The 56359-nt window shown below is 65.3% G+C and carries 52 protein-coding genes (2 of these 52 running past the window's edge); 26 read left to right on the top strand and 26 right to left on the bottom strand.

Annotation, left to right across the window (positions count from 1 at the left end; translation table 11 throughout):
* The 6 genes in view from M3I56_RS10200 to M3I56_RS10175 are tightly spaced (at most 57 nt apart) and all read left to right on the top strand, a layout consistent with a single transcriptional unit that may run on beyond the window.
* Nucleotides 1-2713: the 3' portion of a nitrate reductase subunit alpha gene (locus tag M3I56_RS10200; RefSeq protein WP_254353690.1), read on the top strand. It extends 1091 nt beyond the left edge of the window; only the last 2713 of its 3804 coding nucleotides appear in the window; the start codon falls outside the window, past its left edge; the stop codon is at nt 2711-2713.
* Nucleotides 2710-4233, top strand: a complete 1524-nt coding sequence (narH, locus tag M3I56_RS10195) for a nitrate reductase subunit beta (protein WP_254353689.1) — start codon at nt 2710-2712, stop codon at nt 4231-4233. The genes M3I56_RS10200 and narH overlap by 4 nt, the downstream gene beginning before the upstream one ends.
* Before the next feature lie 2 nt (nt 4234-4235).
* On the top strand, nt 4236-4931 hold the full coding sequence (narJ, locus tag M3I56_RS10190; protein WP_254353688.1) for a nitrate reductase molybdenum cofactor assembly chaperone: 696 nt from the start codon (nt 4236-4238) through the stop codon (nt 4929-4931).
* Nucleotides 4932-4988: 57 nt separating this feature from the next.
* The gene (gene narI / locus M3I56_RS10185; protein ID WP_028202633.1) at nt 4989-5672 is read left to right on the top strand and encodes a respiratory nitrate reductase subunit gamma; all 684 of its coding nucleotides are present in this window, start codon (nt 4989-4991) and stop codon (nt 5670-5672) included.
* Nucleotides 5673-5706: 34 nt separating this feature from the next.
* On the top strand, nt 5707-6495 hold the full coding sequence (locus M3I56_RS10180) for a peptidylprolyl isomerase (RefSeq protein WP_254353706.1): 789 nt from the start codon (nt 5707-5709) through the stop codon (nt 6493-6495).
* Between the two features lie 33 nt (nt 6496-6528).
* A complete protein-coding gene (locus tag M3I56_RS10175) occupies nt 6529-7830 on the top strand; it encodes a nitrate/nitrite transporter (RefSeq protein WP_254353687.1) in 1302 nt (433 codons plus the stop codon).
* Between the two features lie 30 nt (nt 7831-7860).
* Here M3I56_RS10175 and M3I56_RS10170 read toward each other — a convergent pair whose 3' ends face one another.
* Nucleotides 7861-8322, bottom strand: coding sequence for a universal stress protein (locus M3I56_RS10170; RefSeq protein WP_035512381.1), 462 nt, complete (start codon nt 8320-8322; stop codon nt 7861-7863).
* A 901-nt stretch (nt 8323-9223) separates the two neighbouring features.
* Here M3I56_RS10170 and flhD point away from each other — a divergent pair.
* Both flhD and flhC read left to right on the top strand, forming a co-directional pair.
* Nucleotides 9224-9544: a flagellar transcriptional regulator FlhD gene (flhD, locus tag M3I56_RS10165; RefSeq protein WP_028202636.1), complete on the top strand. Its 321-nt coding sequence runs from the start codon at nt 9224-9226 to the stop codon at nt 9542-9544.
* Nucleotides 9545-9555: 11 nt separating this feature from the next.
* Nucleotides 9556-10158, top strand: coding sequence for a flagellar transcriptional regulator FlhC (flhC, locus tag M3I56_RS10160; protein ID WP_051481243.1), 603 nt, complete (start codon nt 9556-9558; stop codon nt 10156-10158).
* 148 nt (nt 10159-10306) lie between these two features.
* Here the strand turns inward: flhC and M3I56_RS10155 are convergent, their stop codons facing one another.
* The 9 genes from M3I56_RS10155 to M3I56_RS10115 all read right to left on the bottom strand — a co-directional run bounded on the left by M3I56_RS10155 (nt 10307) and on the right by M3I56_RS10115 (nt 22858).
* A complete protein-coding gene (locus tag M3I56_RS10155; protein WP_254353686.1) occupies nt 10307-11632 on the bottom strand; it encodes an Nramp family divalent metal transporter in 1326 nt (441 codons plus the stop codon).
* A gap of 52 nt (nt 11633-11684) precedes the next feature.
* The gene (locus M3I56_RS10150; RefSeq protein WP_375541701.1) at nt 11685-12881 is read right to left on the bottom strand and encodes an acyl-CoA dehydrogenase family protein; all 1197 of its coding nucleotides are present in this window, start codon (nt 12879-12881) and stop codon (nt 11685-11687) included.
* Nucleotides 12882-12959: 78 nt separating this feature from the next.
* Nucleotides 12960-13616: a methionine ABC transporter permease gene (locus M3I56_RS10145; protein WP_254353684.1), complete on the bottom strand. Its 657-nt coding sequence runs from the start codon at nt 13614-13616 to the stop codon at nt 12960-12962.
* Complete coding sequence (locus M3I56_RS10140; protein ID WP_254353683.1) at nt 13609-14724, bottom strand: methionine ABC transporter ATP-binding protein; 1116 nt, start codon at nt 14722-14724, stop codon at nt 13609-13611. Before M3I56_RS10140 ends, M3I56_RS10145 begins: the two co-directional genes overlap by 8 nt.
* 29 nt (nt 14725-14753) lie before the next feature.
* Nucleotides 14754-15590: a MetQ/NlpA family ABC transporter substrate-binding protein gene (locus M3I56_RS10135; protein WP_254353682.1), complete on the bottom strand. Its 837-nt coding sequence runs from the start codon at nt 15588-15590 to the stop codon at nt 14754-14756.
* A gap of 215 nt (nt 15591-15805) precedes the next feature.
* Nucleotides 15806-17365 (bottom strand): efflux transporter outer membrane subunit, encoded by a 1560-nt coding sequence (locus M3I56_RS10130; protein ID WP_254353681.1) that lies wholly within the window; start codon nt 17363-17365, stop codon nt 15806-15808.
* A gap of 23 nt (nt 17366-17388) precedes the next feature.
* On the bottom strand, nt 17389-20574 hold the full coding sequence (locus tag M3I56_RS10125; RefSeq protein ID WP_254353680.1) for an efflux RND transporter permease subunit: 3186 nt from the start codon (nt 20572-20574) through the stop codon (nt 17389-17391).
* 103 nt (nt 20575-20677) lie between these two features.
* On the bottom strand, nt 20678-21895 hold the full coding sequence (locus M3I56_RS10120) for an efflux RND transporter periplasmic adaptor subunit (protein ID WP_254353679.1): 1218 nt from the start codon (nt 21893-21895) through the stop codon (nt 20678-20680).
* A 69-nt stretch (nt 21896-21964) separates the two neighbouring features.
* Complete coding sequence (locus M3I56_RS10115; RefSeq protein ID WP_254353678.1) at nt 21965-22858, bottom strand: alpha/beta hydrolase; 894 nt, start codon at nt 22856-22858, stop codon at nt 21965-21967.
* 188 nt (nt 22859-23046) lie between these two features.
* Here M3I56_RS10115 and M3I56_RS10110 point away from each other — a divergent pair, with 188 nt between their 5' ends.
* Both M3I56_RS10110 and M3I56_RS10105 read left to right on the top strand, forming a co-directional pair.
* Nucleotides 23047-24051 carry a LysR family transcriptional regulator gene (locus M3I56_RS10110; RefSeq protein WP_133187772.1) on the top strand — a complete coding sequence of 335 codons (1005 nt, stop codon included), beginning with the start codon at nt 23047-23049 and terminating at the stop codon, nt 24049-24051.
* 197 nt (nt 24052-24248) lie between these two features.
* Nucleotides 24249-24521, top strand: a complete 273-nt coding sequence (locus M3I56_RS10105) for a DUF4148 domain-containing protein (RefSeq protein ID WP_254353677.1) — start codon at nt 24249-24251, stop codon at nt 24519-24521.
* A gap of 202 nt (nt 24522-24723) precedes the next feature.
* On the opposite strand, the gene M3I56_RS10100 is transcribed toward M3I56_RS10105, so the two are convergent.
* The 4 genes from M3I56_RS10100 to M3I56_RS10085 form a co-directional block, all read right to left on the bottom strand.
* Nucleotides 24724-25629, bottom strand: coding sequence for a cation diffusion facilitator family transporter (locus M3I56_RS10100; RefSeq protein ID WP_254353676.1), 906 nt, complete (start codon nt 25627-25629; stop codon nt 24724-24726).
* Nucleotides 25630-25636: 7 nt separating this feature from the next.
* Nucleotides 25637-26704 carry a selenide, water dikinase SelD gene (gene selD / locus M3I56_RS10095; protein ID WP_254353675.1) on the bottom strand — a complete coding sequence of 356 codons (1068 nt, stop codon included), beginning with the start codon at nt 26702-26704 and terminating at the stop codon, nt 25637-25639.
* 97 nt (nt 26705-26801) lie between these two features.
* Nucleotides 26802-27584: an alpha/beta fold hydrolase gene (locus tag M3I56_RS10090; protein WP_254353674.1), complete on the bottom strand. Its 783-nt coding sequence runs from the start codon at nt 27582-27584 to the stop codon at nt 26802-26804.
* Nucleotides 27581-28615 carry a M14 family zinc carboxypeptidase gene (locus tag M3I56_RS10085; protein WP_254353673.1) on the bottom strand — a complete coding sequence of 345 codons (1035 nt, stop codon included), beginning with the start codon at nt 28613-28615 and terminating at the stop codon, nt 27581-27583. The genes M3I56_RS10090 and M3I56_RS10085 overlap by 4 nt, the downstream gene beginning before the upstream one ends.
* Nucleotides 28616-28947: 332 nt before the next feature.
* Here M3I56_RS10085 and phnC point away from each other — a divergent pair, with 332 nt between their 5' ends.
* From phnC to M3I56_RS10065, 4 genes are all read left to right on the top strand, one after another.
* On the top strand, nt 28948-29775 hold the full coding sequence (gene phnC, locus M3I56_RS10080; RefSeq protein ID WP_254353672.1) for a phosphonate ABC transporter ATP-binding protein: 828 nt from the start codon (nt 28948-28950) through the stop codon (nt 29773-29775).
* Between the two features lie 58 nt (nt 29776-29833).
* Nucleotides 29834-30820 (top strand): phosphonate ABC transporter substrate-binding protein, encoded by a 987-nt coding sequence (gene phnD, locus M3I56_RS10075; RefSeq protein WP_254353671.1) that lies wholly within the window; start codon nt 29834-29836, stop codon nt 30818-30820.
* An 8-nt stretch (nt 30821-30828) separates the two neighbouring features.
* Nucleotides 30829-31698 carry a phosphonate ABC transporter, permease protein PhnE gene (gene phnE, locus M3I56_RS10070; protein ID WP_375541700.1) on the top strand — a complete coding sequence of 290 codons (870 nt, stop codon included), beginning with the start codon at nt 30829-30831 and terminating at the stop codon, nt 31696-31698.
* A gap of 157 nt (nt 31699-31855) precedes the next feature.
* Nucleotides 31856-32692, top strand: coding sequence for an EamA family transporter (locus tag M3I56_RS10065; RefSeq protein WP_254353669.1), 837 nt, complete (start codon nt 31856-31858; stop codon nt 32690-32692).
* 27 nt (nt 32693-32719) lie between these two features.
* On the opposite strand, the gene M3I56_RS10060 is transcribed toward M3I56_RS10065, so the two are convergent.
* The gene (locus M3I56_RS10060; protein WP_254353668.1) at nt 32720-34357 is read right to left on the bottom strand and encodes a PLP-dependent aminotransferase family protein; all 1638 of its coding nucleotides are present in this window, start codon (nt 34355-34357) and stop codon (nt 32720-32722) included.
* Nucleotides 34358-34483: 126 nt separating this feature from the next.
* Between M3I56_RS10060 and gabT the strand changes: the two genes are divergently transcribed.
* The gene (gabT, locus tag M3I56_RS10055) at nt 34484-35776 is read left to right on the top strand and encodes a 4-aminobutyrate--2-oxoglutarate transaminase (RefSeq protein WP_254353667.1); all 1293 of its coding nucleotides are present in this window, start codon (nt 34484-34486) and stop codon (nt 35774-35776) included.
* 115 nt (nt 35777-35891) lie between these two features.
* Nucleotides 35892-37343 (top strand): NADP-dependent succinate-semialdehyde dehydrogenase, encoded by a 1452-nt coding sequence (gene gabD, locus M3I56_RS10050; protein ID WP_254353666.1) that lies wholly within the window; start codon nt 35892-35894, stop codon nt 37341-37343.
* A gap of 89 nt (nt 37344-37432) precedes the next feature.
* Here gabD and M3I56_RS10045 read toward each other — a convergent pair whose 3' ends face one another.
* From M3I56_RS10045 to M3I56_RS10015, 7 genes are all read right to left on the bottom strand, one after another.
* Nucleotides 37433-38050: a hypothetical protein gene (locus M3I56_RS10045; RefSeq protein WP_254353665.1), complete on the bottom strand. Its 618-nt coding sequence runs from the start codon at nt 38048-38050 to the stop codon at nt 37433-37435.
* A 387-nt stretch (nt 38051-38437) separates the two neighbouring features.
* Entirely contained in the window at nt 38438-39640 is a 1203-nt protein-coding gene (gene pcaF / locus M3I56_RS10040; RefSeq protein ID WP_254353664.1) for a 3-oxoadipyl-CoA thiolase, read from the bottom strand.
* Nucleotides 39641-39934: 294 nt separating this feature from the next.
* Complete coding sequence (gene cyoD, locus M3I56_RS10035; protein ID WP_254353663.1) at nt 39935-40255, bottom strand: cytochrome o ubiquinol oxidase subunit IV; 321 nt, start codon at nt 40253-40255, stop codon at nt 39935-39937.
* The gene (gene cyoC, locus M3I56_RS10030) at nt 40256-40867 is read right to left on the bottom strand and encodes a cytochrome o ubiquinol oxidase subunit III (protein ID WP_254353662.1); all 612 of its coding nucleotides are present in this window, start codon (nt 40865-40867) and stop codon (nt 40256-40258) included.
* On the bottom strand, nt 40867-42876 hold the full coding sequence (gene cyoB / locus M3I56_RS10025) for a cytochrome o ubiquinol oxidase subunit I (RefSeq protein ID WP_254353661.1): 2010 nt from the start codon (nt 42874-42876) through the stop codon (nt 40867-40869). Before cyoB ends, cyoC begins: the two co-directional genes overlap by 1 nt.
* A 5-nt stretch (nt 42877-42881) precedes the next feature.
* Nucleotides 42882-43775 (bottom strand): ubiquinol oxidase subunit II, encoded by an 894-nt coding sequence (gene cyoA, locus M3I56_RS10020; RefSeq protein ID WP_254353660.1) that lies wholly within the window; start codon nt 43773-43775, stop codon nt 42882-42884.
* A gap of 436 nt (nt 43776-44211) precedes the next feature.
* Complete coding sequence (locus M3I56_RS10015) at nt 44212-44433, bottom strand: hypothetical protein (protein WP_028202672.1); 222 nt, start codon at nt 44431-44433, stop codon at nt 44212-44214.
* Between M3I56_RS10015 and M3I56_RS10010 the strand changes: the two genes are divergently transcribed.
* The gene (locus tag M3I56_RS10010) at nt 44432-45256 is read left to right on the top strand and encodes an IclR family transcriptional regulator (protein WP_254353659.1); all 825 of its coding nucleotides are present in this window, start codon (nt 44432-44434) and stop codon (nt 45254-45256) included. The genes M3I56_RS10015 and M3I56_RS10010 overlap by 2 nt on opposite strands.
* Before the next feature lie 57 nt (nt 45257-45313).
* On the opposite strand, the gene M3I56_RS10005 is transcribed toward M3I56_RS10010, so the two are convergent.
* The 4 genes from M3I56_RS10005 to phnF all read right to left on the bottom strand — a co-directional run bounded on the left by M3I56_RS10005 (nt 45314) and on the right by phnF (nt 48388).
* Complete coding sequence (locus tag M3I56_RS10005) at nt 45314-46234, bottom strand: LysR family transcriptional regulator (protein WP_254353658.1); 921 nt, start codon at nt 46232-46234, stop codon at nt 45314-45316.
* A 125-nt stretch (nt 46235-46359) separates the two neighbouring features.
* On the bottom strand, nt 46360-46911 hold the full coding sequence (gene phnN, locus M3I56_RS10000; protein WP_110383629.1) for a phosphonate metabolism protein/1,5-bisphosphokinase (PRPP-forming) PhnN: 552 nt from the start codon (nt 46909-46911) through the stop codon (nt 46360-46362).
* A complete protein-coding gene (locus tag M3I56_RS09995; RefSeq protein WP_254353657.1) occupies nt 46908-47636 on the bottom strand; it encodes a DUF1045 domain-containing protein in 729 nt (242 codons plus the stop codon). Before M3I56_RS09995 ends, phnN begins: the two co-directional genes overlap by 4 nt.
* A complete protein-coding gene (phnF, locus tag M3I56_RS09990; RefSeq protein ID WP_254353656.1) occupies nt 47633-48388 on the bottom strand; it encodes a phosphonate metabolism transcriptional regulator PhnF in 756 nt (251 codons plus the stop codon). The genes M3I56_RS09995 and phnF overlap by 4 nt, the downstream gene beginning before the upstream one ends.
* Before the next feature lie 220 nt (nt 48389-48608).
* Here phnF and phnG point away from each other — a divergent pair, with 220 nt between their 5' ends.
* The 9 genes from phnG to M3I56_RS09945 all read left to right on the top strand — a co-directional run.
* On the top strand, nt 48609-49118 hold the full coding sequence (gene phnG, locus M3I56_RS09985; RefSeq protein ID WP_254353655.1) for a phosphonate C-P lyase system protein PhnG: 510 nt from the start codon (nt 48609-48611) through the stop codon (nt 49116-49118).
* Nucleotides 49115-49756, top strand: a complete 642-nt coding sequence (phnH, locus tag M3I56_RS09980) for a phosphonate C-P lyase system protein PhnH (RefSeq protein ID WP_254353654.1) — start codon at nt 49115-49117, stop codon at nt 49754-49756. Before phnG ends, phnH begins: the two co-directional genes overlap by 4 nt.
* Nucleotides 49756-50880 (top strand): carbon-phosphorus lyase complex subunit PhnI, encoded by a 1125-nt coding sequence (locus M3I56_RS09975; RefSeq protein WP_254353653.1) that lies wholly within the window; start codon nt 49756-49758, stop codon nt 50878-50880. Before phnH ends, M3I56_RS09975 begins: the two co-directional genes overlap by 1 nt.
* Nucleotides 50877-51806: an alpha-D-ribose 1-methylphosphonate 5-phosphate C-P-lyase PhnJ gene (locus M3I56_RS09970; protein ID WP_302056749.1), complete on the top strand. Its 930-nt coding sequence runs from the start codon at nt 50877-50879 to the stop codon at nt 51804-51806. The genes M3I56_RS09975 and M3I56_RS09970 overlap by 4 nt, the downstream gene beginning before the upstream one ends.
* On the top strand, nt 51803-52573 hold the full coding sequence (gene phnK / locus M3I56_RS09965) for a phosphonate C-P lyase system protein PhnK (RefSeq protein ID WP_254353652.1): 771 nt from the start codon (nt 51803-51805) through the stop codon (nt 52571-52573). The genes M3I56_RS09970 and phnK overlap by 4 nt, the downstream gene beginning before the upstream one ends.
* A 10-nt stretch (nt 52574-52583) precedes the next feature.
* Complete coding sequence (phnL, locus tag M3I56_RS09960) at nt 52584-53354, top strand: phosphonate C-P lyase system protein PhnL (RefSeq protein WP_254353651.1); 771 nt, start codon at nt 52584-52586, stop codon at nt 53352-53354.
* A 46-nt stretch (nt 53355-53400) separates the two neighbouring features.
* Nucleotides 53401-54534: an alpha-D-ribose 1-methylphosphonate 5-triphosphate diphosphatase gene (locus M3I56_RS09955; RefSeq protein WP_254353650.1), complete on the top strand. Its 1134-nt coding sequence runs from the start codon at nt 53401-53403 to the stop codon at nt 54532-54534.
* A gap of 479 nt (nt 54535-55013) precedes the next feature.
* Nucleotides 55014-55781 carry an ABC transporter substrate-binding protein gene (locus M3I56_RS09950; RefSeq protein WP_254337121.1) on the top strand — a complete coding sequence of 256 codons (768 nt, stop codon included), beginning with the start codon at nt 55014-55016 and terminating at the stop codon, nt 55779-55781.
* A gap of 244 nt (nt 55782-56025) precedes the next feature.
* On the top strand, nt 56026-56359 hold the start of the coding sequence (locus tag M3I56_RS09945) for a succinylglutamate desuccinylase/aspartoacylase family protein (protein ID WP_254353649.1). It continues 782 nt past the right edge of the window; the window shows 334 of its 1116 coding nt (coding positions 1-334); the start codon lies at nt 56026-56028; its stop codon lies off the right edge, out of view.

The following is a 56359-nucleotide window of genomic DNA, read 5'->3' as shown; positions in this document are numbered from 1 at the left end:
CGCGCAGGACAACAATCCCGAATGGAAGACCGTGGTGATCGACAGCGCGACCCACGAGTTCGCGGTGCCGCTCGGCTCGGTGGGCTTTCGCTGGGGCCAGCAGGAAGGCGCCGATCGCGGCAAGTGGAACCTGCGCGAGGAAAGCGTCGATGGCGCGCCGCTCAAGCCCGCGCTCTCGCTCGTGGAAAAGCACGACGACGTGGTGGACGTGCTGTTCCCCTACTTCGGCAACGTCGCGCATCCGCACTTCCCGCACACCGCGCACGGGCCGGTGCTGAGCCGCCGCATTGGCGTGCGGCGCGTGGCGACGCCCGCCGGCGAGCGGCTCGTGGCCACCGTCTACGATCTGTTCGTGGCCAACTACGGGCTCGATCAGGGCCTGGGCGGCAACGACCTCGCGCACAGCTACGACGACGACGTGCCCTATACGCCCGCGTGGCAGGAAGCGATCACGGGCGTGAAGCGCGCGGACGTCATCAACGTCGCGCGCCAGTTCGCCGAGAACGCCGACAAGACCGAAGGCCGTTCGATGGTGATCATCGGCGCGGGCATCAATCACTGGTTCCACATGGACATGGCGTATCGCGCCATCATCAACATGCTCGTGATGTGCGGCTGCGTCGGCAAGTCCGGTGGCGGCTGGTCGCACTACGTGGGCCAGGAAAAGCTGCGCCCGCAAACGGGCTGGACTGCGCTCGCGTTCGCGCTCGACTGGAACCGGCCGCCGCGCCAGATGAACGCCACGTCGTTCTTCTATGCGCACACCGACCAGTGGCGCTACGATCCGATGAACCCTACGGACTTGCTTTCACCGCTCGCGAACAAGGCCGACTATCACGGCGCGCCGATCGACTACAACGTGCGCGCCGAGCGCATGGGCTGGCTGCCTTCGGCTCCCCAACTCACGAGCAATCCGCTGGAGCTTGGCCGCTCGCTCGAAGACCCCGCGAAGGCCGGCGCCGAAGTCGCGCGCCGCCTGAAAGACGGCAGCCTCAAGCTCGCCTGCGAGGACCCCGACAATCCGGTCGTATTCCCGCGCAACCTGTTCGTATGGCGCTCGAACCTGCTTGGCTCGTCGGGCAAGGGGCACGAGTACTTCCTCAAGCATCTGCTGGGCACAACGAACGGTGTGCAGGGCGAGGAAGTCGTGAAGGACGGCGTGCCGCGCCCCGAAGAAGTCGTCTGGCACGAGGAAGCGCCCCAGGGCAAGCTCGACCTGCTCTGCACGCTGGACTTCCGCATGTCCACTACCTGCATGTACTCGGACATCGTGCTGCCCACGGCCACGTGGTACGAGAAGGACGACATGAACACGTCCGACATGCACCCGTTCATTCACCCGCTTTCCGCTGCGGTGGACCCCGCGTGGCAGGCGCGCAGCGACTGGGAAATCTTCAAGGCCATTGCGAAGCGTTTTTCCGAACTGAGCGTCGGCCATCTCGGCATGGAGCGCGACGTGGTGCTCGCGCCCATCGCGCACGACGCCGCGGGCGAACTGGCCCAGCCCTTCGGCGTGGACGACTGGAAGCGCGGCGAATGCGAGCCGGTTCCGGGCAGGACCATGCCGGGCGTGGTCACGCTCGAGCGCAATTACCCCGAGACGTATCACCGCTTCACCTCGCTCGGGCCGCTCATGGACAAGCTCGGCAACGGCGGCAAGGGCATTAGCTGGAATACGGAGGACGAAGTCCACGAACTCGGCGCGCTGAACTACCGCGATCAGTCCGAGGACGCCGGCGACGCGAAGGGCCGCCCGCGCATCGAGACCGCGCTCGACGCCGCGGAAACGATTCTCTCGCTCGCTCCCGAAACGAACGGGGCGGTCGCCAGGAAGGCGTGGGAAGCGCTTTCGAAGTTCACGGGCATCGAGCACGCGCATCTCGCCGACGCCCGCGCCGACGAAAAAATCCGTTTCCGCGATATCCAGGCGCAGCCGCGCAAGATCATTTCGTCGCCAACGTGGAGCGGCATCGAGTCGGAGCACGTGTCGTACAACGCGGGTTATACGAACGTGCACGAGCTGATTCCCTGGCGCACGATGAGCGGCCGCCAGCAGCTCTACCAGGACCACGCGTGGATGCGCGCGTTCGGCGAGGCGCTGTGCGTGTACAAGCCGCCGATCGACACGGGCAGCTACGAGAAGATGGCCGGCTCGCGCTCGAACGGCAACCCCGAACTCGCGCTGAACTTCATCACGCCGCACCAGAAATGGGGCATCCACAGCACCTACACCGACAACCTGCTGATGCTCACGCTCTCGCGCGGCGGCCCGATCGTGTGGATCTCGGAGAAGGACGCGGCGCAGATCGGCGTGGTCGACAACGACTGGATCGAATGCTTCAACGCAAACGGCGCGCTTTGCGCGCGCGCCGTGGTGAGCCAGCGTATTCCGCGCGGCATGGTGATGATGTACCACGCGCAGGAAAAAATCGTGAATACGCCGGGGTCCGAAATAACGGGCACACGCGGCGGCATTCACAACTCGGTGACGCGCATTTCACTCAAGCCCACGCACATGATCGGCGGCTATGCGCAACTCGCTTACGGCTTCAACTACTACGGCACGGTCGGCTCGAATCGCGATGAATTCCTCATCGTGCGCAAGATGAAGAACGTCGACTGGCTCGACACAGAGGAAACGCCCGTTGGTCCGTTGCCTGCCGCTGTCGAAGCGGCTGTGAAACCGGCCGTCCGCGAAGGAGAAAGCTCATGAAAGTGCGCGCGCAGATTGCGATGGTGCTGAACCTCGACAAGTGCATTGGCTGCCATACGTGTTCGGTCACCTGCAAGAACGTCTGGACGAGCCGCGAGGGGATGGAATACGCGTGGTTCAACAACGTCGAGACGAAGCCCGGCATCGGCTACCCGAAGGAATGGGAGAACCAGGAGCGTTGGCGCGGCGGCTGGGTGCGCAAGGCCGACGGCCAGATCGAGCCGCGTCTGGGCGGCAAGTGGCGCCTGCTTGCGCAAATCTTCGCGAATCCGCATCTGCCGGAAATCGACGACTACTACGAGCCCTTCACGTTCGACTACGCGCATCTGCAGGAAGCGGGCAACACGAAGGCCACGCCGGTTGCGCGGCCGCGCTCGCTCGTGAGCGGCGAGCGCATGGAGAAGATCGAGTGGGGCCCGAACTGGGAAGAAATTCTCGGCGGCGAGTTCGAGAAGCGTTCGAAGGACTATAACTTCGAGAACGTGCAGAAGGAGATCTACGGCCAGTTCGAGAACACCTTCATGATGTATCTGCCGCGCCTGTGCGAGCACTGCCTGAACCCGGCGTGCGTGGCGGCGTGCCCTTCCGGGTCGATCTACAAGCGCGAGGAAGACGGCATCGTGCTGATCGATCAGGACAAGTGCCGCGGCTGGCGCATGTGCGTTTCGGGCTGCCCGTACAAGAAGATCTACTTCAACTGGAAAAGCGGCAAAGCCGAGAAGTGCATCTTCTGCTATCCGCGTATCGAGGTCGGTCAGCCCACCGTGTGTTCGGAAACCTGCGTGGGGCGCATCCGTTATCTGGGCGTGCTGCTCTACGACGCCGATCGCATTCAAGAGGCCGCGAGCGTCGCCGACGAAAAGGATCTCTACCAGGCGCAACTCGACGTCTTCCTCGACCCGTTCGATCCGGCCGTGATCGAGCAGGCCGCGCGCGACGGCGTTCCGCAGGCGTGGATCGACGGCGCGCAGCGCTCGCCCGTGTACAAGATGGCGATCGACTGGCGCATCGCCTTCCCGCTGCACCCCGAGTACCGCACGCTGCCGATGGTCTGGTACGTGCCGCCGCTCTCGCCCATCAATGCGGCCGCCAATAGCGGCGAACTCAGCATGAATGGCTGGCTGCCCGACGTGCACTCGCTGCGCATTCCGCTGCGCTACCTCGCGAACCTCCTTACCGCAGGCGACGAAAAGCCAGTGCAGGTCGCGCTGGAGCGTCTGCTCGCCATGCGCGCGTTCATGCGCGCGCGCCAGGTCGACCGCGTGGACGCCCCGCAGGTACTCGCGCAAGCAGGACTCTCGCTGGCTCAGGTCGAGGAGATGTACCGTTATCTCGCGATCGCGAACTACGAAGACCGCTTCGTGATTCCCACCACGCACCGTGAGTACGCGGAAGACGCCTTCGACCTGCGTTCGTCGTGCGGCTTCACGTTCGGCAATGGCTGCTCGGACGGCAAATCGGAGGCGAGCCTGTTCGCGCCGAAGAGTGGGCATCGCAAGATACCCATTCAGGAGATCTGACCATGTTCGCTGCTCGTCCCCAGCCCATGACGTACCGGCTCGTTGCGTCGCTGCTCGAGTACCCCGATGCGCCGCTCATCGAGGCGGTGCACGAACTGCGCGCGATGGTGCGCAGCGAGCGCGCGTTCGGCGCCGAAGCGCGCGAGAAGCTCGAACGCTTCCTCGACTACCTCGGTTCGCGCGATCTGCTCGCGCTACAGGAGAACTACGTCGCATTGTTCGACCGCGGCCGCGCAACGTCGCTGCATCTGTTCGAGCACGTGCACGGCGAGTCACGCGATCGCGGCCAGGCGATGATCGACCTCGTTCAGACCTACGAGAAGCACGGCATGCTGTTGCAGCCTGGCCAGTTGCCGGACTATCTGCCCGTGTTTCTCGAATACCTCTCGATCCTCGAGGCGAACGAGGCGCGCGCGCTGCTGGGCGAAACCGTCGCGATCCTGCAATCGATCACGCAGGAGCTGAGCCGGCGCAACAGCCACTACGCGTACGTAATCGGCGCACTGCTGCCGCTCGCGGGCGCGGGCGGCACCGATTTGCCCGAGGCCGCGCACGACGACGACGCGGGCAAGCCGCACGACAAGGAGCACCTGCGAGCGCTCGACGCGGCCTGGGCCGACGAGCCCGTGCAATTCATGGGCGCGGAGCGCCCGGCCATCGCGCCCGTGGAGTTCCACCCGCGGCGAGCACCACGCTGAAACCACGCAACACGCCAGCTGAGCACGTTGTTCGGACACCGCAAGCAAGGAGCCGTCATGGGCCAATACTTCCATCAGTTTCTGTTCGGCATTTATCCATACATCTGCCTTGCGGTGCTGCTGTTCGGCTCGCTCGTGCGCTTCGACCGCGAGCAGTACACGTGGAAGAGCGACTCCTCGCAACTGCTGCGGCGCGGCGCGCTGCGCCTTGGCAGCAACCTGTTCCACTGGGGCATTCTCGTCGTGGTGATGGGTCACTTCGTCGGCTTTCTCGCGCCGCACTGGCTCGTCGCGCCGTTCATCTCGGCCACCGTGCACCAGCTGCTCGCAATGGTCGCGGGCGGCGTGGCCGGCAGCTTCGCCATTGTCGGGCTCACGATCCTGATCGTGCGGCGGCTCGGCGACACGCGCATCCGCGTGAACAGCAAAGCGTCGGACATCCTCATCGTGTTCATGCTGTGGGTGCAACTCGCGCTCGGGCTCGCGACCGTGGTGCTCTCGTCGCGCCACATGGACGGCCTGATGTTCGAACAGCTCACCGACTACGTGAAAGGCGTGGTGACGTTCCGGCCCAATATCGCCGGGCTGCTGGACGGCGTCCCGCTCGTCTATCAAACCCATATCGCGCTCGGCTTCACGATCTTTCTCGTTTCGCCCTTCACACGCATGGTCCATATCTGGAGCGGCATCGCTTCGGTGTTCTATCTGATCCGTCCGTACCAGCTCGTGCGCAAGCGCTAAATCGCACCAACCGGAACCAGGAGCGCTATCGATGATGAATGCGGTCCCCCATGAAGAGCAACAGGACCTGCCTGCCCGCGTGAACGACGTCGAGATCGGACTCGCGGCGATCGAGGCAGAGCGCGGCAATCACGCCGACGAGCCGGACCCCGCGCTCGCCGCGCGGCGCACGCTCGTCGTGCACGAACTGCTGCGCCAGCGCGCCGTGGCGCTGGACCTGCTGGCGCCTGACGCCGAACTCGACGACAGCGTGCTAGACACGCTGCTGGAACGCGAGCTGCGCGTGCCCGAGGCCACGCGCGAAGACGGCGAGCGTTACTACACGCAGCACGCGAAGCGCTTCGTGCGCAACGAACTCGTGTACGCGAGCCACATCCTCTTCGCCATTACCGACCGCGTGCCGCTCGCGCTGCTGCGCCAGAAGGCCGAAGAGACGCTGCGCGATTTGCAGCAGGCGCCCGACACCTTCGAGGCGCTGGCGCGCCAGTTCTCGAACTGCCCTTCGGCGGGCGTGGGCGGCAGCCTCGGCCAGCTCACGCGCGGCGACACGGTGCCCGAATTCGAGGCGGCGCTGTTCGACTGCGCCGACATCGGCGTGCTGCCGCGTCTCGTGCGCACGCGCTTCGGCTTTCATCTCGTGCGCGTGGATCAGCGCGTGCCGGGCAATCCAGTGCCCTACGACGAAGTCTCGGGCGAGATCGCGCGCTTTCTCAGCGAACGCGTACGCCATAAGGCCATCCAGCAGTACGTATCGATCCTGGCTTCCGAGGCGACGCTCGAAAATGCGGCGCTGGAAGCCGCGACGAGCCCGCTCGTCCAGTGAAGTCGATGTGCACCCCCATGCGATGGAGGCAACATGAATTTGCGTAGCGAATCGGCACGCCCCGTAGCGAGCGCAGCCCAGCCGGAGAAAGTCGGCGCGAAGGCATGGTCCGTCCTGCTCGTCAGCACGCTCGCGTTTCTCGTCTGTTTCGTGGTGTGGATGATGTTCGGCGTGCTGGGCGTGCAATTGCGCGAGGAGCTCCAGCTCAACAGCACCGAGTTCGGCCTGCTCACCGCCACGCCCGTGCTGACGGGCGCGCTCATGCGCTTGCCGCTCGGCGCATGGACCGACCGCTTTGGCGGACGCATCGTCATGACCACGCTGCTCGTGATCTGCGCCGTGCCCGTGTATATCGTCAGTTACGCGAGCGAGCTGTGGCAATTCCTGCTCATCGGCCTCTTTCTCGGCTGCGTGGGCGCCTCGTTCGCGGTGGGTACGCCGTATGTGGCGCGCTTTTTCCCGCCCAGCCAGCGCGGCTTCGCCATGGGTTTCTTCGGCGCGGGCACGGTGGGCGCCGCCGTCAACCTGTTCGTCACGCCGCAGCTGGAAAACCTCTACGGCTGGCGCTTCGTGCCGCGCGTCTACGCCGTCGCGCTGATCGTGACCGCCGTGATTTTCTGGCTCGGTTCGGCGCGCGACCCCGGCGCCGGCAAGTCGAGCGGCTCCCTGCTCGACTCGTTCAAGGTGCTGGCGGACCCGCGCGTGTGGCGACTATGCCAGTACTACTCGATCACCTTCGGCGGCTTCACGGCGCTCTCGCTATGGATTCCGCAATACCTGAAGGCCGAATACGGCATGTCGCTCGTCATGGCTTCGGCCTTCGCCGCGGGCTTTTCGCTGCCAGGCTCGATCCTGCGCGCCGTGGGCGGCGTCCTCGCCGACAAGCTCGGCGCGCACACCGTCACGTGGTGGGGCCTGTGGGTGGCGTGGATCTGCCTCTTCATTCTCTCGTACCCGCCCACCGACTTCGTGATCCACACGATCGACGGCCAGGCGGCGCTGCATATCAGCATGCCGGTGTTCGGCTTCGTTGCGGTGGCTTTCGTGCTGGGCGCGGTGTTCGCGTTCGGCATGGCCTCGACGTTCAAGTACGTGGCCGACGACTTCCCGACCAACATGGGCATCGTGACCGGCATCGTCGGGTTGGCGGGCGGCCTGGGCGGGTTTTTGCTGCCGATCCTGTTCGGCATCCTGCTCGACTGGCTCAAGATCCGTTCGAGCTGCTTCATGCTGCTCTACGGCATCGTGTGGGTCTCGCTGATCCTGCTCTACATCTCCGAAGTCAAGCGCACGCCGATTCTTGGCGAACCCAGCGCCAGAGCGGCACAGCGCTGATCCCTGCAGTTCGGGCGTCGCGGCGGCGGCTCAGGCCGCCGCTTTCGCCGGCTCCGGATCCGGCGCGGTGACGACCAGCACGCTGCACGACACGCGGTCGAGCAGCAGGCGGTCGTCGCGCCCATCCCACCAGCGCTTGAACGGCCCGCGCCGGTGGTGGCCCACCACGATGAGATCGGGCTGGAGTTCCGCGCAGTAGCTCGCAATCACGTCGATCGGTCGGCCCACCACGAAGTGTCCCGTTGCCACGAGCCCCTTGTCCTGCAGGCACGCCACCCCGTCACGCAGAATCTCGCGCGCCGCCTCTTCCGCGGCTTCGAACGGCACGGCGGACGCGATGTCCGTGCCCCATTGCAGCGGCGCCTGGTCGAGCACGGCCAGCAAATGCGTTTGCGCGTGGCATTCGCGCGCAAGGTCGGCGCCCTCACGCAAAGCCCGGCGGCCTTCGCGCGTTGCGTCGTAACACAGCAGAATCCTGTTGAACGAGCCCATGATCCCTCCCCCGATGATGCCCGGCGCCGGGCGGGCGAACTCGCCGTACCCGCATTGCCGCTTTCAGTATGCCGGTTATATCACGTCATGATATAACCGGCACATCGGCAGTCGCTGTATACGGTATAGGAGGCGCGACGGTTATCGACAACGAATTTGAAATCGCCTGACTGCTCGTCGCCCGCGTATCGTCGGCGCGCGGGTCGGTCTGTTAGTGGGCGCCGCCCTCCTCGAAGCCGTGCCCTTGCTGACCTGAAGCGGAAAAATTGCGGCCCGCCCCGGATTGCGTCTCGACAGCGGATCGCAAACGTTTCACAAATGCGATCTTCGCGCAATATCCAGTCTGCATATTTTCCAGAAACCAACGGTGTGTCCCACCGCCTGCACTCGTAACATCTTAGTTACACATTGCCCTGTTACAGGTCGCCAGGGTCGAAACACCTGTTACAAACTCAATAGTCATAGGTATTAATCCGCAGAGCCGTATTTTTTACCTGTCAACTCAAGTTATTTCTAAACGTTTATTCCACTGGGCGACGTTTTCCGTCTCGCGGCGATTCGTGGCGCGTGCATCGACGATCCGGCGGAAACCCCGATAAACCAAGGTCATGCGGCCTGTTTTGCCGGCTCGACCAGTGTCGCGATGGCGTGCCGGAAGCCGCGATTCAAATTGCAGCAAAACTTACCGAAAATAATTTACAACAGTACGATTATTTTTGATCCGAGGGATTGATTTCTGAGATAAGCCCTCATACAATTCCCTCCAAGGTTGTTACGAGATGTAACAACCTGTATCAAAGAGTCAGATCGAGCCAACGAGCGAAGATCGACCACAAGAGCAGAAAAGATACAACGGCGAAAAAGCCGGGGGGTTAAATTCGGGGCTTCGGAAACTAGAGAAATGGACCGCAGCAGCGAGACGCTGGAATCTATCCGCGAAATTAATTTGTCGTATCTGATGCTCGCACAGCGCATGCTGCGCGAGGACAAGCCGGTCGGCATGTTCCGACTGGGACTGTCGTCGGAACTGGCCGATCTGCTTGGCGCTCTGTCGCTCGCGCAGATCGTCAGGTTGGCCTCTTCCGACCAACTTCTCTGTTTTTTCCGCTTCGACGACCATGCGATGTTGTCCGCGCTCACGCAGACTTCGAAGCATGCCGACGTGGCGGCTACCCATGCGGCCATCCTGCTTGCGGGACAGCCGGCTGGTCAATTCGCCTGAGGGTGACGTCCATGACTACGCGGCGCAGCCTCACCGAAGACGCTCAGGAAGTATTCCGCGCGATCGCACTGATCGAGCTGGGCGCGCGCATGCAGGTGCTCGAAAGCGAACTCACGCTCTCGCGCGACCGCATGATCCGCCTGTATCGCGAGATCCGTGGCGTATCGCCGCCCAAAGGTATGCTGCCGTTCTCGGCGGACTGGTACATGACGTGGCTGGCCAACATCCACGCCTCGCTGTTCTATAACACGTACCTGTTCCTCAAGAACGAAGCGCGTTGCTCGCATCTCGACGCGCTCACCAAGGGGTTCCGGCTGTATCTGGAACACTGCCGCCACAGCGGGGCCGAGCCGGCGCTCGACCTCACGCGTGCGTGGACCCTGGTGCGGTTTTTCGATGCCGATATTCTGCAGTTGACGCCTTGCTGCCGTTGCGGCGGTAAATTCGTCGCGCATCGCCACGACCTTCAGCACAACGTCGTGTGCGGCGCATGCCAGCCTCCTTCGCGAGCCGGCAAGACGAAAAAGGCGGCTGCAGCGCGACGGGGCGCCGAGCAGACCGAGAGCGACCTTCCGGTAGTGGTAACGTCGGATGGCATTGCCGAGGCTGCATAAGCGTAGGAGAGCAGATCCGGCTAAACCGGACGAGAGACCAAGACGCGAAACCGTCCGGTGCCTGAGCGCACCGGACGGCGAAGCGCTTTCTGATTGCCGCCTTTGTTTGCCGCCCGTACGGCGCGCGCCTGTTACACCTTTCCCGCTTCTAGTTTCCGCTGAACGTCTGCCAGACGAGCCACAGGTTCGCCGCCGAGATCACGACGAACAGGAACCACGCCAGCAGCCGCGTGGGGAGCCGGTTCACGAACTCGCCCATCAACGCACGATCGTTCGTCATGCGAATGAGCGGCCAGAGCGCGAACGGCAGTTGCAGACTCAGCACCACCTGGCTTGCCACCAGCAGCTTGCCCACCGCGCCGTTGCCGAGCAGCGCGACGCCCGCGAAAGCGGGGATCAGCGCGAGCACGCGCGTAATCAGCCGCCGCTGGTAGCACGGAATCTTCATCCGCAGGAAGCCTTCCATGATGACCTGGCCCGCCACGGTGCCCGTGAACGTCGAGCTTTGCCCGGAAGCAAGCAGCGTGATCGCGAACAGCACTGCCGCCGCGCCCGTGCCGACGATCGGCGCGAGCAGCTTGTAGGCCTGTTCGATATCGGTGACCTGGGTGTGCCCGTTGGCGTGAAAGGCCGCCGCGGCCAGAATCAGGATGGCCGCGTTGATGAGCAGCGCGATCAGCAGCGAGACGATCGTGTCGAGGCGCGACAGGCCGATGGCCTGCGCGAGGCTTGCACGGTCGCGCTTGACGGCGCGCGTCTGCACGATCGACGAATGCAGGTAGAGGTTGTGCGGCATGATGGTCGCGCCGAGAATGCCGATCGCCAGGTACAGCGGCTCCGCCGAGGAAATGGCGTGCCACGACGGCACCGCGCCCGCGAATACCGAGGGCCAGTGCGGCTTCACGAGCGCGAGCTGGATCACATAGCCGAGACCGATCGTGGCGATGAGCCCGGCCATGATCGCCTCGAGCGAGCGGAAGTTCTTGCCCTTCAAGCCCAGCACAATTAGCGTGTCGAACGCCGTAAGCGCCACGCCCACCATCAGCGAGCAGCCCAGCAGGAGGTGGAACGCGAGCGCGCCGCCCAGCACCTCCGCTAGGTCGCAGGCGATGATCGAAAGCTCGGCGAGCACCCACTGGCCGAGCGCCACAGGCCTTGAATAGCGCTCGCGCGAAAGCTCCGCGAGATCGCGCTGCGTGACGATGCCAAGGCGCATGGAAAGGCATTGCAGCGCGATCGCCGCGAGGCTCGTGAGCACGACCACGAACAACAGGCTGTAACCGAAGCGCGAGCCCGCCTCGATGTCGGTGGCCCAGTTGCCCGGGTCCATGTAGCCGATCGACACCAGCAGGCCGGGGCCCGCGAATTGCCAGAACTTCTTCCAGAACGGCGCGCGCGGCGAAACCTCGATGCTGCCCTGCACTTCGGACGGGCAGAACGGCGCCGTTGCCGTGGTCGGTAGTCGGAAATCCAACGGTTCGATCCTCAAGGGTTGACGCGTCGCGGCACGTGACGCGATCGGGCCCTCAAGTGTACAGCGTCGGCTGCGGCACTTCTCTCAAGAGCGTATAGCGGCCCACGTCGCGCAGGCGGTAGTCGAGCGGATCGTGCAGCGTATGCACGCGCGCATTGCGCCAGAACCGGTCGAGCGCGAGCGCCGCGCCCGTGGCGCGCGCGCCGCACGCCTCGAAAAGCTGCTCGCCGCCCTGGAGCGCGGCGCGATGCGCGACGATCTTCGCCTCCGAAATCGCAAGCGAGACTCCGGCGCGCGTGGCCGTGCTCAACGCCTCGCCTTCGTCCCACGCGGCGTCGAGCAGCGCGCCCGCACGATCGGCCAGCACCGCCGCCGCGAGCGACTGCACGCGCATCTCGCCGAAGCGCTGCTGCAGGAACGGGTCGTCGGCTACGTGCTGCACGCCCGAATTGACCCACGGGCGGCCGTTCGCGAGTACGTAGGCGCGCGCCTCTTCGAGTGCGCCTTCGGCGAGGCCCACGAACAGATTCGTCAGCACACCTTGCGAGACCAGCGTGCGTAGCGTGGCGCGCGGCGTATCGGGGCGCTGCAAGACTTCGTCGGCGCGCACTTCCACATTCTCGAACGATACCGTGCCGCTATCGGTCTGACGCTGGCCTATCGGGTCCCAGTCGTCGTGCACCGTGATTCCGGCGCGCATGGTGGGCACGACCGCGAACACGGGGCTACCCGTAGCGGGATCGTGCGCGCTCACGGTCATCATCTGCGAACCGTAGGTGCCCGAACAGAATCCCTTCCTGCCATGCAGACGCCAGCCGCCTTCCCTGTCCGGCTGCGCGACGAGCCGCGTGTCGATGGGGTTCACGGCATTGCCCCACCACCAGCGATGCTCGACGGTGCCTTGCAGCCAGTTTGTGCGCTGCGCGGCGCTGCCCCACAGTTCGACGCTCGCCACCTGCAGGCACTGGAAGCCAAGCAGATGCGCAAGCGCGCTGTCGACGCGCGCGAGCGCGCGGATCGTCGCATAGATGTCGCTCCAGCGCACGCCGTCCTCGCCGAACTGGCCGCCGAATTCGCGCGGCACCGCGAGCGTGAGCAGCCCGGCGTCGGCAATGCGCTGCTTTTCCGCGCCCGCGTGGCCGCCTGCGAGATCGCGTTGCGCGGCGCTCGCGCGCAGCGCTTCGAGCAGCGCGGCGAAACGCGCGTCATGTTCCTGCCCGCGTGGGCGCTGTGCTTCGTTCATACCCATATTTCCCGAGTGTGATGCCCTAAAAACGAAGCGCGCAGCAACGGCGCTGCGCGCGTCATGGCGAACGGCTTGCGCCGCTCAGGTTCGCCTCAACAGACGCCGCACCAGAACGTCGCCCGTGAACTGCACCGCCGCGACGATCGCGATCAGCAGCACGATCACGGTGACCATGACCGTCGTGTCGAAGCGTTGATAGCCGTAGCGTATCGCGAGATCGCCGAGACCGCCCGCGCCGACGGCGCCCGCCATCGCCGAGGAGCCGATCATCGCCACCACGGTGATCGTGAAGCCGCCGAGCATGCCGGGCAGCGCCTCCGGCAACAGCACATGCCAGACGATATGGCGGCGCTGCGCGCCCATGGCCTGGGCCGCCTCGATCAAACCGCGATCGACTTCGCGCAAGCTCACTTCGGCCACGCGCGCGAAGAATGGAATGGCCGCAATGGAAAGCGGCACCACGGCGGCCCACACGCCGATCGTCGTGCCAACGAGGAAGCGCGTGAGCGGCAACAACGCGACCAGCAGGATGATAAAAGGCGTGGAGCGGAACGCATTGACGAGCGCGCCCAGCGTGGTGTTGAGTGCGGGCCGCTCCAGAATGCCGCCGCGCGCGGTCGTGACGAGCAGCAGCGCGATGGGAATACCTATCAGGAGTGCGAATACCGCCGATACGCCGACCATCAGCAACGTGTCGCGTATGCCTTCGAGGAGTTCGGTGACCCACACGTCAGACATAGCCCAGCACCTCCACGCGGCTCGCATGACCACGCGCACGCTGGGCGAGCGACGCGGCCTCGGCGGCGTTTCGCACCGGTGCGGAAACGACTAGCCGCCCTTGCGCGCGCCCTTGAATCCGCTCGATACCGCCGTGCACGAACCGCACGGCCTGCGCGCCGAACGCCTGCGCGAGCGTGGCGAGGTCGGGCTCTTGCGCCTCGTTGCCGGTAAAACGCACGTCGAACAGCGCGTGCGCGCCCGCTTGCGGCGCAGCGTGAATACGCGCCCCCAGGTCGTCGGGCAACTCGTGGCCGGGCGTGTGCAAGAGCGCGCGCGTCGCGTCGTGCTGGGGATCGCCGAACACGCGCCACACTGGCCCCTGCTCCACCACCTCGCCGCGCTCGATCACCGCGACCGTGTCGCAGACGTCGCGTATCACCTCCATCTCATGCGTGATGAGCACGATAGTGACGCCGAGCCGCCGGTTGATATCGCACAGCAGCGCGAGAATCGCGCGCGTGGTTTCCGGGTCGAGCGCCGATGTCGCCTCGTCGCACAGCAGGATATCGGGCTCGTGCACGAGCGCACGTGCAATGCCCACACGCTGCTTCTGACCGCCGGAAAGGCGCGCGGGCCAAGCGTCGCGTCGTTCGCTCAAGCCGACGAGATCGAGCAGCACGTTCACGCGCGCCTCGATGTCGGCCTTCGGCACACCCGCGATTTTCAGCGGCAGTGCAATGTTGTCGTGCACCGTTTTCGCAGATAGCAGGTTGAAGTGCTGGAACACCATGCCGGTGCGCCGCCGCAGCGCCACCAGGGCGCGCTCGTCGAGTGCGCCCACGTGCACGCCGTTCACCCGCACGCCGCCGCTCGTGGGCTTTTCGAGCCCGTTCACGAGCCGCAGCAGCGTGGACTTGCCCGCGCCGCTGCGCCCGATGATGCCGAACACTTCGCCGCGAGCCACCTGCAAGTCGACGCCCGCGAGCGCCGCCTGCGTGCCTGGCGCGTAAGTCTTGCCGACGTTTTCGAACAGCACCGCAGGCTGCGACGCATCGGCATCGCCCTGCGCCTCGCCCGCCGCCGGCCCCGCCTCAATAAAGCGCGCCGTTCCGAACCATTTCATCATCGCTGCTCCTCGTGCGTGAATTGCGCGCGTTACCAGGCGACCGCATAGAGGTTGCCGAAGGCCTTGTCGAGTTCCTTGCGCACGGCCGGCGAATGCTGGTAGATGTCGATGAACTTGCGGATGCGCGGATCGTTCACGCTCTCGGGACGCACCACGAACTGGATCGCGAACGCCTTGTTCTCCACGCCGTCGAAGAGCAGCGCGCTGTTCGGATCCGTAGTGCCCGCGAGCTTGATGAAGCTCGGGTAGCCTTGCGCGAGATCGACGTCGTCGAGCGAGCGCGCGAGTTGCGACGCTTCGAGCTGCACGATCTTGAGGTGTTTTGGATTGCCAACGATGTCGAGCGTCGTGGCGCGATAGTCCACGCCCGGCTTGAGCATGATGAGGCCCGCGCGCTGCAGCAGCAGGAGGCCACGGCCGCCGTTCACGGGATCGTTCGCGATGGCGACCGTCGCGCCATCCTTCAGGTCTTCGAAGCGTTTCACCTTCTTCGAATACAGGCCGATCTTCATGATCGTACCCGGCGCGATGGCGACGAACTTGTAGCCGCCCTGCTGTTCGGCGTTTTCCAGAAACGGCGTGTGCTGGAAGTAGTTGGCGTCGATATCCTTGTTCGCGAGCGCGGCGTTGGGCGTATTCCAGTCGGTGAATTCGATGATCTTCACGTCCACGCCCTGCGCTTTCGCCTCGCGCGCCGCCTCCTGGAGCGCGGGCGTTTGCGGCGTAGTGGCAATGCCGATCTTGAGCGTAGCGGTGTCGGCATGCGCGTCGAGCGCCGCCGCCGCGAGCGACACGGCGATTGCCGTCAGCAGGCCGAAGCGCTGGAAAAAGGAAGGGCGCCCCACGGCGCGCACGGCACGGATCATCGCGTTCCCCGGATGGAAGTTGGACTTCGTTCAATGAGGAGCGACGCGATGAGGGCCCATAACGTTGGCTCCAGATGGGTCCAAACGATGATAGGGGCGCGGCGGGGCCGGGTCTACGAAGCGATTGCGCAAAGGAAATCGCCGCCTGCGATATGCACAGGCGGCGAGCGTTGCGGCTTTTTACGCGGGGTTTGACGCGCGGTTCAACGCGCGGTCTAGCGCGCCGCGAGCGGCGCCGGCGTAGCGTCGCCGGGCTTTGCGTCGCCCCAGCCTCCGCCCAGCGCGCGGATCAGGTTGACGGTCGCCACCGCCTGCGAGCCCTGCAGATGGCTGGCTTGCAACTGCGACACGAGCACCGTCCGTTCGCTGTCGATCACGTTCAGATAGCTGACCTCGCCTTCCTCGTACTGCGTGCGCGAAAGGTGCGCCGACTGCTGCGAAGCGCTCACCGCGTCGTTCTGCTCGCGGATCTGGTCGTCGAGCAGGCGCAGGTCGGAGAGATTGTCCTCGACCTCGCGGAAGGCCACGAGCACCTGCTGGCGGTACTGCGCTACATCTTCCTCGTACTTCCCGCGCGACTGGGCGAGATTCGCCTTGCGACGGCCGCCGTCGAACAGCGGCAGCGTGAGCGCCGTACCCGCGAGCGGCCCGAGCAGGAACGCGCGGCTCGACCACATGAACAGGTCGCCGAGCGTGGCCGACTCGAAGCCGGCCGCACCGGTAATGTTGAGCTGCGGGAAGAACGCCGACTTCGCAAGCCCCACGCGTGCGTTCGCGGCCGCCATGGCGCGCTCGGCGGCGGCCACGTCGGGGCGCCGCTCCAGCAGCGTGGAAGGCAGGCCCGGCGGCACTTGCACGAGCACCGGCGCGAGCGGCGTTTCGGGGAATGTGAAGTCCGCGGGCGCCTTGCCGAGCAGGATTGCGAGGCTGTGCTCCGAGGCCGCGCGCTGACGCGCGACGCCCACCGCGTCGGCGCGCGCGCTCGCGAGCTCGTTACGCGCCTGCGCGACATCCAGCGCGCTGATGTCGCCTTCCTTGAAGCGGCGCTCGACGAGTTTGAGCGCGTCTTCGCGCAGCGCCACCGTGCGGCGGTACAAATCGACGTCGGAGTCGAACTGGCGCAGCTGGAAGTAATTCTGCGCAACGTCGGCCTGCAACGCGAGCTGCACCGAGAGGAACAAGGCTTCGCTTTGCTGGGCGTCCGCCTGCGCCGCGTGGACGTTCGAACTCACGCGGCCGAACAGGTCCACCTCGTAGCTCGCCGTGGCCTGCGCGCGCCACAGCGTTTGCGCCGGCACATTGGCATTCTGCGGCAGATACTGCGAAGCCGGCGAGGCGCGCTCATAGGTCGGGCCGAAGCCCGCATCGATCGACGGGAACCACGACGCGCGCGCGGCCTGCGTCACGGCACGCGCCTGCTGCACGCGCGCGGCCGCCGCCTTGAGGTCCTGGTTCGCTTCGAGCGCCTGCTGCTCGAGCTTGTCCAGCGTCGGGTCGCCGAACGCCGTCCACCATTCGCCGCGACGGGTGTCGTCGGCGGGCTGCGCGGGCGTCCACGTGCCCACGTCGTGCGGATTCGTGCTCTGCGTTTGCTGCGGCGCTTCCTTGTAGGCGGCGGGCACGGCGGCGTCGGGCACCTTGTAGGTCGGCTCGACCGAGCAGGCCGCGAGCCAGGCAAAGAGCGCGACGCTCGCCGCGATTCGTGTGATACGCGCGACGTGCCCGCCTCCCGGCGCGGCATGCGCACGATAGCGCAAGCTGGATTCGTTAGTCATATTGATCATTTTCCCTTGTCGCCTTACGCGTCGACCATCGACTGCGGCTTGCGCGCATTGTCCTTCTGCGCGACGTGAATCTTGCCGCCCGCGAGCGTGCGCAGCACCACATAGAACACCGGCGTCAGCAACAGGCCGAATGCGGTCACGCCGAGCATGCCGAAGAACACGGCCACGCCCATTGCATGACGCATTTCCGAACCCGCGCCGCTGGAGAGCACGAGCGGCACCACGCCCATGATGAACGCGATGGACGTCATCAGGATCGGGCGCAGACGCAGGCGGCTCGCCTCGATGGCAGCGGTAAGCGGCGTATGTCCGTCGTGCTCCAGCTCGCGCGCAAACTCGACGATCAGGATCGCGTTCTTCGAAGCGAGCCCCACCAGCACCATCAAGCCGATCTGCGTGAAGATGTTGTTGTCGCCCTGCGTGAGCCACACGCCCGTGAGCGCACACAGCACGCTCATCGGCACGATCAGGATCACCGCGAGCGGCAGCGTCAAGCTCTCGTAGAGCGCCGCCAGCACGAGGAACACGAGCAGCACGCTGATCGGGAACACCCAGATGCCCGCATTGCCCGCCAGCACCTGCTGGTACGTGAGGTCGGTCCACTCGAACTTGACGCCGCGCGGCAGCACCTCAGCCGCGATGCGTTCCGCCGCCGCCTGCGCCTGGCCCGACGAATAACCGGGCGCCGGGCCGCCGTTGATGTCGGCAGCGGTGTAGCCGTTGTAGCGCACCACCATCTCGGGGCCATACGTGGGCGTGACCGTGACGAGCGACGAGAGCGGCACCATTTCGCCCGCGGCGTTGCGCGTCTTCAGTTGCAGGATGTCGTCGGCGCGCTGGCGGAACGGCGCGTCGGCCTGCACGCGCACCTGATACACGCGTCCGAAGCGGTTGAAGTCGTTCACGTAGAGCGAACCCAGATAGATCTGCATCGTGTCGAACACGTCCGTGACCGGCACGCCAAGCTGCTTCGCCTTCGTGCGGTCGAGATCTACGTTCAGCTGCGGCACGTTGATCTGATAGTTCGTGAACGTCGGGCCCAGCTCCGGTGTTTGCGCCGCGCGCTTGACGAAGTCCTGCGTCGCGCGGTTGAGCGCCTCATAGCCGAGCGCGCCATGATCCTCCAGCTGCAACTTGAAGCCGCCCAGCGTACCGAGGCCGAGCACCGGCGGCGGCGGGAACACGGCGATGAACGAATCCTTGATGCTGGCGTACTGCTGGTTCAGCGCACCCGCGATCGCGCCGGCCGACAGCGCCTTGCCCTTGCGCTCCTTGAACGGCTTGAGCGTGACGAACACAATGCCCGCGCTCGAACTATTCGTGAAGCCGTTCACCGACAGGCCCGGGAACGCCACGGCGCTTTCCACGCCGGGCTGCTTGAGCGCAATGGCGCTCATGTCGCGAATCACGTTCTCAGTTCGGTCGAGCGCAGCGCCGTTGGGCAATTGCGCGAACGCGATCAGATACTCCTTGTCCTGCGCGGGCACGAAGCCGCCCGGCACCACACGCGCCATCAGCACCGTTGCGGCGATCAGCCCCACGTAGACCGCGAGCATCGCGCCCTTGTGGCGCAGCACGCCGTTCACGCCGCGCCCATAGCTCTCCGAGCCGCGATGGAATACCCGGTTGAAGCGGCGGAAAAAGCCGCCCAGCACGAGGTTCATCCCACGCGTGAGCCAGTCTTCCTTCTCGCCGTGACCGCGCAGCAGCAGCGCCGAAAGTGCCGGCGAAAGCGTGAGCGAGTTGAACGCCGAGATCACCGTGGAAATCGCGATGGTCATCGCGAACTGCTTGTAGAACTGGCCCGTGAGACCGCTCATGAACGCGAGCGGCACGAACACGGCCACGAGCGTGAGCGCAATGGCGATGATCGGCCCGCTCACTTCCTGCATGGCCTTGTAGGTCGCATCGCGCGCGGATAACCCGCTGGCGATATTGCGCTCCACGTTTTCCACCACCACGATGGCGTCGTCGACCACGATGCCGATGGCGAGCACCATCCCGAACAGCGATAGCGCGTTGATCGAGAAGCCGAACGCAAGCAGCAGCGAGAACGTCCCGACGATCGACACCGGCACCGCAATCAACGGAATGATCGAGGCGCGCCACGTTTGCAGGAACACGATCACCACGATCACCACGAGCGCGATCGCTTCGAGCAGCGTATGCACCACGGCCTCGATACTGGAGCGCACGAACTGCGTGGGGTCGTAGACGATGCGGTAATCGACGCCCGCCGGCATGTCCTGCTTGAGTTCCTTCATCGCCGCGCGCACCTGGTCCGAAATCGCGAGCGAGTTCGCGCCCGGCGCCTGGTTGATGGCGAGCGCGACGGCCGGTTTGTTATCGAGCAGCGAGCGCAGACCGTATTCGGATGCCGCCAGCTCGATACGCGCGATATCGCGCAGGTACGTCACGCCGCCATCGGGATTCGTCTTGACGATGATGTTGCCGAACTCGCTTTCCGTGCGCAGACGGCCCTGGGCATTCACGTTGAGCTGGAACGGCGTGCCAGGCACGCTAGGCGACGCGCCGATCACGCCCGCCGCCACCTGCACGTTCTGCTCGCGAATCGCGTTGACCACGTCGTTCGCGGTGAGATTGCGCTGTGCCACCTTCTGCGGGTCGAGCCAGATGCGCATGGCATAGTCGCCCGAGCCCCACAGCTGCACCTCGCCCACGCCCTGGATGTTCGAGAGGCGGTCCTTCACGTTGAGCAGCGCGTAGTTGCGCAGGTAGGTCATGTCGTACCGGTTGTCCGGCGAGATCAGGTGCACCACCATCGTGAGCGTGGGCGAGCTCTTGATGGTCGTGATGCCGAGACGCTGCACGTCTTCCGGCAGGCGCGGCAGCGCCTGGTTCACGCGGTTCTGCACGAGCTGCGTGGCCTTGTCCGGGTCGGTGCCGAGGCGAAACGTGACCGTGAGCGTGAGATTGCCGTCGCTATTGGCTTGCGACTGCATGTACAGCATGTTCTCGACGCCGTTGATCTGCTCCTCGAGCGGCGCGGCGACGGCTTCGGCGATCACCTTCGGGTTCGCCCCCGGATACTGCGCGTGGACCACCACCGAAGGCGGCACGACCTCGGGATACTCGGAGATCGGCAACTGGAACAGCGCGATCACGCCGGCCAGCAGGATCAGCACGGACAGCACGCCCGCGAAGATCGGCCGGTCGATGAAGAATTTCGATATGTTCATGGGTTGCTCTTGTTCATGACGCTCAATTTGACGCGAATCTTTCTGCTTAGGCATCCTGATTGACGGGCGGGCGTAGGCTGATATCGCCTACGCCCGCCGCTCGTCAGGACGTTTTCGCTGCCTTGGCGCCGGGGTTCGCTGCCGCGTTGGTCGAATCGGCGTCCGGGTCGCCGTTCATCGGCACCATGTGCGAGCGCACGGCTTCACCGGGGCGCACGCGCTGCGTGCCGTTCACCACCACGTGGTCGCCCGCCTTCAGGCCGCCCAGAATCACGCGCAGGTTGCCCTGCTGGCCGCCCGTTTGCACCGTGCGGTACGCGATCTTGCCGCTGTTATCCACGACGTACACGAACTTCTTGTCCTGGTCGGTGCCGATGGCGGCGTCGTCCACGAGCAGCGCCGGGTGCGGGGCGCTGCCGCCCACCTTGATGCGTGCGTACAACCCCGGCACCAGCGCGCCGTCGGCGTTGTCGAAGCGCGCGCGCACGCGGATCGTGCCTGACGTGGTGTCGAGACGGTTATCCACCGACTCGATCGTACCGGTGCGCGAATAGCCCGATTCGTTCGCCAGACCCAGTTCCACCGGCACCTTCGAGCCATCCTTCATGCGGCTGATGTAGTCGAGATAGGTCTGCTCGTCGGCGTCGAATTCGGCGTAGATGGGCGAAACGGAAACGAGCGTAGTCAGCGGCGCGGCGCTTGCGCCTGCCGAAACGACGTTGCCCACCGTGATCTCGGCGCGCGACACACGCCCCGCCACCGGCGCGACGATGCGCGTGTAGCCCAGGTTGATCTGCGCGGCTTCGAGCGCGGCCTGCGCGGCCTTGAGATTCGCGTTCGCTTCGCGCGAGGCGTTTTGCTTCTCGTCGTAATCGCGCTTCGCGATGGCGTTGTCGCCAATCAGGCGCTGCGCGCGCTCCCAGTCGCTTTGCGCGTAGCCCGTGCGCGCCTGGGCGGCGGCCAGCTGCGCAGCGGCTTGATCGACGGCCGCCTGGTACGGGCGCGGGTCGATCACGAACAGCGTTTCGCCCTGCTTCACGAGCGCGCCGTCACGGAAGTTCACGGAGACGATCGTGCCGGAAACCTGCGGACGTATCTCCACTTTCTCGACGGCGGCCATACGGCCCGAGTAGCTCTGCCAGTCGGTGATGGTGCGATTGAGCACGGCTGCGACATCGACCTCGGGTGCCGGCGGCGCTTCAGCGGCAACGGCAGGGTGCGAGTCGAGGCGGATGGCCCCGAGGGTGCCGAGGCCCGCGACCACGAGCACGCCAATGACCACTAGCGCGATACGGGTTCGGGATTGCGAAAAAAGTGACATGTCGGACTCCAGAAATAATGGTTGATTGTTCTTCACTGGTTCGGCAGCACCGCCGCAAGGGTGCTTCGTCTATGACGCGCCCGCGTCGAAGCAACATTGGAAAAACCGTACGGCTTCGCTCAGCGCGGCTGGATGCGCCGCGAGGTTCGCGTGCGAAACGCTCGGGTAGCGCACCACCTGGGTGCGCACGCCCGCGTCGATCAGGCGGCTCGCGTACTTCTCCGCTTCGATGTGCAGGACGTCGTTCTGTGCGGTCACGATGAGCGTGGGCGGCAAGCCGCCAAGACGCAGCGATTCGAGCGGCGCGGCGTACGGATGCATGCGCTGCGTCGCATCGGGCAGATACGCGCGATAACACGCCGCGCATTCGCTTGCGGTGATATCCGAGCCAAGGCGCGCCTCGTCACCAAGACGCGTGAGGCTCGGGTCGAGCATCGGCGCAAACAGCGCCTGCGCCGCGAGCTTCACGTCGCCGCGATCGCGGCCCATGAAGGCGAGCACGTTGGCGATCTGGCCGCCCGCGTCGTGGCCTGCCGCGATCACGCGCTTCGGATTGCCGCCGAAGGCGCGGGCCCGCGTCAGCGCCCACAGCGCCGCGCGATGCGCATCTTCGGGCGCGGCAGGAAACGGGTGCCTGGGCGCGAGCGAATACCCCACGCTCACCACGAGCGCTGGTAAGCGTTCTGCGAGAAAGCGCCCCACCGCATCCGCTTCCTCGATCGACCCGCGCACGAAGCCGCCGCCGTGGAAATAGAGCAACACCGGCAGGCCACTCGCGGCTTCCGGGCGGTACAGCCGCAGCGGGATCTGCTGGGCGTAGCCTTCGATCACCACGTCGGTCGTGAGCAGCGCGCGCACCTTGCCAGGCTTGGCGGACGCGGTAACAGGCAGAGCCGCGGGCACTTCGGCCAGCGGCGCTTCCTCCGCGGAGGTCCAAGACGTTGGGCGTTTAAAGACATCCATGTCAAATCGGCGCAATGCGCGAGAGTAGATTCGAATGGAACGAATTGTGGGTTCGGCAGACTTGCAAATAAATGCCTATAATCCGGCAACACAATTCGGCGCACCTGAACAATCTGTCTCCTCTTTCTGCGCGGGCGTTTCTTTCGAATACCGCGCGCCGTGCGACCGAAGCTTTTTGGAGAGTGGCAATGGACCGCCTTCAGGCCATGCAGGTGTTCACCCGCGTCGTCGATACCAACAGCTTCACACGTGCTGCCGAAACGCTCGACATGCCGCGTGCTTCAGTCACGACGATCATTCAGAATCTCGAAGCGTTTCTCGGCGTGCGCCTCATGCATCGCACCACGCGCCGTCTGTCGCTCACGCCCGATGGCGCGGCGTACTACGAGCGCTGCGTGCGCATTCTCGCGGACGTCGAGGAAACGGAAACCACATTCCAGGATCGCAACCGCAAGCCGCACGGCAAACTGCGCATCGACATGCCCGGCTCGATCGGGCGGCTCATCGTAATTCCGTCACTGTGTGAATTCCACGGTCGCTATCCGGACATCGACCTGCAACTCGGGCTATCCGATCGCCCCGTGGACTTGCTGCAGGAAGGCGTGGATTGCGTGGTGCGCGTGGGTGCGCTGCAGGACTCGTCGCTGGTCGCGCGGCGCATTGGCATTTTCGAAGGCGTGTCGTGCGCGGCGCCGTCGTATCTGGAGCGCCACGGCACGCCGCAGACGCTCGAAGAACTGGCCGAGCATCGCGCCGTGAACTACTTCTCGTCACGCACGGGGCGCGTGATGGACTGGGCGTTTCTCGTCGACGGCAAGGAAGTGGAGGTCAAGCTCAAGAGCATGGTCTCGGTAAACGACGCGGACGCTTACGTGACCTGCGGCATCGAAGGCTTCGGCCTGATTCAGGGGCCGCGCTACATGGTGCTGCCGCACCTGAAGTCGGGCGCGCTCGTCGAGGTGCTGCCCGATTACAAGCCGTTGCCCATGCCGATTTCGGCCGTCTATCCGCACAGCCGCCATCTGTCACCCAAAGTGCGCGTGTTCGTGGACTGGATCGCCGAGGTGTTCGACCGCTGCCCGCTCCTGAGCGGCCGCGCCTCGCTCGACAAGGCCTGCACGATGCGCACGCTCGAAGAGCGCGAAAACGCGCCGGCGCTCGAAACGCCCGTTATTTCGGAATGGGCCGCATAGGCTGGGCGGCGTAACGCCGTAGCGCTGCGCCCACCCTCAGAGCCGCGCCCGCAAAGGCTTTGCGGGCGCGGTGCAGCGATTGTTCCAGATTTTCGACAATTGCTTTCGCGTTCCGGCCGTTTATCGCAAACGGCTGCGCAACTACATTTGCTCCTGTCGCCGCGACCCACGTGGCACCAGTACAAAAGGAGCAGATCATGCAACGCACTCTCGCAGCCGCCATTGGCGCCACGCTCGTTCTCTCGCTCGCCGCCAGCGCTTCGGCCTTCGCCCAGGACAACAGCGCTCCGAAAACCCGCGCCGAAGTGAAGGCGGAAATCGCTGCCGCGTATCGCGACGGCACGCTGCCTTCGCTGAACAAGACGAGCTACCCAGAGCAAAGCCTGATCGGCCGCACGCAAGCGCAACGCATCGCGCTGCAGGAAAGCCGCGCGAACAACGCCCAGCGCGTTGCGCAGGCTGGCGAATAAGCCCGCAAGACGCATCGGCATTGCGATTGCAAGACGAAAAACGTAGGAGTCCAACATGAATCAGACCGTACCTTCCGAACTCGAGCAGTGGGACAACACCACGCCCGTGTGGACGCCGTTTCGGCATTGAAATGTGAAGCGCGAGTGAAGATGTGAAACGTGTGAAAGGGCCCGGCGGTTTTGCAACCGTCGGGCCGTGGCGTTACCGGTTCACGAAATCCGGCTCGAAAAACACCCAGCGCACGAGGGGAAAGCGCGCCTGCAGATCGGCTTCGATCTCGTTGATCGCCTCGACCATGGTGCGACTGTGGTCGTACTCGAGCATTTCGCACTGCACCGCCACCATCACCTCCCTGCCCCATTGCAGGGTAATGAGGCTGATGATGCTGCGAATCTCGGGCCGCGCGCGCAGGAACGATTCGATATCGCGCCGCATTTCCGGGCTGGCCGATTCGCCGACGATCATCGACTTCACTTCGCGCGCGATGAACCACGCAATCAGCATGAGCAGTACGCCCACGCCGATCGAGCCGCACGCGTCCCATACCGGATTGCCCGTGATGACCGTGAGCAGCACGGCGGCGAACGCGATGGCGAGACCCGCCAGCGCGGCGATGTCTTCGCCCGCCACGACGAGCAGGTCGGAATCGCGCGTTTCGCGCGCCCAGCGCCATAGCGACTTCGTAGGCGCGCCCTTGCGAATCTCGCGCATCGCGCCGTAAAGCGAAAACGCTTCGAGCACCACGGAAATGCCGAGCACGACGAGCGCCACATACACGAATCGCAACGGCTCGCGCGCAATCAGCCGGTGCACGCCCTCGTAGACCGAGAAAGCGCCGCCCACGAAAAACAGCAGCAGCGCCACGAGCAGCGAATAGAAGTTGATCGCGCGGCCCGTGCCCATGGGATGCAGCGGCGTGGGCGGCTCGCGCGACTGGCGCAGGCCGAACAGCAGCAGCAGTTGATTGCCGCAGTCAGCCGTGGAGTGAATCGCCTCCGCGAACATCGATCCCGAGCCAGTGAACGCCGCGGCAGCGTACTTGCAGACCGCTATGCCGAAGTTCGCAGCGAGCGCATAGAAGATGGCTTTCGGCGATTCTCCGCTCATACGGCCCTCATGCGACGTCCACGCGCGCCGGGCCTGCGCCCAGTTCGCCGATCACACGGGCGTCGCCAAAGCCTTCCGCGCGGAAGATCGCCAGCACGTCGTCCACGTTTTCCGGTGCGCAGGCCACGAGCAGGCCGCCCGAAGTCTGCGGGTCAGTGAGCAGCGTGCGCGCGCTTTCGGGCAGGCTGGGCGCGAGCGTGACGGCGTCGCCGTACGAGGCCCAGTTGCGGCCCGAGGCGCCCGTGTACACGCCGTCATCGACGAACTTCTGCACGCCCGGCAGCCACGGCAGGTCGGCATAGTGCAGGCGCGCGGTGAGATTCGCGCCGCGCGCGATTTCGAGTGTGTGGCCAAGCAGGCCGAAGCCCGTCACGTCGGTCATGGCGTGCACGCCCGGCAGCTCCGCCAGCGTCGCGCCCGGCTTGTTGAGCAGGGTCGCGGCCGCCACCATCGCCTTGTAGCCTGCGTCGCCGAGCATTTCCTTCTTGAGCGCGGCGGAAAGCACGCCCACGCCCAGCGGCTTGCCGAGCACGAGCACGTCGCCGGCCTTTGCCGACGCGTTGCGCTTCACGCGCTCGGGATGCACCACGCCGAGCGCCGCCAGGCCGTAAATGGGCTCCACGGAGTCGATCGAATGGCCGCCCGCCACGGGAATGCCCGCGGCCGCGCACACGTCCTCGCCGCCGCGCAGCACCTGCGCGATCACGTCGTGCGGCAGCACGTTGATGGGCATGCCCACGAGCGCCAGCGCGAGGATCGGCTTGCCGCCCATGGCGTAGACGTCTGAGAGTGCGTTGGTCGCGGCGATGCGGCCGAAGTCGTACGGGTCGTCGACGATCGGCATGAAGAAGTCCGTCGTCGCGACGATGGCCTGCTCGTCGTTGAGCTTGTAGACGGCGGCGTCGTCGGCGGTCTCGGTGCCGACCAGCAGGTTCGGAAACACGGTGGTGAGCGGCGTGCTGCGGGCGAGCAGCGCGGAAAGCACGCCCGGCGCGATCTTGCAGCCGCAGCCGCCGCCGTGCGAGAGGCTCGTGAGGCGCGGTACGGCGGCGCCAATGGCGGGTTTATCGTTCATGTCTGGAAATCGTCCTGAAAGTGCCGGATGAGTTTTCGTATTATGGGGCAATCGCCGGACAGGCGATGCGGGCGGCGCGCACGCGCGGCGGCGCCGCTCAACCGCGCCCGGCGGCCTGGCCAGCGGCGTTCGCGGCGACGCCGCCCGCGTGGAGCGTATCGACGAGCCATTGCGGATCGTCGTGCGGCAGATCGTGCCCCGCCCACGGATGCTCCACGTGCGGCGCGCCCCAGGCCCGCGCGAGCCGCGCCGAGCAAACGGGGTTCACGAGCCGGTCGCCTTGCGACGACACCACGAGCACCGCACAGCGCGGCACGGCGCGCGCCTTGAAGCGCGCGGCGGCGGCTAGCTGGCGCAGCGCGTTCGCGCGGCTCACGTGGGCGCTCGCGCGGATCGCGCACCACGTTTCGAGGTCGGCAGCGAGCGTGTCGCGGCGCGCGCAAGTGAGCCCGTGGATCAGCGTCTCGGCAATGTCGCCGCTGTCGCCGCCATCCCAGTGCCGCGCCACGCGCACGAGCGCGAGCCACGCCGAGGGCCGCAAGCGCTCGTGAATGCGGCTAAAAGGCCGCATGCTCGTATTCACGAGCACGAGGCGCCCGACTTCTTCGGGGTAACGCAGCGCCCACGCCGTCGCCACCATGCCGCCCAGCGACATCGCCAGCACGCGGTATGGCGCGCGTGCGCCGTGCCGCTGCGCCTCGGCGCGCAGCGCGTCCACGTAGTCGTCCACCGCGAGCGGCGAGCGTACGTGTGCCGCGGTGCCGTTGCCCGGCAGGTCGATCGGCAGCACGCCGTCGCGCGCCGCAAGCCGCGCGGCGAACGCGCCCCAGTGGCGCGATTCGCGCGTGAGGCCGCGCAGCAGGATCCACGGTTCGCTCATGTGCCCGGCTTGCGATACCAGTGCGCGATCGCGCTTTTCAGCACCTCCTCGCGTATCACGCCCTCGGGCAGCCAACGCTGCGCGGAATACGCGGCGCGCGTGAGGAACTCGAACAGATTCGCGTGACGCCGCAGCACCCGCGCGGTGCGATGCTGCAAGAGCGGATTGAACATGCCCTGGCGCGAAAAGATCTGGCGCGGGTTCTTCTTGATCCACAGCCAGGAGCCCAGTTCGAGTGTGAGCGGCAGGAAGATGTTGCTGTCGGGCGCGCGATCGTACGCGCAATCCCACAAGTCGCCGTGCAGCAAATATTGGTGGCTCTGCGGCTCGAAGGTGTAGCCGTGATGCGGATGCGCGCGCTCGAACATCGTCTTGAGCACGTACATTTCGGGCAAATGGCGTATGAGGCGGCGCGTGCGCGCGTACGGAAACCAGATGCTGTCGGTCCAGCCGTAACCCGAATGGCAGTCGAGTGCGAAGGAAAGCGGGCGCCGCGTGAGTTCTTCGTCGACGATCTTCAGGAGCGCCTGCGCCTCGATCTCCATGGCCGCGCCGCGCCGCCCCCGATACCACGGCAGCCACGAGCCGACGCGCTGGCCGCCCGCGAGAAAGGGCACGCGTTCGTCGGCGTCCTGCGGCGCGTTGCGCATGAGGTCCACGCCGTTCGGATTCGCGCGCGTGGCGAGCCACATGCCGCCGGGATTGAGGATCGGCGCGAACACAATGCGCACGGACTCGAGCTGGCGCAGGAGCAGTTCGTCCCAGGCAAGACGCCCCACCAGTGCGCGCATGTAGTCGAGCACGAGCTGCGAGCCAATGCGCTCGAGCCCATGAATGCCCCCGAAAAAACCAATGCCGGGCGCGGCCGGATCGCGCGAGCCGATTGCCGCCACATAGAGAGGAAACGTACGGCCGCGCACCACGACTTCGCCCTCGCTGCGAATGTCGAGCCAGCGCGCGCCGGCATCGAGGATCATTTTGAGATCCTCGTATTCCTCGAAGCTGTCGGGTAGGAAGCTCAGTGCCTGCATATGGCGCCGGGTTTCGTCGCTCGTTTGGATGGGGCCGCCGCGTGCGGCCGCATTGTCTACAACTGCCTTGCGAGTGCGGCCCCTGTCGACAATGAGTCAGCAACAAGTCAGGAAAACCAGGGACAGCACGTACGTCGCCCATCAATATAGCCGCTTCCCGTGATATTGAGCGTGACAGATGTTTGGCGTCATGCCTCTGTCACATCTTTCGCGAAATTTTCCGCGATGGGAAGTCCGCAAAACATGTAGTCGTCTAGACGTCGCGACACCTTCACTCAACCGTCACAGTCGCTTCCTAGAATGAGCCCTCGACTACACAGCGACGGATTGTTATGGACGCCATACGCATCGAACGCCTCTCGAAAAGCTTCGACAGCGGCCGCAAGGCACTCGACGAAATCAACCTGCGCGTAGGCGTTGGCGAGATGGTCGCGCTGATCGGCGCATCGGGCTCGGGCAAATCGACCTTGCTACGCCATATTGCGGGCTTCACGGCTTCCGACCCGCAGCCTTCGCGCATCGAGATTCTTGGTCGTCCTATTCAGCAGGACGGCCGCATCGTGCGCGAAGTGCGCCGCATTCGCCGCGACATCGGCTTCGTATTTCAGCAGTTCAATCTCGTGCATCGCCTCACGGTCGAAACGAACGTGCTCATCGGCGCCCTGTCGCGGCTGCCGTTATGGCGACGCCTCACGGGCCGCTTTCCGCGCGCCGAGCGCGAGCTGATGCTGGCCGCGCTCGGCGAAGTCGGCATCGCGCACAAGGCCGCCGAGCGCGCCTCGAATCTCTCGGGCGGCCAGCAGCAGCGCGCGGCGCTCGCCCGCGCGCTCGTGCAGCGCGCGCGCCTCATTCTCGCCGACGAACCCATTGCTTCGCTCGACCCCGCATCGTCGCGCCGCGTGATGGACATGATGCGCATGCTCAACCGCGATCACGGCTTGACGGTGGTCGTCTCGCTGCATCAGGTGGATATCGCCATGGTGTACTGCCCGCGCACCATCGCGTTGCGCGACGGGCGCGTGGTGTACGACGGCGCATCGGCGGCGCTCACGTCCGCCCTGCTGCAACAGCTCTATGGCAACGCCGCGCGCGAACTGCTCGAACCCGATGCTGCGCCGTCCGCGGCAGCGCGCTTCGGCGCGCAGCCTCGCGCGGCCTGATCGCGCAACCCAACCCTTTTCCAACCCGCAACCTTTCACCTCACCACGGACCGCCCCAATGAAACTGTTCCGCTCCATGCTCTCCTGGTGCGCCGCCGGCGCCGTCGCGTTTGCCTCGCTCGGCAGCGCGGCTGCTCAAGCGGAAGATCTCAGCTTCGGCATCATCTCGACCGACTCGTCGGCGGTGCTCAAGCAACGCTGGCAACCGTTCATCGACGACCTGAACAAGCAGACCGGCCTGCACGTGAATGCGTTCTTCGCCACCGACTACTCGGGCATCATCGAAGCCATGCGCTTCAACAAGGTGTTGATCGGCTACTTCGGCAACGCTTCGGCCATGGAAGCCGTGGACCGCTCGAATGGCGAGATCTTCGCGAAGGTGCTCTACGCGAATGGCGACACGGGCTACAAGTCGGTGCTCATCACCAACGTAACCAGCCGTGTGAAGTCGATCGACGATGTGTTCAAGAATACTAAGGATCTCACGCTCGGCTGGGGCGACCCCAATTCGACCTCGGGCACGCTGATTCCGGGCTATTACCTCTTCGCGAAGCGCGGCATTTCGGTGAACGCGACGAACTTCAAGACCGTGCTGCCTTCGAGCCATGAAGCGAACCTGCTTGCCGTGGTGAACAACAAGGTGGATATCGCCACCAACAACACCATCGAACTTTCCACGCTCCAGCAAAAGCACCCGGACCGCTTTGCCCAGGTGCGCGTGCTGTGGACTTCGCCGCTCATTCCGTCCGACCCGCTCGTGTATCGTAAGGATCTGCCTGAGGCCACCAAGCAGAAGCTGCGCGACTTCTTCTACCACTACGCCAAGACCGATCCGCGCGAGAAGAAGATCATGGCCGATATCACCGGCTATGCAGGCTTCGCGCCCGCCACCGATGCGCAGCTCCTGCCGATCCGCCAGGTCGCGCTGTTCCAGCAGAAAGAGAAGATCACCGCCGACACGCATCTCTCCGACGACGACCGCAAGAGCCAGATCGCGGCCATCGACGCGAAAATCGGCGCGCTCGCCGCACCTGCGAAGCAGTAATGGGCGCAATGGATTTCGACAGCTCACGCGCCGTGCCGCAGGCAGAAGTCGCGAGGCCCGCTGCCACGCCAAACGTCGCCGCCACGCCGCCAGCGGCAGCCCTTGCGGCGAGCGGCCTGGCAGGCAAGCGCAGCTGGTCCTCGCTCGCGCTCTGGGCCATCGTGTTCGTGCTGCTCGGCGTGGCGTGGCGCGGCGCCGACATGCGCCCGCTCGACCTGTTTTCCGATTCCGCGAACATGGGCACGTTCGCGCGCGGCTTCTTCCCGCCGGACTTCACGGAATGGCGCACGTATGCCCAGGAAATGTGGGTCACGATCGCGGTGGCGCTGTGGGGCACGGCCCTCGCCATCGTCTGCGCGGTACCGTTCGGGCTGATGTCGGCGCACAATCTCGCGCCTGCCTGGGTGCTGCATCCCGTGCGGCGTTTGATGGACGCGTGCCGCGCCATCAACGAGATGGTGTTCGCGATGCTCTTCATCGTGGCCGTGGGCCTCGGGCCGTTCGCCGGTGTGCTCGCCTTGTGGGTGCACACGACAGGCGTGCTCGCGAAGCTCTTTGCGGAAGCGGTGGAAGCCATCGACCCGCGCCCCGTGGAAGGCGTGCGCGCGACGGGCGCCTCGCCGCTCGACGAGATCATCTACGGCGTGCTACCCCAGGTCATGCCGCTGTGGATCTCGTATGCGCTCTACCGGTTCGAGTCGAATGTGCGCTCGGCGATGGTGGTGGGCATGGTGGGCGCGGGCGGCATCGGCGTCGTGCTGTATGAAGAAATCCGCTCGTTCGATTATCAGCAGACCAGCGCCGTTCTCATCATGGTGATCGTCGTCGTCACGGCCATCGATCTCATCTCCGCAAGACTGCGCGCGCGCGTGATCTGACGCGTTCCCCAAAAGCCGCGCGAGCCGAATAGAAACACAACGACGGCTCGCGCGGCTTTTCCCTATTTCTGGCGCCCACACGCGTTCGCTGGAATAATCACATGATTGCGGCCGCAACGGCCCGCGTCTCCAACAAACCATTCGATTCGCAATCCCGATGGCCAGTTTCGTCGTTCTGCTGGTCCTGCTCTCGGCACTCATGCACGCGAGCTGGAACGCCTTCCTTCATGTTTCCGGCGACCGCCTCTGGCTGCTCGGCATGTTCTCGGTGCCGTACATCGTCGTGAGCGCGATCGCCGTGTGCGTGCTGCCGCTGCCCGCGCCGGCGAGCTGGCCATATATCGGCGCTTCGGTGGTGCTGGAGTTCGTGTATTGCTTCACGCTGATCCGCGCCTATCGCAGCGGCGACTTCGGGCAGATCTACCCCATCGCACGCGGGCTTTCGCCGCTGCTCGTATTCGGGGGCGCGCTCGTGTTCGCGCACGAAGAACTGCATGCGCTCGCGGCCACCGGCGTCGCGCTCGTTTCGCTTGGCGTCATGTCGCTCGCCTTCCGGCGCGGCATGCGCTTTTCGGGCGAGAGCGTGCCGTATGCGCTGCTCACGGGCCTTTTCATCGCGATGTATTCGGTCGTCGACGGACTCGGCGCGCGCCTGGCTGGTAACGGCATCAGCTACATCATGTGGGTCTATCTGCTCTGGAACGTCCCGCAGTTTCTGGTGGTCTGCAAGCTGCGCGGCGGCGCGGCGAAGATGTTCACGTCGAAGGCCGCGGTCGCGCGCGGCATGCTCGCGGGCGTACTCGCGCTCACGGCGTATTGCCTCGTGATCGAGGCGTTCCGTTATCTGCCTATCGCGATGGTTTCCGCGCTACGCGAACTCTCGTCGATCTTCGCCGTACTGATCGGCTGGCTCTTCATGAACGAGAAACTGACGGCGCGCCGCATGGTCGCGTGCGCGCTCGTGACTTGCGGGGCGGTACTGATCCGGCTTTGAGCGGCCCGCGCCGTCTGACGGCTTCGCTCACACGAAGGCGGGTAGCGTCGTATCGATCGCCTCGGCAAGCGTGTCGAACGCCGGCGCGATCTCCTCGTCGGGCACGCAGGCGTAGCCGATCAGCAAGCCCGGATTCGCGCGCTCGTGCGACGAGTAATACCCCGAAAGCGGCCGCACCACGATATTGCGCGCGAGCGCGGCTTCGGCCACGGCGCGGTCGTCGCTGCCTTCGGGCAGCTGCATCACGACGTGCAGGCCCGCGTCGCCGCCCATGGCGGGCAGCGCGTCGCCGTAGCGGCGCGCAACGGCGTCCAGCAGCACCTGGCGGCGCTGGCCGTAGAGCGCGCGCATCTTGCGGATATGCGAGGTGAAATGCCCTTCGGCGATGAACTCCGCGAGCACGGCCTGCTGCAGCAATTGCCCCTCGCGGTACAGCTCGGCGCTCGCGGTCGCGAAACTTTCCGCCAGCGCTTCCGGCGCGACGAGATAACCCACGCGCAAGCCTGGAAACAGCGTCTTGCCGAAGCTGCCCACGTAGATCACCTGCCCCGCCGTATCAAGCCCCTGCAATGACGCGAGCGGGCGGCTGCCGTAACGGAACTCGCTGTCATAGTCGTCCTCGATGATCCAGCACTGATGCTGGCGCGCGTACTCGAGCAACATGCGCCGGCGCGCGAGGCTCATCACCATGCCGAGCGGGTACTGGTGCGAAGGCGTGACGAGCATGAGCCGGGGCGCCGGCGCGGCGAAGTCGCCGGCCGACGGGTTGAGACCCTCGCTGTCCACCGCGATCGGCCGCGTGTTGAGGCCTGAGACATGCAGCACGCTGCGCACGCCCCAGTAGCACGGGTCTTCGGTCCAGATGGTATCGCCGGGGTCGGAAAGCAGACGCACGGCCAGGTCGATGGACTGATGAATCCCCGTCGTGATGATGATCTGCTCCGGCGAGCAGCGTACCGAGCGCGAAGTGCGCAGATAGTCGGCCAGCACGTGGCGCAGCAGCGCGAGACCGCCGCCGGGCGCGTAGGTCAACAGGTCCGGGCGCAGGCTGCGCCAGTATTTGTTGTGCAGACGCGTCCACACGCGCGCGGGGAAGCGGGAGACGTCGGGCACGCCGGGCATGAACGCGCCGCCCTGGCGCTTCGACACGCCTGCACTGGTAATCAGGCGCGCGCCGCGTGCCGAGAGGGCGCGCGCCGCGGGGCGCTGCGCCAGCGTGGCGCCTTCCAGTCCGCTTGCCGCCGCGGCTCCGGGTGCCGCCGCGGCAAACGTCTCCGCGCCTCGCGCGCTCTGGCGGTTAGTTGCGACTTCTCCCTCAGACTGCACGGCTCCTGACGCGCCGGTATTTTTGCGCATTTGCATAGGGCCAATTTCCGTCGCTCCCACGATCTCGTCGGGCGATGTGTCCGCCACGAACGTGCCGCGCCCCGTCGCCGACGTGACATAACCTTCGAGCACCAATTGTTCGTAGACCTGCGTCACGGTATTGCGCGCAATCCCCAGTTCGGCCGCCAGCAGCCGCGACGACGGCACCCGCGCCCCGGCCGGCAGCTCGCGCGACAGGATCGCCTGCTGCAGCAGCTTGTGCAGTTGCCGGTACACCGGCTGGGCGCTTGCGCGGTCGAGCCGTTGGGCCAGCCAATCGGACAGAACACTCGCACGCATCGAAATTGGCTCCTAAAGATTGCACTGAATGGCTCTGAAATTTAGAGCCAAACGTGAGTATAGTCGCGACATGGACTGCTTGTCGGTCCGCCAGCCAACCTCAGACTGACACCGATTCCACAGGAGATGAACGTGAGCAAGAACGCCGATCTGCAAAGCCGCAAGAACGCCATTACCCCGCGCGGCGTGGGCGTGATGTGCGACTTCTACGCCGAGCGCGCCGAAAACGCGGAGCTGTGGGACGTGGAAGGCCGCCGCTTCATCGACTTCGCCGCCGGTATCGCCGTGTGCAACACGGGCCACCGCCATCCGAAGATCGTCGCTGCCATCAAGGCGCAGCTCGACCAGTTCACGCACACGGCCTACCAGATCGTGCCGTACGAGTCGTACGTCTCGCTGGCCGAGAAGGTCGCCCAGCGCGCGCCGGGCAGCTTCGCCAAGAAGGCCGCCTTCTTCACGACCGGCGCCGAAGCCGTCGAAAACGCCGTCAAGATCGCTCGCGCCCATACGGGCCGTCCGGGCGTGATCGCCTTCGCAGGCGGCTTCCACGGCCGCACGATGATGGGCATGGCGCTCACGGGCAAGGTCGCCCCGTACAAGCTCGCGTTCGGCCCGTTCCCGGCCGACGTGTACCATGCCCCGTACCCGAACTCGGTCCACGCCATCAGCACGGCCGACTCGCTCAAGCACATCGAGATGTTGTTCAAGGCCGACATCGATCCGAAGCGCGTCGCCGCGATCATCTTCGAACCGGTGCAGGGCGAAGGCGGCTTCTACCAGGCGCCGGCCGATTTCGTGCGCGGCCTGCGCAAGATCTGCGACACGCACGGCATCCTGCTGATCGCCGACGAAGTGCAAACGGGCTTCGCGCGCACCGGCAAGCTGTTCGCGATGGAACACTACGATGTCACGCCGGACCTCATGACGATCGCCAAGAGCCTGGCAGGCGGCATGCCGCTCTCGGGCGTGGTGGGCCGCGCGGACGTCATGGACGCGGCAGCGCCCGGCGGTCTCGGCGGCACGTATGCGGGCAACCCGCTGGCCGTCGCTTCGGCGCACGCGGTGATCGAGATCATCGAAGAAGAAAAGCTCTGCGAGCGCGCCACGAAGCTCGGCGACAAGCTCAAGGCCAAGCTCAATGCGATGAAGGCCGACGTGCCGCAGATCGCCGACGTGCGCGGCCCCGGCGCGATGAACGCCGTTGAATTCTGCAAGCCGGGCACGAGCGAAGCCGACGCCGACTTCACGAAGCGCGTGCAGACCGCCGCGCTGAACCGCGGCCTGCTGCTGCTCGTGTGCGGCGTGTACTCGAACGTCGTGCGCTTCCTGTTCCCGCTGACGATCCAGGACACCGTGTTCGACGAAGCGCTCGCGATCCTCGAAGAGTCGGTCAAGGAAGCCGTGGGCGTGCCGGCGTAAGCCTCCGCCACATGCTGGCCCGCGAGCAGCGGGCCAGTCGCGAAACGGCACACCGGCGCTTGCCGCTGTGCCGTTCGTCGTTCTAAATGAATCGAAGTCAGTCCGGAGTGCAAGCATGAACCTGAAAGACGCATCGCTGCTGCAAACCAGCGCCTATATCAACGGCGAATGGCAAGGCGCCGAAGACGGCGCTACGTTCGAAGTGAAGAACCCCGCCACCGGCGCGGTCATCGGCACGGTGCCGCGCATGGGCGCCGCCGAAACGCGCCGCGCGATCGCCGCAGCGAATGCCGCATGGCCCGCATGGCGCGCGAAGACCGCGAAGGAGCGCAGCGTCATCCTGCGCAAGTGGCACGACCTGATGATGGAAAACGCCGACGACCTGGCGCTCATCCTCACCACAGAACAAGGCAAGCCGCTCGCCGAGGCGAAGGGCGAGATCGGCTACGCCGCGTCGTTTCTCGAATGGTTCGCGGAGGAAGGCAAGCGTATTTATGGCGACACGATCCCCACGCCCGCCAACGACAAGCGCATCGTCGTGACGAAGGAACCCGTCGGCGTGTGCGCCGCGATCACGCCGTGGAATTTCCCTGCCGCGATGATTACCCGTAAGGTCGGCCCCGCGCTCGCGGCAGGCTGCCCGATCGTGCTCAAGCCCGCCGAAGCCACACCGTTCTCGGCGCTCGCGCTGGCCGTGCTGGCCGAGCGCGCGGGCGTGCCGCGCGGTGTATTCAGCGTCGTGACGGGCGACCCGAAGGCGATCGGCGGCGAGCTCACGAGCAACCCCACGGTGCGCAAGCTCTCGTTCACGGGCTCGACGCCGGTGGGCCGCCTGCTCATGAGCCAGTGCGCCTCGACGGTCAAGAAGGTCTCGCTGGAACTGGGCGGCAACGCGCCGTTCATCGTGTTCGAAGACGCCGATCTCGATGCTGCCGTCGCCGGCGCCATCGCCTCGAAGTACCGCAACAGCGGTCAGACCTGCGTGTGCACGAACCGCTTCTACGTGCACGACGCCGTGTACGACGCGTTCGCGGCCAAACTGCGCGACGCGGTGGAAAAGCTCAAGGTCGGCCTCGGCACGGAGGCCGGCGTGACGCAAGGCCCGCTCATCAACGAAGCGGCCGTGCTGAAGGTGGAATCGCATATCGAAGATGCGCTCGCGAAAGGCGCTCAGGTGACCACGGGCGGCAAGCGCCACGCGCTCGGCCATGGCTTTTTCGAGCCGACCATCCTCACCGGCGTCACGCCCGCGATGAAGGTCGCGCGCGACGAAACCTTCGGGCCGCTCGCGCCTCTATTCCACTTCTCGTCCGATGAAGAAGTGATCAGGATGGCGAACGATACCGAGTTCGGCCTCGCCGCCTACTTCTACAGCCGCGACATCGGCCGCGTGTGGCGCGTTGCCGAAGCGCTCGAATACGGCATGGTGGGCATCAACACCGGCCTGATCTCGAACGAAGTCGCGCCGTTCGGCGGCGTAAAGCAGTCTGGCCTGGGCCGCGAAGGCTCGCACTACGGCGTGGACGACTACGTGGTGATCAAGTACATGTGCATGGCGGGCATGTAACGACCAGACGCAAAACGGGCGCCTTCTGAGGCGCCCGTTCGGATCGTAAAAAGGAGCCGGCGCCATATTGCGCCGGCTTTTTTACGTGCTTACTGCGTGGCGGCGACCGGCGTCACCTGCGACGCATAAGCGGAAACGAACACGGCGTGGACCGTGTCGCCGACCTTCAAGGTCTTGAGGTCGATATCGGGCGTGGCTTGCAGCGTGACGGTCTGATACGCGCCGCGCAGCGTCACTTCGCGCTTCTTCGCGTTGATATGCTGCACCGTGGCCTGGACTTCGACCTGGCGCGCGGCGTCGTAGCCCGACGACGCGGGCAGATAGACATTGGTATCCACACGCTTGCGAATACCCTTGTCCTTGCCCGTCACCTTTTCGGCCGTCACGAGGAACGCGTTCTTGTAGAGCACGTCGACGGTGTCGCCCACTTTGAGTTGATCGAAGTTGTTGACCTGCTGGCTGAGCGCGATATCGACATCATTGCCGCGCGGCCCCCGCAGCGTGACGACGCGCGCAGCGCGATCGATGCCGACGATCTTCGCCTGGATATGCACCGGCTCCGCGTTGGCAATCACGTCCTGCGCCGCGCTGGAGAGCGCGCTTTGCCCCGGCGGCGCCGAAGCGGGCGCGTCGTTTTGCGCGAACGCCCCCTGCGAAAGGCTAATGCCCACCACCCATGCCGCCGCCAGAATCGCTGCCTTCGTCATTCACATTCTCCTCGTCAAACGGGTTTAAATTGATTGCCGTATTTGCATCGGCGTGTGGCGCCGAAGTGCGGCCGATTCTACGCGCGGCTCTTAAAACGAGGACGCTACCTGACCGGAAGCGGGTCAAGTTATCGCCAACAAATACGGCTAATTACCGAGGAGTTTGCAGAGGCTCAAGATCCTGTGTGATTTGCACGTTGAAACGGATCATGCAATTGTTTCGTGGCGCGAAATTATTTTTTTGAACGGCTTTGCTGTGTGCATCGTGCGCTCTGTACCACGCAGTCCATGTGGCCAACGCCGACGCCACCTCCACAGCGCGCGACAAAACAAAAAAGCCGCGGACCAAATCGATCCGCGGCTTTTTCAATTCAGGGCGATCAAAAATCAGACACGCTCGATAGCGATCGCAATCCCCTGCCCCACGCCGATACACATCGTGCACAGCGCGAAGCGCCCTTGCATGCGATGGAGCTGATACGTAGCGGTCGTCACGAGCCGCGCGCCGCTCATCCCGAGCGGATGCCCAAGCGCAATCGCCCCGCCGTTAGGGTTGACGCGAGGATCGTCATCCGCGACGCCGAGCATGCGCAGCACGGCGAGCCCTTGCGATGCAAAAGCTTCGTTCAACTCGATAACATCGAACTGGTCGATGGTCATGTTCAGACGCGCGAGGAGCTTCTGCGTAGCGGGCCCGGGACCAATGCCCATCACGCGCGGCGCGACGCCGGCCGTCGCGATACCGAGCACGCGCGCACGCGGCACGAGCCCGAAACGCTTCGCGTTTTCCTCGTTGGCGAGGAGCAGCGCGCAAGCGCCGTCATTCACGCCCGAAGCATTGCCAGCCGTCACCGAGCCATCCGGGCGCACGACGCCCTTGAGCTTGGCCAGTGCTTCGAGGCTCGTTTCACGCGGATGCTCGTCGCGCGAGAAAACAATCGGATCGCCCTTCTTCTGCGCAATCGTCACCGCGACGATCTCCTGCGCAAGCGTCCCGTCCGCCTGTGCGCGAGCCGCCTTCTGCTGGCTGCGAACCGCGAACGCATCCTGATCGGCGCGGCTCACGTTGTAATCGACGGCGACGTTTTCGCCCGTTTCCGGCATCGAATCCACACCGTACTGCTGCTTCATCAGCGGATTGACGAAGCGCCAGCCAATCGTTGTGTCGTAAATCGCGGCGTCGCGAGCGAAGGCGCTCGCCGACTTGCCCATGACGAACGGCGCGCGGCTCATGCTTTCCACGCCGCCCGCAATCATCAGCCCGGTTTCACCCGACTTGAGCGCGCGCGCGGCAATGCCCACGGCGTCCATGCCGGAGCCGCACAGGCGGTTCACCGTCGAGCCCGGCACGGCCTGCGGCAAGCCCGCCAGCAGCGACGACATGCGCGCGACGTTACGGTTGTCCTCGCCCGCCTGGTTCGCGCAGCCGTAGATGACGTCGTCGATCGCCGTCCAGTCCACGTCCTTGTTGCGCGCCATGAGCGCCTTGAGCGGAACGGCGCCGAGGTCGTCGGCGCGAACCTGGGCCAGGGCGCCCGCGTAGCGGCCAATAGGCGTGCGAACCGCGTCGCAGATGAATGCTTCCGTCATGTGAGTCTCCTTTCGATCGCAGGCACTTGATGCGATCCCATGCAAAGATGATTGAGATTGACGGACTGCGCGGGCGAAAATGAGAGCTCGAACGCGCACGTCCTCGTGCGATTTGTTCGACTGTCGAACCGATGATCGTTAATCGAACAATTTGACGGCCATAATAGGCGCGTCCCGGGACGGGTGTCAAGCACGCGGACCTGGCTCCAAAAACGAAAAAGCCGCACAGGACGGGTACCTGTGCGGCTTCGCGAGTTCAGGCGGGCGCGAGGCGCCAGCCCGTGAGGCAAACGCTTAACGCGACATCATGAGTGCGCCGACGTTGTGCATGACCCAGATGGTGCCGAAGATCAGGAACGCGGCGGCCAGCACCGTGTACGCGAGCGACAGCACGTTCCAGCCCTGCCCCGGTGACGTATTCAGATGCAGGAAGAACACGAGGTGCACGACCACCTGCACGAAGGCAAGCACCGCGATGACGATCAAGGCCGTGGTGGCATCGAGCGTGCCGTGCAGAACGACGCCGAACGCGCCCGCGGTAAGCAGCACCGAAAGAATGAAGCCCGCCACATAGCTGCCAAGGCTGCCGTGGGACTCTGCATGAGTTTGAGCCATTTAGAGCACGCTCCCCAGATAGACAAAAGTAAACACGCAGATCCACACCACGTCCAGAAAGTGCCAGAAGAGGCTCAGGCAGGTGAGGCGGCGGATTTCCTGCTCGCCCAGTTCGCGTGTGCGAACCACCTGGATCATCATCACGAGCATCCACAGCAGGCCGAAGAACACGTGCAGGCCGTGCGTGGCGACCAGCGTGAAGAACGAAGAAAGGAACGCGCTGCGCTGCGGGCCGGCGCCTTCTGCGATCAGGTGCGAAAACTCGCGCAGTTCGAGCACGAGGAACGACGCCCCCAGAATGAAGGTGACGGCGAGCCAGCCGAGCACCACGCCGTTCTTGCGCTGGTGCGCGCCGAGCATCGCGAAACCGTACGTGATGCTCGAAAGCAGCAGCACGGCCGTTTCGAGCGCCACGCCCTGAATATCGAACAGGTCCTTGCCCGTGGGGCCGCCCGCGAACTGGTGGCTCAGCACGCCGAAGGTGGCGAACAGCGCCGCGAACAGCAGGCAGTCGGTCATCAGGTAGACCCAGAAGCCGAATACCGAGTGCGACTGCGGGTGATCGTGGTGATCGAGTTCGGCAAGGGTTGCCGCATTGATTTTCTGTGACATCAGACTGCCTCCTCGACGACCAGGTCACGCTTGGCCACGGGGGCGCCGGTGCCAAAGCGCCGTTCTTCGATCTCGCGGACCTTCGCGGCCGGAATGTAATAACCGTCGTTGTTGCCGAAGCTCTTGAGGATCACTGTCAGCGCGACACCAATGAACCCGAGCACCGCCAGCCACGTGATGTGCCACACGGCAGCGAAACCCAGCACGAGGCTGAACATGCCGATGAAGAAGCCCGCCGACGTATTCGACGGCATGTGGATGTCGCTATATTTCGCGGCGAGGCCCGGACCGCGGCCCGCTTCCTTCATGTGCGCGAAAGCGTCGATGTCGTCCACGTGCGGAATGACCGCGAAGTTGTAGGCCGCCGGCGGCGACGACGTTGCCCATTCGAGCGTGCGGCCGTCCCACGGATCGCCAGTCACGTCCTTGCATTCGGCTTTGTTGCGGTTCACGAAGGCCATGACCCACAAGAGGACCTGGAACACGATGCCGAGCGCGATGATCGCCGCGCCAATTGCGGCGACGACGAAGTACGGATGCCATTCGGGCACGTCGTAGTGGTTGGTACGACGCGTTGCGCCCATAAAGCCGAGCACGTAGAGCGGCACGAAGGCCACGTAGAAGCCGACGAACCAGCACCAGAACGACGCCTTGCCGAGCTTTTCGCTGGGCTTGAGACCGAACACCTTCGGAAACCAGTACTGCAGGCCTGCCAGGTAGCCGAACACCACGCCGCCGATAATCGCGTTGTGGAAGTGAGCGACCAGGAAGAGCGAGTTGTGGAGCACGAAGTCCGCGCCCGGAATCGCGAGCATCACGCCGGTCATGCCGGCGATCGAGAACGTCACCATAAAGCCGACGGTCCAGAGCACGGGCGCGGTGAAGTGCACACGGCCGCGATACATCGTGAACAGCCAGTTGAAGATCTTCACGCCGGTGGGAATGGCGATGATCATCGTCGCGATACCGAAGAACGCGTTGACGTCGGCGCCCGCACCCATCGTGAAGAAGTGGTGCGCCCACACGAGGAACGCCAGCACCATGATTGCGCACGAGGCGTAGACCATCGTCTTGTAGCCGAACAGCGGCTTCTTGCAGAACGTGGCCATCACTTCCGAATAGATGCCGAACGCAGGCAGCACGAGGATGTACACCTCGGGGTGGCCCCACGCCCAGATCAGGTTCAGATACAGCATGGCGTTGCCGCCAAGCTCGTTCGTGAAGAAGTGCGTGCCGACGTAGCGGTCGAGGCCGAGCAGCGCCACCGCGATCGTGAGGATCGGGAACGTGGCCATGATGAGCACGTTCGAGCACAGCGCCGTCCACGTGAACACGGGCATCTTCATGAGCGTCATGCCGGGCGCGCGCATCTTGAGGATCGTGACGAAGAAGTTCACGGCCGTGATCAAGGTGCCGACACCGGAGAGCTGGACCGACCAGATGTAATAGTCGACCCCCACGTCCGGACTGAACTGCAGTTCGGAGAGCGGCGGATACGCGAGCCAGCCCACCTTCGCAAACTCGCCGATCACGAGCGAGAGGTTGATGAGGATCGCGCTGATCGCCGTCATCCAGAACGAAAGCGAGTTCAGGAACGGGAACGCCACGTCGCGCGCGCCGATCTGCAGGGGCACGACAAGGTTGAAGAAGCCGACCATGAGCGCCATCGCCATGAAGAAGATCATGATGACGCCGTGCGCGGTGAAGATCTGGTCGAAGTGATGCGGCGGCAGATAGCCGGGCGAATCGAACGCCATGGCCTGCTGGATACGCATCATGACCGCGTCGGCGAAGCCGCGCACGAGCATGAGCACCGCCACGATCATGTACATCACGCCGATGCGTTTGTGGTCCACACTCGTGAGCCACTCGGTCCAGATGTACTTCCACTTGCCGGTCACGGTGACGAGACCGAGCACGCCGAGGACGATCAGTGCCATGAACGCCGCCGCGCCCATGATGATGGGCTGATCGAACGGGATCGCCTCTAATGTGAGTTTTCCGAACATGCTGCTTACCCCTTGGTCACGCAAGACGGGTCGAAAATCGTGACGTGCCCGTTGTTGTACTTCGCGATGATGTTATTGAAGAGCTTCGGGTCGACGCTCGAGAAGTACTGCACCGGCGCCTTCTCCTGCGGCTTCGAAACCGTTGCGTACTCGTCCATCGAAAGCTGGGTGGACGACGTCTTCACCTTCTGCACCCACGCGTCGAAGTCCTGCTGGCTCGTGGCGAGCGTGCGGAACTTCATGTCCGAGAAGCCCTTGCCGCTGTAGTTGGACGAGAGACCGTCGAAATCGCCCGCTTCGTCGGCGATCAGGTGCAGACGCGTTTGCATGCCCGCCATGGCGTAGACCTGGGTGCCCAGCTGCGGGATGAAGAACGAATTCATCACCGAGTCCGACGTGATGCGGAAGTTGACCGGCGTGCCCACCGGCACGGCGAGCTGGTTCACCGAGGCAATGCCGAGGTCGGGGTAGATGAAGAGCCACTTCCAGTCGAGCGCGACGACCTCGACGTTGATGGGCTTCACGCTCGACTCCAGCGGCTTGTACGGGTCGAGCTCGTGCGAGGTGCGCCACGTGAGGATGGCGAGGAACAGGATGATCGCAGCCGGAATGGCCCAGACCACCACTTCGATCGCCGTGGAGTGGGCCCACTTCGGCGCGTAGGTCGCGTTGCGGTTCGAGGCGCGGTAGCGCCACGCGAACAGGAGCGTCAGGATGATGACGGGCACCACGACCAGCAGCATGGCCCATGTGGCCGTGAGGATGAGCGACTTCTCGGCCGCGCCCACGCTGCCTTTCGGGTCCAGCACGGCAAAATTGCCGCTGCATCCCGCAAGAGAAACGAGCAGCCCGCTGCCGAGGGGGATTAACCACCTTTTAAAGGCTTTTCTGTCTTTCATGTTTGCCTGTTCTTCCGTTGTCCACCAAAACGCGTAACACCCAACACATTTGCATCGCAAATTAGCCACGCAAAATGCACCCGTATCGTATTCAGCGCGATTCTACGGAAAGCGCCAATCTCAAAATTTGATCTTTGCTAAGGATTAGCCAGCGGGATAAAGCTCGCCCAGGCAAGCGCGACGGAAAGCCGCAATTATCTTTCCAATAGCTTTCATCAAGAAAACGCGCATTGCGCGGAGGTTTCAGCGTGAAGGCCAACACGCGCTCAAGGGAGAAAGAGGACCAACGACGCGCACGTCCCAATCGAAGAATGATCAGAAAATTTTCCAATTCATTCGAATTTATACATTATTTTTATCTCGCTTTAATCTCAGGCCGAGCCGGTATTCAGATCTAAATGATCAATTCGCGCGTCAATCATTTTTCGCACCGAAATTAATTGACCGGAATCAAATAGCTGAATGTCAAATGATCTGACGTGCGCATTTGACGCATGTCGTGCCACGCCGCACTATCGATGTTGACGCGGGCGCGCTGCCCCGAAAGTTTGCGCCCGCCTCGCCTTCGCCGCCTTCGCCGCTTGTTGGCGAAACCGATCGCTTGGGTTATCTTGATAGGTTCTTCAAGCGCCGCAGCAAGATCGAACGCCACGCCCATGAATTCTGCTTCCAGTGCCTCGCCAGACCGCTCCGCCGACCAGCAGGAGATTCCCGAAAAACCGGGCGACTCCTATGTGCAGTCGTTCGCGCGCGGGCTTTCGGTGATCCGCGCGTTCAACGCCGAGCATCCCGAGCAGACCCTCACCGACGTCGCCGCCGCCACGGGCCTCACGCGCGCCGGCGCGCGCCGCATTCTGCTCACGCTGCAGACGCTCGGCTACGTCGAAGCCGAGGGGCGGCTCTTTCGCCTCACCCCGCGCATTCTCGACCTGGGCTTCGCGTACCTCACGTCGATGCCGTTCTGGAATCTCGCCGAGCCGGTAATGGAAGAGCTGTCGCAGGAAGTGCACGAGAGCTGCTCGGCGGCCGTGCTCGACCGCACCGAGATCGTCTATGTGCTGCGCGTGCCCACGCACAAGATCATGACGATCAACCTCTCGATCGGCAGCCGCCTGCCCGCGTACTGCACCTCCATGGGGCGCGTGCTGCTGGCCTCGCTCGACGACGCTGCGCTCGACGAAACGCTCGGCTCCTCGCCGCTCTATGCGCATACGGGGCGCACGGTCACCGACGTCGGCGAACTCAAGAAGATCATCGCTCAGGTGCGCCAGCAGGGCTGGGCCATCGTCGATCAGGAACTGGAAGGCGGCCTCATCTCGATCTCCGCGCCTATCCGCAACCGGCAGGGCCGCGTGATCGCCGCGATGAACATCAGCGGAAACGCGCAGCGCACGTCGGCCAAACAGATGGTGAAGACCTTCCTCGATCCGCTTCAGCAAGCCGCGGCGCGTGTGTCCGGCATGGTCGCGCGGCGCACGTAAAGGCACGAGCGCAACCCGGCGCGACTGGACGAACCACCCCGGCGCGCTCGAGCCGTTTCAGGCAACCTCGGCAAACACCTGCACGAGCCAGTCGGCGAAAGCGCGCACGCGCAGCGACAACTGGCGGTTCTGCGGGTACAGCACCGAGACCGGCAAGGGCGGCGGCGGATGCGCCGGCAGCACGACGCACAGCTCGCCGCTGGCGAGCTGTGCGCGCACGCGGTAGCGCGGCACCTGTACGATGCCGAGCCCCGCCAGCGCGCCGGCCGCGTAGAGTTCCGCGCCGTTGACGGCCACCGGGCCCGGCAGCGTCACGCGGGCGATGCCGTCAGCGGTCGTGAATTCGAGCGCAAGCGCGCGGCCCGTGGCAGGCGAAACATAGTTCACGGCCCGATGGCCGGGCCGGCCCGGATTGTCCGTGTGCGTACCGGCGAGCGCCTCGATCGACTCGGGGTCGCCGTGCCGTTCCAGATACGCGGGGCTCGCGCAGGTCACCTGCTCCAGCAGCGCCACGCGCCGCGCGATCATCGAGGAGTCGGCCAGCTCGCCCGCGCGCAGCACGCAATCCACGCCCTCGCGCACGAGATCGACGAAGTGGTCGCCCGAGCCGATGAAGAGCTCGACGCGCGGATAGCGCGCGAGAAAGTCGGGCAGACGCGGCATCACGAAATACTGCGTGAGCGTGCCCTGCATGTTCACGCGCAAGCGCCCCTGCGGATCGGTGTCGCGAAACGCCTCCTCGGTTTCCTCGAGGTCAGCGAGCAGGCGCATGCAGCGCTGGTAGTAGGCGTCGCCGTCGAGCGTCGGCTTGACCTGGCGCGTGGTGCGTTCGAGCAGACGCACGCCGAGGCGCGCTTCGAGACGCTTGATCGAGTTGGTGACCGTCGCGCGCGGCAGGTTCAGATCCTCGGCCGCCTGCGTGAAGCTGCGGCGGTCGACGATGCGCGTGAAAATCTGCATCTCCTGGAAACGGTCCAAGGGCATTCTCGTTGAGTTCTCGGGTCGCCTGCATCTTCTCATGGCAAACGCGCCCAACCAAAAATCCCCCGACCCGTTCGAGCCCTTAAGCGGCTGTTAAGCGACGCTCAAGGACGGCGCCGCGACTATCCGGCCGCCACCTGCCGCACGAGCTTGACGAATGCGCCACCCGCCTCCTCCAGGTGCCCCGAATTGTCGATGCGCGCGAACGCGGCGCCCGACGGCACCTCGAACGGCGCGCGCCGCGCGAGACGCAACGCGACCTGCTCGGGCGTTTCGCGCGCCCGGGATGCGAGGCGCGCGGCCAGCACGTGCTGCGCGGCTTCGATGTGCACGAGCGTCATGCGCGGGTAGCGCTCGAACGCCTCGCCAGCGTAGGCGCGCGAACCGTTCACCACGACCGTGCAGCCAAGCGCCATCCATTGGTCGATCTCCACGCCCACGCCGTAGCGCAGCGCGTGGCTGCGCCATTGCAATGCGAAAAGGCCGCGCTGCGAACGCGCCTCGAATTCGGCCTCGGTGAGCGCGATGTGGTTCTCGCCACCGCTGTCTTCGCGCGTGATGTAGCGATGCGCGAAGACGACGTCTTCGCCGGACAGGCGCTCGCGCGCGTAACGCAGCAGCGTGTCCTTGCCCGCGCCCGAAGGCCCCATCACGTAGATCAGGCCGCCCTTCATGCACGAGCCCCCGCGAACGGCAAGCGGCGCCACAACGCGAACGGCGCGCCCGGCCCAGGCTCGACGAAGAGCGCCGCGCCTTCTACCGGCAGCGGGTTGGCGTCGTGCATTTGCGTGTTCCAGGCATCGACGAGTTGCGCGCACGTTTGCGCGTCGTTCAGCGAATCGGATAGCGTCATGTGAAAGCGGAATTCTTCGAACACGTACGGATAGCCCCATGCTTCGACGTAAGCGCGCTGACGCTGCGTGAGCGGCGCGTCCAGGCGCTTCGCGAGTTCGGCGGGCGTTTGCGGGGCGCGCAGCGAGCCGAGCGCGCGCAGTGCGTTAGCGGCCAGTTCGCGCAGCGCGGTTTCGCCGGCATCGTCGGCGGGGCGCAGCGCCACGAAGCGGCCGAGCAGCGCCGCCTCGACACTGGCTTCGAAGCGCGCCTGCCCCTGCGCCCACTGCTGCGCGGCGGCCAGGAGCGCTACGGGCGTCACGCCCGACGCGAGACGGAACGGCGGCACGAGGGTGCCGTGCCAGCCATAGCGGCGTGGTGCGACTGTGAGCGTTTCCAGCGGCTGCGGCAGGCCTGCGAGCCACGGCGGCGGCGCGAGGGTGTCGCCCGTCTCCGGATCCTGGCCAAGCCACGCGCAGCCCGTCTGCCACCACACCGATTCGCGCGGCGGCGCATAGTAAAGCGCGAAGCGCGTGGCTTCGTTCCAGTCTTCGTGCAGCACGCTCATAGGTCGTGCTCCACCATCAGCTGCACGCGGTCGGCGGCGAAGTGCGTGACGCCGTACTTGATCGGCACGCCTTCGAGATCGACGTCGACGTTCTCCACCCACAGCACCGGCTGCTGCCGGTTGATGTTCAGGCGCCGCGCCACCTCGGCCTCGGGCAGCACGCTGCCGATACGGCTCCACTTGCGCAGATAGTCGGTCACGCCGTATTCGGCGAGGGCCTTCGAGGTGCTGTCGACGCGCTCCATGACCACGGGCAGATCGGCGAAGCGCGCGGCGGGATACCAGCTGCGCGCGTAAGTGAGCGGCACGCCGTCCGACTCGTGCAGCGTTTCGAGCCGGTAGACGAGCGCGCCCGCGCGCAGGCCGAGCGCCTTGGCGACCGTGGGGTCGGCCTTGCCACGCGACGACGCGAGCAGCTTACCCGCCGCCGAATGCTGATGGCGCTTCAGGTTCTCGGTAAAGCGCGTGCGCTTGCCGATGGTGTAGTCGATCGCGCCGGGCTGCACGAAGGTGCCGCGCCCCTGCTCCACGCTCACGAGCCCCAACGCCGCGAGGCCCAGCATCGCGCGCCGCACCGTGTGGCGGTTCACGTCGAAGCGGCGCGCAAGCTCGCCCTCGCTAGGCAGCCGGCCGTCTTCGCCGAAACCCTTCGCCGCAATCTCCGCTGCGAGGATCTGCTCGATCTGCCGCCACACCGCCACACCCGCGCCGCGCTCAAGCAGGCTGGACGGCGCCTCGTCGTTCGATGTCATGGTGCTGTCATTCCTCTCGGTTCCAATAGCGTTTTGTGCATTGTAGTGCGCAGGGCGTGATGGAAATATGAAAACCTTCATTGCGCCCGAACTGGACGACTGTACCACTAAACGTCTAGACGTTTAGATGAATAGATGGTTCAATCGAGGTCCAGACAAGGCGGTTCGAAAAGCGCAGTTGCCATGTCCGTTCTCCCCCGTTCACGACACAGGAACTCCGATGAACGCTTCTTCCACCCCATCCTCCACGCCGGCGACCCGGCGCGCATGGATGGCCGTTCTCGCGCACACCCCACGCGCCGAGCTTGAAGCGGCGTTGAGCGTCGCGCTCGCCGGTGCGCCCGAGCCCGCTTTCGACTGGCTGCGTCTGCCACAAACCGGACTGGCCATGGTCCGCGGGCGAATTGGGGGCACCGGCGACGCCTTCAACCTGGGCGAAGCCACCGTCACGCGCGCCACGCTGCGCCTGCGCGCCTCGGGCACCGAAGGCGGCGATGCAGGCCAGCCCGGCCCGGTCGGCGTGGCCTGCCATCTGGGCCGCGACAAACGCCGCGCCGAGCTGGCCGCGCTCGCCGATGCGTTGCTGCAACTCCCCGCGCGCCACGACCAGTTGCACGCCCGCTTGATCGAGCCGCTTGCCGCGCGTCTCGCCGCACAGCGCGACGCGCGCCGCGCCGACGCCGCCAGCACGCGGGTCGAGTTCTTCACGATGGTTCGAGGTGACGCATGAGCGACCCACGCAATGCCATGACGCCCGATTTGCTCGCGGCGCTCGCGCCCGGCTTCGGCGATCCGGTTCACGACACGCAGACGGTGTTCCGCACGCTGCTCGACGCGCTCGCGCGCCCCGGCACGATCGGTGTGGTCGAAACGCCGCTGCCGGCAGCCACGGCGGCGGATGCCTCGCCCGCGCGCGCCGGCCTTGCCGCCTTCGCCTCGCTGCTCGCACTCGCAGACTACGCCACGCCAGTGTGGCTCGCCCAGCCCGACGCCGCACTCGCCGCCGCGCTGCGCTTTCACGCAGGCGCGCCGCTTGCACAGCAAGCGTGCGAAGCCGCGTTCGCCTATGTGCACGACGCCGCCGCCCTGCCGCCGCTCGACGCCTTCGCGAGCGGCACGCCCGAGTCGCCGGAGCAGTCGGCCACGGTGTTCGTGCGCGTCGATTCACTCGCCGGCGGCGCACCGCTCACGCTGCGCGGCCCCGGCATCGAAACGACCTGCTGCATCGCGCCCGTCGGCCCGCCCGAGCGCTTCTGGCGCGAACGCGCCGCCCTCGCGCCGCACTTGCCGTGCGGCATCGACTTCTATCTCGTGTGCGGCGACCGCCTGATGGGCCTGCCGCGCACCACTCTCGTGGAGATGCACTGATGTACGTCGCCGTCAAAGGAGGAGAGCGCGCGATCGAAGCGTCGTGGCGTCTGCTCGACGAGGCGCGCCGCGGAGATACGCGCGTGCCCGAGCTGAGCGTCGCGCAGATCCGCGAACAGATGCGTCTGGCCGTGGCGCGTGTAATGGCCGAAGGTTCGGTCTACGACGAAGAACTTGCCGCGCTCGCGATCAAGCAGGCCGCGGGCGATCTCGTCGAGGCGATCTTTTTGCTGCGCGCGTATCGCACCACGCTGCCGCGTTTTGGCTATACGCAGCCGGTCGAAACGGAAAACATGGTGGTGGAGCGCCGCATTTCCGCCACCTTCAAGGACGTGCCCGGCGGCCAGGTGCTCGGCGCGACCTACGATTACACGCAGCGCCTGCTCGACTTCGCGCTGCTGGCCGAAGGCGACGACGCCGCGAGCGCCACGCCCCCGGCGCCGCGAGCCACCCCGGCCGTAGAAGCGATGCCGCGCGTGGTCTCCCTGCTCGACAAGGAAGGCCTGATCGAGCAGGAAACGCGCTCGCCGCAGGCGCGCGAGCCCGGCGACCTCTCGCGCGAGCCGCTCGCGTTCCCCGCCGACCGCACCGTGCGCCTGCAAAATCTCGCACGCGGAGACGAAGGCTTCCTGCTCGCGATGGGCTATGCCACGCAGCGCGGCTACGCGCATTCGCACCCGTTCGCGGGCGAGATCCGCTTTGGTTCGGTATGCGTAGAAATGATGCTGGACGAACTCGACGAAGCCGTGGAAATCGGCGAGATCGACTTGACCGAGTGCCAGATGATCAACCAGTTCGCGGGCGCGAAAGACGTGCCGCCGCAATTCACGCAAGGCTACGGTCTCGCGTTCGGCCACGCGGAGCGCAAGGCCATGGCGATGGCGCTCGTGGACCGCGCGCTGCGAGCCGCGGAGCTGGGAGAGACGATCGCCTCGCCGACTCAGGACATCGAATTCATGCTCTCGCACAGCGACAACGTGGAAGCCTCGGGCTTCGTTCAACACCTGAAGCTGCCGCACTACGTGGACTTCCAGGCCGAGCTGGAACTCGTGCGCAAGCTGCGCGCGCAGCACGAAAACGGCACCGACGCGAATGCCGATGCGCAAAACAAGGAGGCCGCATGAACGCGCCCGCCACCTTGCAATCCACCGCAGCCGAAGTCGCATCGCACGAAACGCAGGCCGTCTCGGGCTATAACTTCGCGTACCTCGACGAGCAGACCAAGCGCATGCTGCGCCGCGCGCTCCTCAAGGCCGTGGCCGTGCCGGGCTACCAGGTGCCGTTCGCCTCGCGCGAAATGCCGCTGCCGTACGGCTGGGGCACGGGCGGCATTCAGGTGACGGCGGCGATCATCGGCGCGAAGGACACGCTCAAGGTGATCGACCAGGGCTCGGACGACACCACGAACGCCGTCAACATCCGCCGTTTTTTCGCACGCACCACGGGTGTGGCCACTACGCGCCGCACGAGCGAGGCGTCGATCGTCCAGACGCGGCACCGCATTCCGGAAACGCCGCTCACGGACAAACAGATCCTCGTATACCAGGTGCCGATGCCCGAGCCGCTGTTCCGGCTCGAGCCGCGCGTGGCCGAATGCAAGAAGCTCCATGCACTGGCCGACTATGGCCTGATCAGCGTGAAGCTTTATGAGGACATCGTGCAGCACGGCAGCATCGCCACGACGTACGACTACCCGGTGACCGTGAACGGCCGTTATCTCACGTCGCCCTCGCCGATTCCGAAGTTCGACAACCCCAAGCTGCATATGAACGCCGCGCTGCAGTTGTTCGGCGCGGGCCGCGAGCGCCGCATCTACGCGATTCCGCCGTACACGTCGGTGAAGAGCCTCGACTTCGACGACCATCCGTTCGAAGTGCAGCGCTGGGAGCATGCGTGCGCCTTGTGCGGCTCGCGCGAGAGCTTCCTCGACGAGAGGATCGTCGATGACGCGGGCAAACGTATGTTCGTCTGCTCGGACAGCGACTACTGCCACGACCGCCGCGAACAGATCGATGCGCACGCAACGAATGAAGCAGGAGAGAAAGCATGACGCCGCTGCTAAGCGCAAGATCGCTCACGAAGCAGTACGGCGGCCGCAACGGCTGCCGCGACGTGAGCTTTGACCTGTATCCCGGCGAGGTGCTGTGTATCGTCGGCGAATCGGGCTCTGGCAAGACCACGCTGCTCAACACGCTCGCGCTGCGCACCGAGTCCGACTCGGGCGCGCTGCACTACACGAGCGCGAACGGCGAAACGCTCGACCTGCGCACGCTTTCCGAGCCGCGCCGGCGCCTGCTTGCGCGCACCGAATGGGGCTTCGTGCAGCAGAATCCGCGCGACGGGCTGCGTGCGGGCGTCTCGGCCGGAGCCAATATCGGCGAGCCGCTGATGGCCGTGGGCGCGCGTCACTACGGGCAAATCCGCAACACGGCGCAGCAGTGGATGCAGCGCGTGGAGCTGGACGCCATGCGCATCGACGAATTGCCCCCGGCGTTTTCGGGCGGCATGCAGCAGCGCCTGCAAATCGCGCGCAATCTCGTCACGGGTCCGCGCCTCGTCTTCATGGACGAGCCCACGGCAGGTCTCGACGTGTCCGTGCAGGCGCGCCTGCTCGACCTGCTGCGCACGCTCACGACCAACCTGCATCTTTCGGTGCTGATCGTCACGCACGACATCGGCGTGGCGCGGCTGCTCGCGCATCGCTTGATGGTGATGCAAGGCGGCACGGTGGTCGAATCGGGCCTGACCGACCAGGTGCTGGACGACCCGCAACATCCCTATACGCAGACGCTGGTGGCATCCGTGCTGCCGGTCTAGGATGAAAGACATGACCCTGAACTCATCACCGGGCACGCGCGCGTTCCTCGAAAGACCGGCGCTCATGCTGCGCGCCGAAGACGTGCGCAAGACCTTCACGCTGCACGGCCAGGGCGGCATCGGCATCGAAGCGCTCGCGGGCGTTTCGCTCGACGTCGAGCGCGGCGAATGCATCGTGCTGGTCGGACCCTCGGGCGCGGGCAAGAGCACCTTCTTGCGCTGCCTGTACGGCAACTATCTCGCAAGCGGCGGCTCGATTGCGATCCGCGACGAGGGCGCGCCGCTCGAGCATCTGGAGATCACGGGCGCGGCGCCGCACGACATCCTGCGCCTGCGCCGCAACGTGGTGGGCTATGTGAGCCAGTTTCTGCGCGTGATTCCGCGCGTGAGCGCGCTCGACATCGTGGCCGCGCCGCTCGTTTCGCGCGGCGTTGAGGAAGACGAAGCACGCGAGCGCGCGCAAACTCTGCTGGCACGCCTGAACGTGCCACAGCGCCTCTGGCCGCTCGCGCCCGCCACGTTTTCGGGCGGCGAGCAGCAACGCGTGAACATCGCGCGGGGCCTGATCGCACAGCATCGCGTGCTCTTGCTGGACGAACCCACGGCCTCGCTCGACGCTCAAAACCGCGAAATCGTCGCGAGCCTGATTGGCGAAGCGCGAGCGCGCGGCGCAGCGATCGTCGGCGTATTCCACGACGAGGACACGCGCGAGCGCGTCGCCACGCGCTTACTCGAACTCACCGCGCCGCGCGCGCAAGCGTCACTCAGCGCCGCAGCCTGAATACCGCCTGAACGGCGCAAACCGATAACTGATACGGAGCCTGACGATGTTGATCAAAAACGCTCGCATCGTGACGCGAGACGACGTTTTCACCGGCACGCTAAGCGTGGAAGACGGCAAGATCCGCGACATCTCGCGCGGCTCGACCGCCGCGCCCGAAGCCGAAGACTGGGAAGGCGACTTCCTGCTGCCCGGTCTCGTCGAACTGCACACGGACAACCTGGAAAAGCACCTCGCGCCGCGCCCCGGTGTGCACTGGAACACCGACGCCGCATTCGTCATTCACGACGCGCAGATCGCCGCCGCCGGCATCACCACGGTCTTCGACGCGCTAGCCATCGGCACGCGCCTGGCCGTGGGCGTGCGCGGCCGCGACGTGCAGCTCGCTAGCGCCCAGGCGCTCAAGCGTTTTTCCGAGCGCAACCTGCTGCGCGCCGAGCACTTCTTGCACTTGCGCTGCGAAATCGCCACCGAAGACGTGATCGCGCTGTTCGACACGCTCAGCGACCACCCGCTGCTGCGCCTCGCCTCGGTGATGGACCACACGCCGGGCCAGCGCCAGTGGCACGACCGCGAGCAATGGCGCCGCTTCCAGGAGCGCCACGGCAAGTGGACCGACGAGCAGACCAACACCATGCTCGCCGAAATGGCCACCGAGCAGGAGCGCTACGCCGATGCGCACCGCCTCGAAATCGTGCAGCGTTGCCGCGCGCGCAACATCCCGCTCGCGAGCCACGACGACACGCTCGTGGAGCACGTCGAGCAGGCCGCCGCCGAGGGCATCGTGCTCGCCGAATTTCCGACCACGCGCGTGGCCGCCGAGGAAGCGAAAAAGCGCGGCATCGCAACGATCATGGGCGCGCCGAACGTGGTGCGCGGCGGCTCGCACTCCGGCAACGTCTCCGCGCTGGATCTCGCGCAGGCCGATTTGCTCGACATCCTCTCGTCCGACTACGTGCCGTCGAGCCTGCTGACCGCCGCGTTCGACCTCGTGACCAAGGCCGACTGGACGCTGCCGCGCGCGCTCGCCACAGTCTCGTGGGAACCGGCCAGCAAGTCGGGCCTGCACGACCGCGGCGCGATCGAGGCGGGCCTGCGCGCGGACTTCGTGCGGGTGACGATGCTCGATACGCTGCCGGTGCCGCGCGCGACGTGGCGCGCGGGCGTGCGCGTGGTCTGACGTCATCCACGCGGTGCAGCCGATACATCTGCTGCACCGCGACAAAAGACGGCGCGCCGGATGACCCCATTCGGGCCGAAAACCAACAGCGCGCCGTCGATTCGATTTCAATTTCCCTTCATATCGTTGACGATGCCGCGACCGTGCGGCACCGCATTCTTCCGACTGTTGCGGCAGAGCATCGCGCAGCCTACCCCAGGCACCCCGCAACGGCCCCTCCGCATTGACCTGCGCGCCTTGTCTGACAAGGCTTTGCGTTAAATCGTACAAGCGCACGGGCGTACACTTAGCGGGTCCCGTTCCCGCTATCCGGTATTACACTAGCGACGCAGCAATTTTGACCTGGTAAGCTTGCGCGCGCTTTGCTGGCCGCAGGCTGGCGGGTCCAACAATAATCCGGCGCGAGCCGCGCCGGAAAATGCGCCATGGCGGCACAACCGCACGCGGCGCGCCCTGAACCATCTCGAGGAGTACCCATAGTGAAGAAACTGCTTGCCACCCTCACGGTTGCCCTGCTCGCCGTCTCGGCTGGCGTCGCCCATGCGAAGGACTGGTCCACCATGCGTTTCGGCGTTGACGCCAGCTACGCACCGTTCGAATCCAAAGCACCCGATGGCAAGCTGGTCGGCTTCGACATCGACCTCGGCAACGAAATCTGCAAGCGCCTGAACGCCAAGTGCGTGTGGGTCGAGCAGGACTTCGACGGCATGATCCCGGGCCTGAAGGCCAAGAAGTTCGACGGCGTGCTCTCGTCGATGACGATCACCCCGCAGCGCGAGCAACAGATCGCCTTCTCGGCGAAGCTGTTCAACACGCCGACGCGCCTCGTCGCCAAGAAGGGCTCGAGCCTCGCCCCGACGGCTGACTCGCTCAAGGGCAAGTCGGTTGGCGTCGAGCAAGGCACGATCCAGGAAACTTACGCGAAGGAAAACTGGGCGCCGAAGGGCGTGAACGTCGTTCCTTACCAGAACCAGGACCAGGTCTACGCCGATCTGATCTCGGGCCGTCTGGACGCCGCGCTGCAGGATGAAGTGCAAGCGGATCTGGGCTTCCTGAAGACGCCGCGCGGCGCTGGCTTCCAGTTCGCCGGCAAGGAAATCCCGACGGGCGCCGCCGCGATCGGCCTGCGCAAGGAAGACGCCGACCTGAAGGGCAAGATCGACAAGGCTATCGCCGACATGATCAAGGACGGCACGTACAAGAAGATCGAAGCCAAGTACTTCGACTTCGACGTGTACGGCGGCTAAGCACCGCATCGCGCCGGCGCTGCATCACGGCGCGCGAAGCCCGGGCTTACCGTCCGGGCTTTTTCTTTTCCGGGATTTTATTTCGGATTCCCTATTTTCTGACGATGCCGCAGACGTGCGCGGGCGCGCTGGTTCCGGCGGCGCGTCGAATCGGCTAAGATCGGGCTGCGGCCCCTGCGTGTTCCTGCGGGGCCATCGTTCACTCCAACACCTTTTGCGGGCCGCCGCGCCTCGCGCACCCATCATGCAAACCCGAAACCACCCGTTGATCGCGCCCGCCCTCGGTACCGCGCGGGAACTTGCCAGTTTCCACTACGGCAACGCCGGCGGTCCCAAGGTCTACATTCAGTCCTCGCTGCACGCCGACGAACTGCCGGGCATGCTCGTCTCGTGGGCGCTGCGCCGCAAGCTCGCGGAGCTGGAAGCTGCGGGCCGCCTTCGCGGCGAGATCGTGATCGTGCCGGTGCCCAACCCCGTGGGTCTGAATCAGCACTGGCTCGGGCATATGATCGGCCGCTTCGAGTCGAATACGGCGCAGAACTTCAACCGCAATTTCCACGAGCTCACCGCGCTCGTGC

This window comes from Paraburkholderia sp. CNPSo 3281 (assembly GCF_024206515.1).
Taxonomy (GTDB): Bacteria; Pseudomonadota; Gammaproteobacteria; order Burkholderiales; family Burkholderiaceae; genus Paraburkholderia; species Paraburkholderia nodosa.
The sequence above is the reverse complement of the archived record's forward strand: the minus strand, read 5'-3'. Positions and strand labels throughout refer to the sequence as shown.

Excerpts from the sequence above, each read along its gene's own strand:
- M3I56_RS10100 (WP_254353676.1), bottom strand. The coding sequence starts at position 25,629 with ATGAGCGGAGAATCGCCGAAAGCCATCTTCTATGCGCTCGCTGCGAAC.
- M3I56_RS10120 (WP_254353679.1), bottom strand. The coding sequence starts at position 21,895 with ATGTCACTTTTTTCGCAATCCCGAACCCGTATCGCGCTAGTGGTCATT.
- narH (WP_254353689.1), top strand. The coding sequence starts at position 2,710 with ATGAAAGTGCGCGCGCAGATTGCGATGGTGCTGAACCTCGACAAGTGC.
- M3I56_RS10150 (WP_375541701.1), bottom strand. The coding sequence starts at position 12,881 with ATGGGTATGAACGAAGCACAGCGCCCACGCGGGCAGGAACATGACGCG.
- M3I56_RS10085 (WP_254353673.1), bottom strand. The coding sequence starts at position 28,615 with ATGCAGGCACTGAGCTTCCTACCCGACAGCTTCGAGGAATACGAGGAT.
- narI (WP_028202633.1), top strand. The coding sequence starts at position 4,989 with ATGGGCCAATACTTCCATCAGTTTCTGTTCGGCATTTATCCATACATC.
- M3I56_RS10125 (WP_254353680.1), bottom strand. The coding sequence starts at position 20,574 with ATGAACATATCGAAATTCTTCATCGACCGGCCGATCTTCGCGGGCGTG.
- M3I56_RS10105 (WP_254353677.1), top strand. The coding sequence starts at position 24,249 with ATGCAACGCACTCTCGCAGCCGCCATTGGCGCCACGCTCGTTCTCTCG.
- M3I56_RS10010 (WP_254353659.1), top strand. The coding sequence starts at position 44,432 with ATGAATTCTGCTTCCAGTGCCTCGCCAGACCGCTCCGCCGACCAGCAG.
- cyoC (WP_254353662.1), bottom strand. The coding sequence starts at position 40,867 with ATGTCACAGAAAATCAATGCGGCAACCCTTGCCGAACTCGATCACCAC.
- phnE (WP_375541700.1), top strand. The coding sequence starts at position 30,829 with ATGGATTTCGACAGCTCACGCGCCGTGCCGCAGGCAGAAGTCGCGAGG.
- phnH (WP_254353654.1), top strand. The coding sequence starts at position 49,115 with ATGAGCGACCCACGCAATGCCATGACGCCCGATTTGCTCGCGGCGCTC.
- M3I56_RS09975 (WP_254353653.1), top strand. The coding sequence starts at position 49,756 with ATGTACGTCGCCGTCAAAGGAGGAGAGCGCGCGATCGAAGCGTCGTGG.
- M3I56_RS10130 (WP_254353681.1), bottom strand. The coding sequence starts at position 17,365 with ATGACTAACGAATCCAGCTTGCGCTATCGTGCGCATGCCGCGCCGGGA.
- M3I56_RS10135 (WP_254353682.1), bottom strand. The coding sequence starts at position 15,590 with ATGATCCGTGCCGTGCGCGCCGTGGGGCGCCCTTCCTTTTTCCAGCGC.
- phnK (WP_254353652.1), top strand. The coding sequence starts at position 51,803 with ATGACGCCGCTGCTAAGCGCAAGATCGCTCACGAAGCAGTACGGCGGC.
- phnG (WP_254353655.1), top strand. The coding sequence starts at position 48,609 with ATGAACGCTTCTTCCACCCCATCCTCCACGCCGGCGACCCGGCGCGCA.
- M3I56_RS10065 (WP_254353669.1), top strand. The coding sequence starts at position 31,856 with ATGGCCAGTTTCGTCGTTCTGCTGGTCCTGCTCTCGGCACTCATGCAC.
- M3I56_RS10115 (WP_254353678.1), bottom strand. The coding sequence starts at position 22,858 with ATGGATGTCTTTAAACGCCCAACGTCTTGGACCTCCGCGGAGGAAGCG.
- phnD (WP_254353671.1), top strand. The coding sequence starts at position 29,834 with ATGAAACTGTTCCGCTCCATGCTCTCCTGGTGCGCCGCCGGCGCCGTC.
- M3I56_RS10140 (WP_254353683.1), bottom strand. The coding sequence starts at position 14,724 with ATGATGAAATGGTTCGGAACGGCGCGCTTTATTGAGGCGGGGCCGGCG.
- M3I56_RS09955 (WP_254353650.1), top strand. The coding sequence starts at position 53,401 with ATGTTGATCAAAAACGCTCGCATCGTGACGCGAGACGACGTTTTCACC.
- cyoB (WP_254353661.1), bottom strand. The coding sequence starts at position 42,876 with ATGTTCGGAAAACTCACATTAGAGGCGATCCCGTTCGATCAGCCCATC.
- M3I56_RS10060 (WP_254353668.1), bottom strand. The coding sequence starts at position 34,357 with ATGCGTGCGAGTGTTCTGTCCGATTGGCTGGCCCAACGGCTCGACCGC.
- flhD (WP_028202636.1), top strand. The coding sequence starts at position 9,224 with ATGGACCGCAGCAGCGAGACGCTGGAATCTATCCGCGAAATTAATTTG.
- phnL (WP_254353651.1), top strand. The coding sequence starts at position 52,584 with ATGACCCTGAACTCATCACCGGGCACGCGCGCGTTCCTCGAAAGACCG.
- M3I56_RS10175 (WP_254353687.1), top strand. The coding sequence starts at position 6,529 with ATGAATTTGCGTAGCGAATCGGCACGCCCCGTAGCGAGCGCAGCCCAG.
- cyoD (WP_254353663.1), bottom strand. The coding sequence starts at position 40,255 with ATGGCTCAAACTCATGCAGAGTCCCACGGCAGCCTTGGCAGCTATGTG.
- phnN (WP_110383629.1), bottom strand. The coding sequence starts at position 46,911 with ATGAAGGGCGGCCTGATCTACGTGATGGGGCCTTCGGGCGCGGGCAAG.
- M3I56_RS10170 (WP_035512381.1), bottom strand. The coding sequence starts at position 8,322 with ATGGGCTCGTTCAACAGGATTCTGCTGTGTTACGACGCAACGCGCGAA.
- M3I56_RS09970 (WP_302056749.1), top strand. The coding sequence starts at position 50,877 with ATGAACGCGCCCGCCACCTTGCAATCCACCGCAGCCGAAGTCGCATCG.
- M3I56_RS10110 (WP_133187772.1), top strand. The coding sequence starts at position 23,047 with ATGGACCGCCTTCAGGCCATGCAGGTGTTCACCCGCGTCGTCGATACC.
- phnC (WP_254353672.1), top strand. The coding sequence starts at position 28,948 with ATGGACGCCATACGCATCGAACGCCTCTCGAAAAGCTTCGACAGCGGC.
- M3I56_RS10090 (WP_254353674.1), bottom strand. The coding sequence starts at position 27,584 with ATGAGCGAACCGTGGATCCTGCTGCGCGGCCTCACGCGCGAATCGCGC.
- flhC (WP_051481243.1), top strand. The coding sequence starts at position 9,556 with ATGACTACGCGGCGCAGCCTCACCGAAGACGCTCAGGAAGTATTCCGC.
- cyoA (WP_254353660.1), bottom strand. The coding sequence starts at position 43,775 with ATGAAAGACAGAAAAGCCTTTAAAAGGTGGTTAATCCCCCTCGGCAGC.
- M3I56_RS10045 (WP_254353665.1), bottom strand. The coding sequence starts at position 38,050 with ATGACGAAGGCAGCGATTCTGGCGGCGGCATGGGTGGTGGGCATTAGC.
- gabT (WP_254353667.1), top strand. The coding sequence starts at position 34,484 with ATGAACGTGAGCAAGAACGCCGATCTGCAAAGCCGCAAGAACGCCATT.
- M3I56_RS10015 (WP_028202672.1), bottom strand. The coding sequence starts at position 44,433 with ATGGGCGTGGCGTTCGATCTTGCTGCGGCGCTTGAAGAACCTATCAAG.
- M3I56_RS10180 (WP_254353706.1), top strand. The coding sequence starts at position 5,707 with ATGAATGCGGTCCCCCATGAAGAGCAACAGGACCTGCCTGCCCGCGTG.
- narJ (WP_254353688.1), top strand. The coding sequence starts at position 4,236 with ATGTTCGCTGCTCGTCCCCAGCCCATGACGTACCGGCTCGTTGCGTCG.
- phnF (WP_254353656.1), bottom strand. The coding sequence starts at position 48,388 with ATGACATCGAACGACGAGGCGCCGTCCAGCCTGCTTGAGCGCGGCGCG.
- M3I56_RS10145 (WP_254353684.1), bottom strand. The coding sequence starts at position 13,616 with ATGTCTGACGTGTGGGTCACCGAACTCCTCGAAGGCATACGCGACACG.
- selD (WP_254353675.1), bottom strand. The coding sequence starts at position 26,704 with ATGAACGATAAACCCGCCATTGGCGCCGCCGTACCGCGCCTCACGAGC.
- gabD (WP_254353666.1), top strand. The coding sequence starts at position 35,892 with ATGAACCTGAAAGACGCATCGCTGCTGCAAACCAGCGCCTATATCAAC.
- pcaF (WP_254353664.1), bottom strand. The coding sequence starts at position 39,640 with ATGACGGAAGCATTCATCTGCGACGCGGTTCGCACGCCTATTGGCCGC.
- M3I56_RS09995 (WP_254353657.1), bottom strand. The coding sequence starts at position 47,636 with ATGAGCGTGCTGCACGAAGACTGGAACGAAGCCACGCGCTTCGCGCTT.